This is a genomic window from Ruegeria sp. CE9 (genome assembly GCF_056537425.1).
The window spans coordinates 1-56,221 of record NZ_JBQFRO010000014.1; the positions used below are offsets into that span (position 1 = coordinate 1).

A 56,221-nucleotide genomic window follows, 5' to 3' on the forward strand; every position below is an offset into this window, starting at 1 on the left:
CCAACACCGCCTCAGCAGCGCCGGTGAAGGGCGTTCTAAGTATAACCAATCATATCCGCAAGCAGAAAATTCAAGAAAACAAAGAAAAAATTGGAGAACTTCATTAAATTGTTATTTAACAAATATTTACGCCAATAACCACTGGCGAAATCCCCGCATTCGTATCGCATCCTCAACAATGATCTGATGCTCAAGGCACCTATACACATGTTTACCTACAGACTCGGTTGCGGTTCAGGCGGAATCGACCCGCCGCGTACGATACAGAAGGGCTGAAACCGGCAGGCGTACCACCAAAAGCCCAAGGATGATCGCAAGGTAGACCAAGGGCTCGATCTGAAAACCCTTCGCCAACATCACATAATGCAAAGCCCCAAGAATTGCTGCCAGATAAACCAAGCGATGTAATTTGCGCCATCGAGAGCCAAGGCGGCGAACCGACCAGTTGTTGGACGTGATCGCAAGAGGCAGCATCAGAACAAACGCAGCCATGCCAACTGTGATGTAGGGCCGCTTGACGATGTCCGCCCAAATCTGACTGGGGATCTGAACATCCAGAACGAGCCAAACCAATAAATGGGCAGCCACATACAAGAATGTCAGAACACCTATGGCACGGCGGAATTTCATCAGATTTATTCCAGCGAACCGGCGCAAAGGTGAAATCGCGAGACCGAGAATCAAGAGCTGTAATGCGAGCTCACCAAATTCATGCTCCAGCGCCTCAATAGGTTCGACCCCAAGCCCACCAGTGATGCCCTGATAGAACAACCACGGCGCAGGCAAGGCCCCCAGAAGGTAGACGGCCCAGACGGGAACCCGTCGCAAGAGATCGTTGAGGCGCTGATTCATCTCAGTAGTTCTTTGCCAGGTCCATACCTTCGTAAAGGCTGGCAACCTCGTCCTCATAGCCGTTGAACATCAGCGTCGGAATTCGCTTTGCAAACAAACCTCCGCCGATTTGGCGTTCCGAGGCCTGGGACCAGCGCGGGTGATCCACATTGGGGTTCACATTGCTGTAGAAACCATATTCCCGCGGACCTGCCATGTTCCAGCTGGTTGGGGGCTGCGTGTCCGTCAGAGTGATACGCACAATCGACTTGATCGATTTGAATCCATATTTCCACGGAACAACCAGCCTCAATGGGGCACCATTCTGATTAGGGATCGTTCTTCCATAGATACCAGTCGCCATAATTGTCAAAGGATGCATAGCCTCATCCAGCCGCAAGCCTTCGCGGTAGGGCCATTCGAGCACCGGATATGCGACACCCGGCATCTCATCCGGGCGATATGCGGTCTCGAAAGCGACGTATTTCGCGCCTTCCTGAACCCCGGCCATATTGAGCAAATCCGCCAGTTCGAACCCGTTCCATGGGATGACCATCGACCATGCCTCGACACAACGGAAACGATAGATTCGCTCCTCAACGGTCATTTCGGACATGATATCTTTGAAGTCATACTCTCCGGGACGATCCACCAGCCCATCGATGGTAACGCTCCAGGGCTCGGTCACCAGCGTGCGAGCATATTTGGCGGGATCGTCCTTACGAGTCCCGAACTCGTAATAGTTGTTGTACGAGGTGATCTCTTCCCATGTGTTCGGCTCTAACGTCTCGGCCGTCGCAGGCCGCGCAAGGCCTGCCAGCCCAACACCCGCCAAACCGGCCATGACCTGCCGCCGGTTCAGGAACGCCGCCCTTGGGGTGACGTCTGCATGCGTCAGTTTGTTGGTCCAGCGATGCGCCATTTGGTTCTCCGTCGTTCATTGTCCTCGAAAGTGAGGTAAGGCCTGATAACACAGAGCCAAGGAAACAGGCGTAACGATTGAGCGAACGGATTGTAACGTAAACCGGTCATGCTTTGGCGCGGAGATAGCTGTCACACGATATTCAAGCCGACAACACGGTTTATTTCGCAGCCCAGATTGACCGCCTGATAGGTCGGAAAAGGCAGCCGCGCCGAAGTTTCGATATCGCGCCGCACCCAGTCCTGCGCCTCTAATTGCTTGAGCGAGGATGACAAAGCACGATCAGTAATCACCCGCAGATCCGACCTTAGCCCTGAAAAGCGCCGGGGTTGGCGAGTCAACGCCAGAATAGGAATCGTCCAACTGCGGCGCAGTAGCTTCAATTCAGTATCATCCGGCACCAAGGCCACGATTTCTGCCGCTACCGCCGCCGCCTGAATCCCGACTTTGGTGAAACGGAATTCAGGGCGCAAAGGGTGGCCGTGGCCCGGGTTCCGTTCAAGTAAGCCAAGGCTGACCAGATGTTCAAGACTTGCCGCAAATGCTGTCCGGCTTGCGCCGATAGCGGCGAGCAATGGGGCCTGCCTGCCCGGAACCCCTTGGTGTAGCTGCGCGAGAATGTTCAGCGACCAGGCCCGAGAGGTGAGCTTGACAAGTAGCTTTATGTCCATAAAATATAGTTACTTTATTTTAGGACAAAAGGAAAGTTCCATGTCTCTCGTTTCCTTAGAAAACACCATCACACTCGCAATCTCGGTCAAAGACCGCCATGCAAGCGCGAAGTGGTATAATGAGAAGCTCGGGTTCGAATTGCTCCATCATTTTGATGAAGCTGGGTGGAGCGAGATGTTGACAAAAACCGACGGCGTGACCCTTGGCCTTGGTGAGCAGGCCGAGCCTGCACCGGGCAATACCGTCCCTGTATTTGGTGTTTCAGATATCGTCATCGCACGCGGCGCCTTGGAAGGGGCTGGCGTCCGATTTGACGGAGACACCGAGACACTTGAAGGGATGGTCAGCACAGCGACGTTTTATGATCTTGATGGCAACGCCATGATGTTGGCTCAAGACTTGTCAGGGCAGGCTTGATCTACGGCATTTCAGCGTCGTGCTGTCATACAAAGAAACCCGCCAGTTTTGGCGGGTCTCTTCATTTTTAGCGCTTTAGTGAACCACTGCATCGTCCGGACGCGGACGCTCAGAGGTTCCCAATCGGTCACCGATGATTAAACCCTCAGTTCCGGCTGTCACTGGAACGGTTTCGCCATCCTTGATCTCACCAGCCAACAAGGCCTCGGCAAGCGGGTTCTGCAACGCGCGCTGGATCACGCGTTTCAGCGGACGGGCACCGAAGACCGGGTCATAGCCTTCGTTGGCCAACCATTCCTTGGCACCATCGTCCAAGGCCAGCTCGATCTTGCGGGTGGCCAGTCGTTTTTGCAGACGTGCCATTTGGATATCTACAATGCCATCCATATCGGCCCGCTTGAGGCGGTCAAAGATGATGGTCTCATCCAGACGGTTGAGGAATTCAGGCCGGAAATGCGCCCGGACCGCGTCCATCACATCCCGCCGCGCTTGCGCGCTGTCGGCACCTTCGGGCAACTGGCTCAGCGCCTGAGACCCAAGGTTCGACGTCAGGATGATCAGCGTCTGCTTGAAGTCTACGGTGCGTCCCTGACCATCGGTCAGCACACCATCGTCTAGCAACTGCAACAGCACGTTGAACACATCCGGGTGTGCCTTTTCAACCTCATCGAACAACACGACCTGATAGGGCCTGCGCCGCACGGCTTCGGTCAGCACACCGCCTTCGTCGTAACCGACATAGCCCGGAGGAGCGCCGATCAGACGAGCAACCGCGTGTTTCTCCATGAACTCGGACATGTCGATGCGCACCATCGCGTTGTCGTCGTCGAACAGGAAATTCGCAACGGCTTTGGTCAGTTCAGTTTTACCCACACCAGTCGGCCCGAGGAACAGGAACGAGCCCAGCGGGCGGCCTTCGTCATTCAGGCCCGCACGCGCCCGGCGCACGGCGTTGGCGACAGCAGTCACCGCCGAATCCTGACCAATCACGCGGGAATGCAGCTCATCTTCCATGCGCAGCAGCTTCTCGCGCTCACCTTCCAGCATTTTTGAGGTCGGGATACCCGTCCAGCGTTCAACAACGCTGGCGATCTGTTCCGGGCGCACCGTTTCCTCGGCCATCATGGCGTTGCTTTCGGCGTTTTCAGCCTCGGTCAGCTTTTTCTCAAGCTCGGGGATGACGCCATAGGACAGCTCCCCGGCTTTCGCCAGATTGCCTTCACGCTTGGCGATCTCCAGATCAGCGCGAGCTTTGTCGAGCTGTTCTTTAAGATCACGCGCACCCGCGAGTTTGTCGCGTTCGGCCTGCCACTGGGCGGTCATCTCGGCGGATTGTTCTTGCAGGTCCGCCAGATCCTTTTGCAAAGTCTCCAGTCGGTCCTTCGAGGCCGCGTCGTCCTCAAGCTTCAGCGCCTCTTCCTCGATCTGCATCTGCAGGATCTGGCGATCAAGCTGATCGAGTTCCTCTGGCTTGGAATCCACCTCCATCCGCAAACGCGACGCCGCTTCATCGACAAGGTCGATGGCTTTGTCAGGCAGGAAGCGGTCGGTGATGTAGCGATGCGACAGCGTCGCCGCCGACACGAGCGCCGAGTCCGAGATGCGCACACCGTGGTGCAGCTCGTACTTTTCCTTGATACCGCGAAGGATGCTGATCGTGTCCTCAACCGTCGGCTCAGTGACCATCACCGGCTGGAACCGTCGCGCAAGGGCCGCGTCTTTCTCGACGTATTTGCGGTATTCATCCAGCGTTGTCGCGCCGATACAATGCAACTCACCCCGGGCAAGCGCAGGCTTGATCAGGTTGGCGGCATCCATCGCGCCGTCGGACTTACCGGCGCCAACCAGAGTGTGCATTTCATCGATGAACAGGATGATCTCGCCGGCGGCCTCGGTCACCTCGGTCAATACGGCCTTAAGGCGTTCTTCGAACTCACCGCGGTATTTCGCACCGGCGATCAGCGCGCCCATGTCGAGGGCCAACAGCTTTTTATCCTTCAGCGATTCCGGTACGTCGCCGTTGATGATGCGTAGGGCCATGCCCTCGGCAATCGCGGTTTTACCCACACCAGGCTCCCCGATCAGAACCGGGTTGTTCTTGGTACGGCGCGAGAGAACCTGCATCGAACGGCGAATTTCCTCATCCCGCCCGATGATTGGGTCGATCTTACCTTCGGCGGCGGCCTCGGTCAGATCGCGCGCGTATTTCTTGAGCGCATCATAGCCCTCTTCCGCCGATGCGGTGTCAGCGGTGCGACCCTTGCGGATATCGTTGATCGCTTCGTTCAGCTTCTGCGCAGATACGGCACCAGCTTCCAATGCTTCTTTGGCTTTGGATTTCACCATACACAGCGCCATCAACACACGCTCGACCGGCACAAAACTGTCGCCCGCCTTGGTGGCGATCTTTGCGGCCTCGTCCAGCACCTTGGCCGTCTGGCCATCCATATAAATCTGGCTCGCGTCACCGCTGACCTTTGGGATCTTGCCCATCGCGGCGTCCAGAGCCTCAACCACGCGGCTTGGCGCACCGCCCGCGCGTGTGATCAGGTTGCTCGCCAGCCCCTGATCGTCGTCCATCAATGCTTTCAGAATATGTGTGGGTTCCAGCCTCTGGTGCCCCTCACGCAGCGCAATGGTCTGCGCCGCTTGCACAAAGCCTCGTGCCCGCTCGGTGAACTTGTTCAAGTCCATAGCATTCTCCTTTTCTTAAGCGCCCGGTTTGGATGCGCCCGCTTGGCGGCACGTATCGGTCTGGGCCTCACATTCAATCTGGGAAATATCTTTGCCCATTCAAGGGCTGCACGGAGAATTCCGCCGTTAGCCACGCGGGATCGAATAGACCGAATATCCACCCGTTTCCGCCATCTTTTGGGCATTATACATCTCAAGCAGCGATTGCTCGGCGCTACTACCTGTGGGGCAAGAGACTAGATCGGCGGTATGGTCCAAAAACTCAACGGTAAAGGCGCTTTCACCGGTGAGCTGACACCAATCATCCTCGGACCGGTAGCCTCGGACAAGTGGCAGGTTGTCATTGGTCGGGGCAGGGGCAGCGCCGGTTTCGGGCGGGGTGCTTGGTGGGGTTTCCTCGCAGGCGGCCAGCATCAGTGCTGCGCCAATCACAAACATCTTTTTCATAACTCTATCCCTCGGTTTGAATGACCGCACCATAGCACAACCGGGGAAATTCTGCGTGACATGCCTCACCCAGATGGACAGAGCGTGCCGAACCCGTTACGACGCAGACGTTTGCCAAAAAGGAGCGCCCCCAATGTCCGATGACCGTTTGATTGTAGCCCTCGATGTCCCGAACGCCCTGCAGGGGCTGGCCATGGCCGAGCGGCTGGGCGATGCTGTCTCGTTTTACAAGATCGGGCTGGGCATGCTGACGGGTGGTGGGCTCGCGCTGGCCAATGAGCTGAAGCAGGATCACGGCAAGCGCATATTCTTGGACATGAAGCTGTTCGACATTGGCAACACAGTGGAAAACGCCGTGCGCGGGCTGGCGCAATTCGATCTGGATTTTCTGACCGTTCATGGCGACCCGCATGTGGTGCGTGCGGCCAAAGAAGGGTCGGCGGGCAAAGACCTGAAAATTCTGGCGGTGACGATCCTGACCTCGCTGAACCGGGACGATCTGGATGCCAGCCTGCTGAAATCGGGCGACGTGCAAGAGCTGGTGGTAGAACGGGCCGCCAAGGCCTTCGAGGCCGGAGCGGATGGGGTCATCGCCAGCCCGCAAGAGGCTGCCTTGATCCGCGCTCTGCCCCAGTCCGAGGGCCGGTTGATCGTCACTCCAGGCGTGCGCCCTGCAGGTGCTGCTTTGGGCGATCAGAAACGGGTCGCCACCCCGGCCAGCGCAATTGGGGATGGCGCGGATCATATCGTTGTGGGCCGTCCAATCTATAAGGCGGATGATCCCAAAGCAGCGGCTCAGGCCGTTTTGAATGAGTTAAATTCTTTGACACGTCACTAGCCAGCCTCCGGGAATCAGGTGGAAATTGTAGCAAGAACAACGCGCAAGCAGTTGACGTTAGGTCAATTTCCCGACTGACCGCGCCAAAATGCCCCTGTGCCCCAAAACACACATTCAAAATGTGAGTATTGTCACACCCGGCTTACACCTATCGAAACAGGCTGAATTGCGCGATTCTGTTGGTGAGACACTCCCCAACGGATCGCGTCTTCCTGAGATCCGTTACTTCCCCCCGCAAGCGCGGGGGGTTTTCTTCTTAAACAGCGCTGAACGAATTTGCCTCGGACAGATAGTCTTGCAGGCGGGTTACGAAGTTCGGGATCGCCAGCGGATGAGACAGGTAATCTAGCGGAGATATCAGCTTCCACCCCTGCCCCTCATCACCAAAATGGATCAATTTGGTGTCACCTGATGGACGCCGAGTAACAAAGAACCAGTTTTGACCATATTGCCGCGACCAGATGAGATCGCTGGCGGACAGCCGCAATCCTACTTCTTCCAAGGTCTCGCGCAGGGCGCATTCGATGGGTGTTTCGCCAGGCTCCCGCCCGCCGCCCGGGAAATCGAGATAGCCCGGGAACGGGATATCCGGTTTCAGATCCCTTTCGATCACCAGAAGATCATCGCCCAGAAACACGGCGGTTTTGGCTCCGGTGAAATCCATAGCTGCCCTTTTTATTCCACCACATTCGGGGTAAATTCTAAACGATAGAATGACTGAGCCAAGCCGCATCTGGCCGGAAAGACACAACAATGCCCGCCATCTGTCGCGATTGCCTGAGCCAATTAAAACATGGCCCGCGCTGCCCGTCCTGCGGTAGCCCGCGCGTGAAGGCACATCCCGAACTGTTTGATTTGACCATCGCGCATATGGATTGCGATGCGTTTTACGCTTCAGTCGAGAAACGCGACAATCCTGAATTGGCGGATAAGCCGGTGATCATCGGTGGTGGCAAGCGCGGGGTGGTGTCGACCGCCTGTTATGTGGCGCGCATCCGGGGCGTACGCTCGGCCATGCCTATGTTCAAGGCTTTGGCCCTGTGCCCTGATGCGGTAGTGATCCGGCCGCGCATGTCGCTTTATGCCAGCGTTTCGCGCGAGATTCGCGCAATGATGGATGAGCTCACTCCAGATGTGGAGCCTCTGTCACTGGACGAAGCGTTCATGGACCTGTCCGGCACCGAGCGGCTGCACGGCGCGCCGCCAGCGGTGATGCTGGCACGGCTGGTGAAAAGGATGAAGGACGAACTGGGCCTGACCGGATCAATCGGTCTGAGCCACAACAAGTTTCTGGCGAAAGTGGCATCAGATCTGGACAAACCGCGCGGATTTTCGGTGATCGGCAAGGCCGAGACGGCAGAGTTTCTGCATGACAAACCCGTGCGGCTGATCTGGGGCATCGGACCTGCTGCGCAGGATTCGCTGGACCGCGCCGGGATTCGTACCTTCGCTGATCTTCTACGCTGGGATCAAGAAGCGCTGACAGCACGGTTCGGATCAATGGGCTATCGCCTGTGGCATCTCGCGCGCGGGCAGGACAAACGCCGGGTTTCGGCCCATACGCCGATGAAGTCGATCAGCAACGAGACCACCTTTTTCGAAGACACCGCCAGTATCGATGTTCTGGACGGCCACATATGGCGCCTGTCCGAGAAGGTGGCGGACCGGGCCAAGGCCAGAGGGTTGGCGGGTCGAGTGGTGACGCTAAAGCTGAAGCGCGCCAACCACAAGATTATCACGCGGCGGGTGTCTCTGCATGACGCGACCCAGATCGCCGACCGGATTTACCGCACTGCGCGCGGCTTATTTGATCAGGTCGGAGATCAGGGGCCTTATCGCCTGCTGGGATGCGGATTGTCCGATTTGTGCTCGGAAGAACAAGCCGATATCTCTGGTGATCTATTGGACCCCGGTGCCGCGCGCCGATCGCAGGCAGAGCGCGCGACAGACGAAATCCGGCGTCGTTTCGGAAGCGATGCAATCGTGAAGGGGCGCGCGTTGCGCTAGGTTATTCGGCCGCCAGGGACATTGGATCAGACCCGATCCCGACAATCTGCGCCGTGACTTGCCGCAACACATCACGCAATGCCTGGAAATTACCATTCGGCTGAATAGTCTCCTCATCCATATAGAGAGACCTATCAATTTCAATCTGGACAGCATGTTGGTGGCGGCTAGGTCGACCATATGTCTGGGTCACATAAGCGCCGGCAAAGGGCGTATTGCGCACCACGTTTAGACCGGCTTCGGCAAAGGCGGCCTCAATCTGATCGACAATCACACCCGAGGCTGCGGCTCCAAACCGATCACCCAGCACGATTTCGGGCTGCCCGCTGCGCGCACCACCGGCCATCGCCACCGCCTCATGCGGCATCGAATGGCAATCAATAAGGATCGCCTGCCCAAAATTCTGATGCGATTCGGCCAACAGAGATTTCAGGCGCGCATGATACGGACGCCAATAGGTATCGATCCGCAAACGCGCCTCATCCATCGTCAATTTGCCGCTGTATATCGCCCGGCCATTTGCCACCACGCGGGGGATCACTCCCAAACCGGACGTGACGCGTGGATTATGCCCATGGCGCCGCGCGCCTTGTATCAGCGCCGGGTCCAGCTCATCCGAGTTGCGATTAAGGTCCAGATAGGCACGTGACATGGAGGCCGCCAGCAATGGGGCACCAAATTCGGCCGCTGAAGAAAAAAGCTGATCAACATAAGCGTCCTCGGACGAACGAATCACATTGCGGCTCAGCACAGTTCGTTTCAACAACGACTCTGGGTAGGTTCTGCCGCTATGTGGTGACGCAAACACCACACAGGATGTACGCTCTGCTGGCATATCCAGAACATAGGCTGAATGTGGCGCGATATCGGACATGGGTTCTCCGTTGTTCGCACTCAACATAGACCGTAAAATAGTTCTGCCAAACCCCTTGATCCCCCCAACGACTCCTTTTATAGACCCCGCTACCGGCGCGGGGTTCCGCGCCCCATTTCGTTATGGGGCAGGTCACGCAACGGTTTCATGGGCGGTTAGCTCAGCGGTAGAGCACTTCGTTGACATCGAAGGGGTCACAAGTTCGATCCTTGTACCGCCCACCATGAATTCATTGCTTCGGTTCACCGGGGCACCCGATTAACCCAGGCGCTGGCCACGTCTTTGATGAAGGCGCCGCAGATTGGAGACAGACCATGAAGGTCAAGAACTCGCTCCGCTCGCTCAAGAACCGGCACCGTGATTGCCGGGTTGTGCGTCGCAAAGGCCGCGTCTACGTGATCAACAAGACGCAGCGCAAGTTCAAAGCTCGCCAGGGCTGAGAACTGCACATAACCGTTTAAAGAAACCGCGCCTCTGAGCGCGGTTTTTTTATGCCATGATGAGCGCGGTCGACCTCAGGGCACGACATTAATGCGATCCTGGCTCCCACTGCGGCAGAGCTATAAGAAAACGAGATATCCAATTCCGGATAAATTCTTTGCAGTTATGGAAAAACAGGCCAAACTTTCCTGATCAGGGAGAGGGCCATGTCGAAGCTACGTGCATTCAATTTTCAGAAATGGATCGACGAACACCGTCACCTATTGAAACCACCTGTTGGAAATCAGCAAATCTGGGAAGATGCCGATCTCATGGTCACCGTGGTCGGCGGGCCGAACAAACGGACCGACTATCATGACGACCCGGTCGAAGAGTTCTTTTACCAGCTCGAAGGCGACATGGTGTTGAAACTGTTCGATGGAGAGGACTTCTATGACGTTCCAATCCGCGAAGGTGAGATTTTCCTGCTGCCGCCACATGTGCGCCATTCCCCGCAGCGCCTGCAAGAGGGCTCGATCGGGCTGGTCATCGAGCCCAAGCGGCAAACGGGCGAGTTGGACGCGATCGAGTGGTACTGTTTCGAATGCGGATCGCTGGTTCACCGGGCTGAGATGCAATTGCAATCAATCGTCAAAGACTTGCCGCCCGTCTACGAAAAATTCTATGCATCAGTAGAAGACCGAACATGCCCGAACTGCCAGACCGTGCATCCGGGAAAAGAGCCACCAGAGGGCTGGGTCACACTCTGACGCAATAACAACAGGGGAAGACATGAAACATCTTGCTAAGATCGCCGCATCTGCTGCAGTACTGGCTGCGACATCTCTTGCCGCTCAGGCTGAAGAATTTCGTCTGGGCTTGATCACGCCACCACCGCATATCTGGACAAAAGCCGCCGAGTCATTCGGCGCTGAGCTAAACGAGGCCAGTGGCGGAGCGCATTCCGTATCGGTCTTCCCGGCGCGTCAGCTGGGCAATGAGGCCGAGATGCTGCAACAATTGCAGACCGGTGCGCTGGACATGGCATTCATGACCGTCGCCGAAGTATCAAATCGTGCGCCCGAACTGGGGGCTTTTTACGCACCCTATCTGGCAGACGATATCGGCCACGCCGGGCGTATCCTGCGTTCGGACACAGCCAAGGCAATGCTAGAGCCCCTGCCCGGACAGGTCGGCGTTGTTGGCGTTGGTTACGGAATGGCTGGGCTGCGCCAGATCGTTAGCCGGGGCGATGTGTCATCCGCCGAGGACTTGTCGGGTCTGAAACTGCGCATCACGCCTTTCACGCCGATCCTCGATTTCTATAACGCGGTCGGGGCTGCGCCTACGCCTATGCCGTTGCCTGCGGTCTATGACGCGCTGGCCAATGGGCAGGTCGACGCCATCGATATGGATGCCGAACTGATCTGGGTGCTGAAATACTACGACCACGCCGACACGATCGTGCAATCGGATCACATGATGTTTCCGATGGTTGGGCTGGTGTCGGCTAAGGTCTGGGCAGGATTGTCCGAAGAAGATCGCGCGATGATTGGCGATCTGATGGCCAAACATGTCGACAGCACCATCGATGCCTATGTCGCCAACGAAGCGAAGTGGCTGGAACAGATTGAGGGCACCGGCAAAGCCTACAAAAAAGTGGATGCCTCGTTCTTCGGCGATGCGATCGAAGAATGGAACGGCATCTGGTCGGAAAAGACCTCATCCCTTGACGCATTGCGCGCGACTGCGGCAGAAACCAAATAGAATTGAACGTATCAGGGAAAGGGCGCGGGTCGATCCTGCGCCCTTTTGTTTAGGGGATCGGGGATGTTGTACCGGCTGTCAGCCGCATGGGCGCGGGTCGAGTTGTGGTGCGCGGCAGCGCTTGTGGTCTGCGTCACCCTGTTGATCTTGCTGAACGTGGTCACACGCAGCGCTGGAAATGCGTTGTTCTGGGTCGATGAACTGGCGATCTATGCCATGGTCTGGATGACGTTTCTGGGCGCGTCGGCGGCATTGCATCATCGAAACTCGGTCTCGATTACAATCCTCTCCGATCAGGTGCCCGAACCGATCAAGCCGATCATCCGAAAAGCCGTTGATATCGTCGTGTTTGCGTTCGCTATCGCGATGCTGTGGTTCTGTTGGCGCTGGTTCCTACCGTTCGACATCGCGCAGGCCGCGTTTGACACGATGGCGTTCCAAGGGAGCACCTTCAACTTCATCTATGCCGAGCCAACCCTGACACTCGGGCTGCCGAAATTCCTGTTCTGGCTCGTCATGTGGCTGTTTGCATTGGGCGCCACGCTGCACTCCACGATGCACCTCTTGGCGCGTCCATCCGAGGGTGCACCCGCATGAGCCCGATTGTCTTTCTGGCCACGCTGCTATTGTCAGTTCCCGTTGCGGTCGTTCTGGCGATCACCGCGATCTGGTATATCTGGGAAAGCGGCAACACGGTTCTGTATGACAGTTTCGCGCAAAAGATGTTCGGTGGACTAGAGAACTACGGGCTATTGGCGATCCCTCTTTTCATGCTGACCGGAGAGCTGATGAACGAAGGAGGTATGACTCGTCGTCTGGTTTCATTGGCGCGTGTTTTTGTGGGCGGGTTCCGCGGAGGTTTGGCCTATATCAATCTGCTCGCCAATATGTTTATGGCGGCCATCATTGGCTCGGCCACCGCTCAGATCGCGGTGATGTCCCGCGCCATGGTCCCCGCGATGCAGGAAGAGGGCTATGACAAGGGCTTCGCGGCCGCGACGACGGCAGCCGGAGGCCTCCTGGCACCAGTCATCCCTCCATCGATGATGTTCGTCATCTTCGGTGTTCTGGCACAAATTCCCATCGGTGACATGTTCATTGCCGGGATCATTCCGGGGCTTCTATTGGCAGGAGCCTTTGCATTTGTGATAGCCCTGATCGGCTGGTCGCAGCAGTTTCCCAAAGGTGTCTGGATGTCGCGCGCTGATGCAATTCAGGCCCTGATCGCGGCCCTGCCCGCGTTGCTGATTCCGGTGTCGATCATCGGCGGCATCCTGTTCGGGATCGCCACACCCACCGAATCCGCCGCCATCGCATCGCTGATCGCCTTTCTGGTTGGCTGGCTGATCTATGGTGACCTGAAGCCCCAAAATCTGGGTGAGATGTTCAAGCGTACCGCTTCGAACGCGTCGATGATCCTGTTCATGATCGCTGCGGCCAGCGTGTTCGGCTGGGTGATCATCTACGAGGAGATCCCACAACAACTTGCAGGCCTCATCACATCGATTACCTCTGACCCATTCATGTTCCTGCTGATCGTGAATATCGCTTTGCTGCTGGTTGGTATGGTGATCGACGGCATCGCTGCCATCATTCTGATCACACCCATTTTATTGCCAATTGCTACAGGGTCCTATGATATCAGCCCCTATCAGTTTGGCGTAGTGGTCTGCCTGAACCTTGTTCTTGGACTGCTGACACCACCCGTTGGCATCGGCCTCTACATCGCATCCTCCATGAGCGGCACAAGCCCCGGAGCGATCCTGAAATCCCTCTGGCCCTTTCTGATCGCGGTTGCCACGGTTCTGATCCTGCTGAGTTACGCTCCAAGCTTATCGACATTCTTGATCCAGTAGTGCCGCGCCGGAGCAAAACGCCCTGACCTTAACGCCTTTCGCTAGGCGTTGGATTGATGTGTGATAAGGATTGACCCGAACCGGTTGCTTCAACGGCTACCGACTACCGCATGTTTCACTTTTGGCAATATTTCGCACCCAAACCGGTCGGCGACAATTTGACCAAGTAATTTTGTCGGAATTGCTTGCATCTCTCGTGAAATTGTCTAATTGACTATTTCAGTCGGGAAATCACCCGCAATGAATTCTAAAGCTGGGACACATCATGCTGAAATCCTCCACATGTATTGCCGCCGCGCTGACGGCTCTGATCGCCACATCGGCCGCCGCCGACGGAGAACTGAACCTGTATTCGTCGCGCCACTACGACACGGACGAGCGCCTGTATTCTGACTTCGAAGAGGCCACCGGCATCACCATCAACCGCATCGAAGGCAAAGCGGATGAGCTGATCGCGCGGATGGAGGCCGAAGGCGCAAACTCACCCGCTGACATTCTTCTGACAGTCGACACATCACGTCTTGCCCGTGCTAAGAACGCTGGCATCCTGCAACCGGTCGAAAGCGCTGTACTGGAAGAGCGCATCCCGGCGAACCTGCAAGACGAAGACAACCAGTGGTACGGCTTTTCGCAGCGCGCGCGGATCATCTTTTTCGACAAGGCCGAGGTTTCCAACCCGCCCGCAACCTATCTTGATCTGGCCAAGCCCGAATATGAGGGTCTGATCTGCATCCGCTCGTCCAGCAACACATATAACCAGACACTTTTGGCTTCGATTATCACCAATCACGGCGCTGAAGAAGCCAAGAATTGGGCCCAGGGTATTGTCGCCAACATGGCGCGCGAACCGCAAGGCGGCGACACTGACCAGCTACGCGGCATCGTCTCGGGTGAGTGCGAGATCGCAGTGTCGAACTCATACTACTTTGCCCGCGCTATGCGCAAAGACGTCAAAGGCCTGAGCTCTGATATCGAAATGATCGGCCTGCAATTCCCGGCACAAGACGCAGAGGGTGCGCATATGAACCTGTCGGGTGCAGGTGTCGCAGCCAATGCGCCGAACAAAGAGAATGCCATCAAGTTCCTCGAGTATCTCGCAAGCGATCAGGCGCAGGTCTATTTCTCGAACGGGAACGATGAGTTTCCTGCGGTTGAAGGTGTTGCGCTGGCTGACAACGTTGCGGCCCTGGGTGAATTTAAAGCGGATGAAGTGAACCTGTCCGAGGTCGCTAAGAACATCCCTGAAGCGCAGAAAATCTTTAACGAGGTTGGCTGGAAGTAGGACTTCCAATCTATCGAGCAGTTGAGGGGCGTGGATTTTCTGCGCCTCTTTTTTGTTGCTGACGAAACAATTTTAACCAATGATCCCTTATATGAGACTGATTCCCATATGTGATCAATGCTAGATACACTTTCAAACCGCCTCGCCAAACGCCTGAACGACCTGCGCCAACGTCGCGGCTGGTCGCTGGAACGACTTGCAGATCAAAGCAAGATCAGTCGGGCCACCCTGTCACGATTGGAAAACGGCGACGTCAGCCCAACCGCTGAAACCCTTGGCCGTCTGTGCGCGGCCTACGGCTTGCCCATGTCGCGCCTGTTGATGATGGTCGAAGACAGCTTCGACCCGAAAGTTCCTTTTGAGAAACAGCCGGAATGGCATGATCCCGAAAGCGGCTTTACGCGCCGGTCGGTATCCCCGCCTGCAACCGGCCTCAGCGGAGAAGTGATGGAAGGGCATCTGCCCCCCGAAACCATCATCACCTATGACACCCCGCCCAAGCCCGGGCAAGAACATCACCTGATCATGTTGGATGGCATTCTGACGCTCACGGTAGATGGCGTTGATCACGTGCTGAGCGGTGGTGATTGCCTGCGCTATCATCTTTCTGGACCCACGCGATTCGAGACCGGGCCCAAACGCGGCGCCCGCTATCTTCTGGTGTTGATATGATAACACGGCTGTCTGCGGCATATTTCGACGAGGCTCTGCAGGATCTGACCGACATTCTGCACAGCTGCGTTCATACCGGGGCCAGCATCGGTTTTATCCTTCCGTTTTCACAAAACGAAGCCCGCGCTTATTGGCAGCACCGCGTGCGACCTGATCTCAAGGCGGGTGGCCTAGAGCTTTTCGTCGCCTATGGCGAAGGGCGTATACTTGGCACGGTCCAACTGATCCCTGCGTTAATGCCAAATCAACCCCATCGCGCGGATGTGGCAAAGCTGTTGGTCCATCCGCAGGCGCGACGTCGTGGTTTAGGCCGAGCGCTAATGGAGGCGCTTGAAAACCGGGCGCGGGAATTGAAGCGAACAACACTTGTGCTGGATACCCGCAGCAGCGACCCCTCGCGCCTGCTCTATCAGTCCATGGGTTTTCAAATTGCCGGAGAAATCCCAAACTATTGCCGCAACCCGTTCGAGAAGCGATTGGAACCCACCACCTACATGTTCAAGGAAGTGGTTTGACCGACCAACTCTCATGCGTTCGTGGCCAAGCGGTATATGATCCCATGCGCGGTCTTGATAAAGGTTGGCGCCGAAGGATCAGGATCAATCTCTTCAAGCAGGCACGCAACAGGCATGTCAATTCTAAGCCCCCCAACAATCATTTAACTCCAACGTGCTTTGTCGCGCAAAGGTCACGTGAAAATGCATATGTGTGCTGATGTTTATCGCCTGCAGAACGTCAGATTTCTGTAATATTACTCAGGGTCAGTTTAGTTACCCTCGCAGTTGTCAGGCCAAGCCCAAGGCCTTTGCCGACTGGCTTGGTTGACAACGAGGCTTCGAATACCTGTTGATGCAACTCGATCAAAATACCGGAACCGATATCCGCATGGTGTGGTCTCGGACGAATAATTCTGCCGGGGTTGTCGCGTTTCACCCGATGCCCACCGGTTGCACCCCTTACGCACGCGGACCCTGCGACCTCAGGTATCGATATCCAGCGCCAGCGCATGAATGCGCGGCACGATATCGCCCAGCGCTTTGTGTACCATGCGATGGCGGGCAACGCGGGACTGGCCTTCAAACGATGCGGCACGGATGCGCACGTTGAAATGGCTTTCACCACCTTCCTGATACCCGGCATGTCCTCGGTGACTTTCGCTATCGTCCACCACCTCCAGCTCAAGCGGATCAAAGGCGGCCTGCAATCGGTCACGGATTTCGTCAGTCACGCTCATTTTTGTGCTCAACGGCAAATAAATTGCCGTCCCCCTCTTCTACTTTCGGCTGCTTAGATTAAACTGCTGCCTCCGAGTCGAAAAGATGCGTTCGTGAGGTTGAGCAGATGGTAAAGTCAGATCCCTTTGGATTCGATATGTCCGTATCCAGCGCAAAGAAAAAGAAGCCGCGCGGGCGTCGGGGCATGTCCGGTGCCTCCGAAACCTCGGTGCGAATCTGCGACCATGAGGGTTGCGAAGAGGCTGGAAAATTCCGCGCACCCAAAGCGCCGGACGTGCTGGATGACTTTTTCTGGTTCTGTCAGCAGCATGTGCGCGAATATAACCAGAAATGGAACTTCTTCGACGGCACCACCGAGGCTGAGCTGAACGCGCAACGCTCGAAGGATAAGGTTTGGGAGCGTGAGACCAAACCGATGGGCGATCCTGAAGCCCGCGCCTGGGCACGTCTGGGCATTGAAGACCCGCATCAGGTGCTGGGAGAAAACGCCACCAAGAACCCGGGCCGCGCCAATTCCGGCGGCCGCCGCCTGCCCCCCACTGAGCGCCGCGCGATCGAGATTCTCGAAGCGCAGGACAGCTGGTCGAAAGCCGAGATTCGCAAGGCCTATAAAAAGCTGATCAAGGTGCTGCACCCGGATATGAACGGCGGCGACCGGTCACAGGAAGAGCAATTGCAAGAGGTCGTCTGGGCCTGGGATCAGATCAAGGACAGCCGCAGCTTTAAGTAAAGCCAAACGGCTGCCGCCTAACCTTGGTTACGAATAGTGCTTGTTACGGGACATCTTGCCGATGCCCGGATTCATGCTGTTCGTGGGATCGACCGACTTATAAAACGCTGCCAGATCGGGTTTCGCCGCATAGAGATGGCCGACATTATGTTCGGCCGGGTATTCGGCACCGCGTTTATCCAGCAACTCTAACATCGCGCTCTTCAACGTCTTAGGGTCCGCCCCTTTTTTTACGACGTAGTCCTGATGCAGCACATGGCACATGAAATGGCCATAGTAGAGCTTGCTGACCAACTGGTCCGCGATCTCGGCAGGCAATTCCTCGAACCAGTCACTGTCATTTCGGCGCAGCGCGATATCCAGCGCGATGATATCTTCGACTTCTGAGGCATGAACATTCATATAACGGATGGCCGCACCCGCGGCGGCAAAGCGATGTAACCCGGCGATCTTGGCCTCACGCGGGTCGCATTCGAAAAAATCCAGTTTGTCATCTGCTGTCAATTCATTGAGCAAATCGCGCGCTTCGTCGATGCCGCCATCGCGCATCTTTAGGATCAGGTGGTGCGGATACCGTTCACGATAGGCACGCATTCGGCGCGGCAGGATATCGGGCCAGAAACGCATTGCAAACTGCATGAACCGATCCGTGAAATTGCGAAGACCCGGTATGTTTTCCAACCGCGCATCTACTGTGCCTTTTAGCGCAAAGAAGGTGGGCAATCGGTCGGTGCCCAGCTTGTCGATCATCACCATTGTATCTTTGCCGTAGCGATCCGAGATATCAAAAATCTCTTCATGCATGTATTCGGCACTGACCGGCAACGTCTTGAAACCCGACAGGATGCGGCGGCGCAGCTCGGTCAAGGCACCGGTGTTTTCGGCACCAACATAGAAAGTGCGTTCGCTATCATTCTTGGGGTAGGTGTCCAGCCGGACGGCGAAGACAGCCAGTTTGCCCGCACATCCTGCGGCTTCGTACAGACGGGACTTATCAGCGTTGAAACGGGCCGGAGTATCGGCGTCAACATTGCGCACCCGGCGCGCGTAATCTGTATCAGAGGCTTTGCGGTTGTCCGTCTCGATATCCGTTTCCGAGAAATCGCCGTTCTGCAGGCGGGTCAGAATTTCCTCAGGCGTATCCCCCAACTGCAAGCCCAGATGGTTGACCAACTCAAGCTGACCATCCAGCGTGATGCGGGCATACAGGGACAGCTCAGTATAAGAGGGGCCACGTTCGACTAGTGAGCCGCCCGAATTGTTGCACACGCCACCGACGACCGATGCGCCGATGCACGAGGATCCGATCACGGAATGGGGTTGCCGTCCGATGGGCGCCAGCAGTTTCTCCAGCGCAAACAGAGTGCTGCCGGGAAAACTGATCACTTGTTTGCCTTCATTGATTAGGTGAAGGTCATCCATCCGTCGTGTGTTGATCAGCACCACATCGCGGTCATAGTGACCTTTGGGCGTAGACCCCTCGGTCAAGCCGGTATTGGCGGCCTGCATGATGACGATTTTATCGGCGGCAACGCAGGCTTGCAGCACCTGCCATTGTTCCAGCAGCGTGGCGGGTTGAACCACCGCCAGCGCATCGCCTTCGCCCGATCGGAACCCCCGGCGAAACCGCCGGGTGCTGCTTGCCGAGGTCAGCACGTGCCGCCGCCCGCAAATCGCCTGTAGGCGCTTGATCAGATCGGCATCGGTCATCCTGCAACCCTCCGTTAATACGCGACCGAGGGCAACCACGTGGCCAGTTGTGGCCAGAGGAAGACAAAGAACAGACCGGTCAGTTGCAGGATCACAAATGGAATGATGCCTTTGTAGATATCGGTCAACTTGATCTCAGGCGGGCAGACCCCTTTCAGGTAGAATAGCGCAAAACCAACAGGCGGTGTCAGGAATGACGTCTGCAAAGTCACCGCGACAAGGATCACGAACCACACCAGCGCGGGCTCATCGATGACACCAAAGCCGTCGATATCCAGACCCAACCCATTCACAATGGGGCGCATCAGGGGCAGGACGATCAGTGTGATCTCGATCCAGTCCAGCACAAAGCCCAGCAGGAAAACGATGAATAGGATCATAAAGACGGTGCCATTGGGGCCAAGCCCAGTACCGTGGATCATATCCTCGATCAGCGCATCACCACCCAGTTCGCGCAAGACATACGAGAACACGGTCGCACCCAGAAAGATCGCAAAGATATAGGCGGTGGTGTTGAATGTGGCTTTCAGCACATTCACCAGTTTCGCCAGCGTCAGCTTGCGATAGCCAAGCGCCAGCAGCGTGGCCCCCAGCGCGCCCACGCCCGAGGCTTCGGTCGGAGTAGTCAGGCCTGCGAAGATCGAGCCCAGAACGGCGAGGATCAGCGCCAGCGTCGGTAGAACGGCGATCAGCACATCCTTGACGGCAGCCCAGTCGGGGCGCTTTGCACCTTCGGGCACCGGGGCCACGTCGCGTTTGATCAGGGCGATGACAAAGATGTAGGTCAAGTACAGCGCGCCAATGATCACACCGGGAAAGACGGCCGCCATGAACAGATCCCCAACCGACAGCGCCATTTGATCGGCCATGATTACCAGCATAATCGATGGTGGGATCAAGATGCCCAGAGTACCCGAAGCGCTGACCACACCAGCGGCCAAAGAGGGGCTGTATTTCTGCTCCATCATCGAGGGCAGAGACAGCACGCCCAGCAGCACCACCGAGGCTCCGATAATGCCAGTTGAGGCGGCCAGGATGATACCGATCATTGTCACCGTGATCGCCAGACCGCCGCGTACCGTGCCGAACAGGCGCTGCATTGAGGACATCAGCCGCTCGGCCACACCGGATTCGTCCAGCATCAGGCCCATGAAGATGAACATTGGCAAGGCCACCAGAACCGCGTTGGACATGGTGGCATAGACCCGGTTCACCACCGCGCCCAGCGTCAAATAATCCAGACCGGTCAGAGTTTCCTCAAGCCCGGTCCAGTTCATCATGCCGTTGTCGAACAAATAGGCCAGTCCACAATAGGCCACCCCGACCCCGGCCAGCGTCCACGCCACCGGGAAACCGGTGAAGAGCAGCGCGATAAAGGTCAGGAACATGGCGATGACCAGCTTTTCCTCAGTCGTTTCAACGAGGAAAGTCAGCGCGGTCGCCACCACGGCAAAGCCCAGCAAAGCCCAGATAATCAGGCGCAGACCCTTGCCCTGACGCTCTTCATCCAAATTCATGAACAGGGCATGGATGTCATGGATCAGCCGAGCACCCGCCGCCAGAGCCAGCAGAATGAAACTGGCCGGGATCACGCCTTTCAGGGCCCAACGTGCGGGCAGACCTGTGGGGCTGTCCGAGGATTCGTTGACCCTCCAGCTTTCGTAGAAATAGTCATACCCCTGATCGATCATCAGATAGATGAATGGCACAAGCAGGGTGAAGATTCCGATGATCTCAATGATCCGCCGCGCGCGCTGGCTGAGCTGCATATGCAGCAGGTCGACCCGCACATGGCTGTCGGTGACCAAGGCATACGAGATGCCAACCATGGTCACCAGCCCGTAGAAATGCCACTGAATTTCATCCAGTTTGGGGTAGTTCTGGTTCAGCAGATAGCGCATCGCCACTTGCGAAACGATGGCCGCGACCAGTAGCAGATTGGCCCACATGACCACATGGCCCACCGCCTTGACGCCATTGTCGATGGTAACGGCTAGTTGCTGGCGATCGGGCTCGCCATGCTCAAGGATGCTTTCATAGACTTCAATCGGGTCGTCCTGATGACGCTGTTTATCGGCCATTGTCTCCTCCTCAAGAGTTTGGCGGTGGGGACGTGAATGCGCCCGGAATGATTGTGAAAATGGAGAAAATCAGTGCTGTCCGAGGACGGCGGAAGGAAGCCGCCCCCGGACAATCGCAAGTGACTAATTTACTTGCGAGGGAGGAATGCGTTCTCTTTCCAGACCGCATAACCGTCGCGGAACTCGGTCATGTCGGCCAGAACCTTGGCGAAGAATTCGTCATTGGCGGCCTGTTCAGCGGCCACTTCTTCCCAAGTCGCCCGGAAGGTCGACAGCATTTCATCATTCCACTGCTTGATCTGGACGCCGTTGTTTTCAACGTTATCCAGCAGGGCTGCGTGTTGGATTGCCTCACCTTCGGCGAAGCTGTCGGCCATCGAGGCCTTGCATGCGTTTTCGATGATCGCCTTGTGCTGATCGCTGGCTTCGTTCCAGACGTCCTTGTTGATCATCAGCTCGAAGACGGTCGCTTGCTGGTGCCAGCCGGGGAAGTAGTTGTACTTGACCAGCTTGTGGAAGCCGAGACGCGCGTCGATCGCAGGCATCGAGAATTCGGTCGCGTCAATCGCGCCTTTTTCCAGCGCCGGGAAGATCTCGCCGCCAGGCAGCAGCGACGTGGCCACACCCAGCTTCTGCATCACTTCACCGCCCAGACCAAAGAAGCGCATCTTTAGGCCGTTCAGGTCTTCAGGGCTGTTGATCTCATTCGCGAACCAGCCCGAAGTTTCGGGGGCGATGATCGCGCAGGGGATGACATGGACGTTGAAACCCGCCTGATCATACATCTCCTGATACAGGCTCATGCCATTGCCGTAATACAGCCACGCCATGTATTCGCCCGCCTCAGGACCAAACGGAACGGCCGAGAACAGCGGCGCGGCGGGAATTTTGCCCGCCCAGTAACCGGCGGTGGTGTAGCCCGAGTTGATCTTGCCAGAAGACACCGCATCCAGAATTTCAAAGGGCGGGACCAGCTTGCCGGGCTCATACACCTTCATCTTCAGCGTGCCGCCGGACATCAGGTCCAGCTGCTCGGCCACGCGCGGGATCGGCGAGCCGAGGCCCGGCAGAGCGGTCGAAAACGCGATCGGTGTTTTCAGAAGCATCTTGTCTGCGGCATGGGCAACCGGAGCTGCCAGCAGTGAGGCCGCAACGGCGAGCGATGTTAGGGTGGTCTTCATGATTTCTCCTCCAAGGTAAAGATCAGCCAACGATCTGGCTGCAGCTTTTGCCGTGTGAACGGCCTGGGTGGTAAATATTATTGACCACACTATTCAGTCAACAACTTTATTTACCACTTTATGTGAAGCGATTTGGCTGAGCACTAGACAGAGGGCGGGCATTTTCAAAGGATAAATTCAGCGGAATTTTCTGTAATCTATTCTTAACAAATAGTTACGTGAAAATATGGCATCCGTATTTTTGGGTAGAACTCCTTGCAATACTGAGGCAAAGTGGTAAACTTTATAAACAACTCATTCACACACCACATCAACCCTCGGACAAGTATTATGAGCGAAAACAGTCTTTTTGACCCTGTAGGTCACGAATCAATTGCTGACGCCGTTGTTGCTCAGATCGAGACCATGATTGTGGACGGCATCTTGAAAGAGGGTCGAAAAATCCCCTCTGAAAGAGAACTCGCAGAAGCACTAGGCGTATCGCGACCGAAATTGCGCGAAGCGCTTCAAACCCTCGAAAATCGCGGACTGGTGACGGTGCGCCATGGTGAAGGCACGTTTATCGCAGCGCTTACTGGTCGGGCGATGTCCCCTGCCCTGCTGTCGCTATATGCGCGCCATGGCACTGCATTCTACGACTATCTTGAATATCGGCGCGAACAAGAGGCCTTTGCCAGTCGCCTGGCAGCGCAGCGGGCAACGCAATCAGACAAGGAGCGTATCGCGGAAATCATCGAGGATATGCAGAAAGCATGGGAAAATGACGATCAGGATGCCAGTGAAGAGGCTGATATCCGGCTCCATGCCGCCGTTGCCGATGCGAGCCAGAACACGACGCTGATCCATATGATGGCATCGATTTATGACCTCACCCGCCAGGGTGTGTTCTATAACCGCCGATTTCTGCGCATGATGGATGGCACCGGAGAGGTGCTTCTCGAGCAACACAAAGAAATCGCGCAGGCCATCATCGACGGTGACCCAGACCGCGCCGAAGCAGCCGCCCGACGCCATATGGATTTTGTCGAGTCGTCTTTCCGTATCGGTCAGGAACAGCAGGCCCGCGAAATCCGAGCGGCAAAACGGCGGCAGTTTTCGACCTGAGGCATCGAGGGGAAAGTCACGGCAACCAATGAACCTCGGAAAGTCGCCACAAGCTCAGGATGCTGAGTCTTGACTTTGCTCACTCAACTGGCTCGCGTCTAAGACATTTTTTCAAGTCTGCTTCCAAAGCTTCAAGATCTACCCCGTTTGCGGTCGATTCGACCGAAGCGCCTCCGGCACGCCCCTTTAGACCGAGATCTTCCAGCAAAGTATCCCAATCTGGAACATCGCGTTTCAATGATGCGCGCAATAGCACCTCGATCTTCCGAATGTACCACAGCGTTAAGGAGGTCACTCGAACACTAGGCGGGGTATCTTTGGTCACATGAGCAGCGATAGCGGTACTTGCACATGCCATTGACTCCGACGCGATATAGAACGCCTGCGCCGCGCTGTTCGGATTCACGTATTTTGCACCCTCATTGATCAAGGCCCCACCAGCAAGAACCAATGCCAGGTCTTTCCCTGAAATCGAAGCCGCACTTCCCAGCGCTGCACCACCGGCAACCGTGATCAGTGCCGCCGCGGTCAGATCCCGATTACGGGCTGCTTCATCGCCCAGCCGCTTGTAGGCATCAGAAAGCTGAAGGGCATAATACGCGGTGCGAATGGGATCGCGATCCAGCAAAACGCTGCTGGATTGAAATGTTTCAGGAGGTGATTTGAAGGCACCCCCAACAGTTATCGCGTGCTTAACTTCATCGCCGGATGTATTCGCCAATATGGCCTGTTCAGCATTGAAGGCTCTGTTTTCGTAAGCACAGCCGGAGATCAGAGCCAGCGGCACCAAGGCCAGCATCAGGCGGTTGAAAGCAGATTTCATCAAATTTCCCCAAGAATACGCGCTATTGAATATAGCCAAACCATACAATCATGGGGTGTTTTGGGCAAATTTGGCCAATATGTCCCGATCAGAGCGTTACCTAAACAAAAGGCATCACCGTTTTTCACAGAGAGCGCGCGTCCTATAAATCCCGGATCCAGAATTGTAGCGGTTTCAAAGTCTCGCCATCATTGCCCCGGTCTTTCCACGAGAATTGCGCCACGACGCCAGGCAGAGGCTCATATCCGCGCGCGCGCCAAAAACCGTCCAATGGGCGATAATGATCGGGCCGCATGGGATGGTCATCAGGGCGTACTACGCTGCAAAACGTGCACTTGGTAAAACCCAATGCACGAGCTTGGGCTTCTCGTTGATCAAAGAACGCATGACCCACACCTTGTCCGCGATATTGCGGCAGCAGAACAGATTCCGCGCAATAGAATATATCGCTTAGCCTCAGGCCAGAGCCTTCAAAAGCAGCGGCGAAATCCTCTGCGTGATCCTCAAGGGGGGCTCCGGTCGAAGCACCAACCAATGTGTCTGCGTCAAACGCCCCAACGACAATTGCCCTGTCACTATCTATGTAAGACTGCAGGTATTTGCGCTCATACTCCAAATCACCATCATAGAGATAGGGCCAGGCGTGAAATACATTGATCCGCAGGCGCGCCACATCGTCCAACGCATCAACCAACGCCGATCCGGTGAGCGCGCGAACCTGCGCCACCTCAGCCATTCGAAACCTGTTTGGTCCAGTCAGCAAGATTATAGAATGTGGTTACGCGGGTGATCTTGCCATCCTTGAGGTCAAAGAACGAACCCGCTGGCAGGCGATAGGTTTGACCACGCGCTTCCGGAAGGCCCTCGTCAGTCTCCAGATAGGTGCCGTTGACGATGAATTCGGCGGCAGCTCGGGCGCCACCTTCGGCCTCGAAAACCACGATATCGGTCAGGTTTTCACGGTAGCAGCGGTTCATATGCGCGCAGAAGGCCGCAAATTTCTCTTTGCCCACGCGGATTTGCCCTTCGTTCACGTGGTGGGCCACATCATCGGACAGACAGGCCAGCATGCCCTCCACATCACCCGTATTGAAGGCATCGAAATAGGTTTTGACGGTCGGGTTCATGATCACTCCGTTGGTTCGCCCCAGCGGTCCTTCAGATGCGCGATGATCTGATCGCGGGTTTGTCGATAGTGACGTAGCTTTTCTTCGCGCGTCTCGCCTAATCCAGTAGGGTCCATTATTGGCCAATAATCGACATCCAGGTGAAAAATCCGGGTCAGTTCCAACGCCCGACGTTGGCTTGCTGGCGAAAGTGCGACGATCAAGTCAAATGAGCTGAGGTCATCCCCCCATTCCTCCATTTCGTCGAAGGACCGACTGCGGTGGCGGGACAACTCGACATCAATCTCGTGACAGACCGCGATGCAAAAGCCGTCAATCTCAAGATCGCTATGTACTCCGGCGGATTGGACATATGTGCCGGTGCCATAGAATTTCTTCATGATGCCTTCGGCCATCGGGGACCGAACCGAATTATGGTCGCAACAGAACAGGATCGACTGCGGCAGAGGCGTCACCCGTTAGCCTCCGAAATGCAGCACGCAGATCAGCGTGAAGAGGCGGCGGGCGGTATCTGTATCAACCTCGGCTTTGCCTTCCAGTCGTTCCTGCAACACGCGGCTGCCTTCATTGTGAATACCGCGCCGGGCCATGTCGATGGTTTCGATCTGGCTGGGCGGTAGATTCTTCACCGCGTTGAAATAGCTCTCGCAAATCTGGAAATAGTCTTTGACTACTTGACGGAACGGCCCCAGCGACAAGTGAAACTCGGCCGCTTTTTCGCTGGCCTCAGTTTCGATGTCAAAGACCAGCCGTTTGTCGCGGATCGAAAGTTGTAGATGATAAGGACCATCCGGGATTGCTCGGTCGTCGCGCACTGGCAAGGCGAACGAGTTCTCCTCAAGCAGATCATAGATGGCAACCTTACGCTCTTGCTCAATCTCCGGTGTCGGCGGAGGCAGGTTTCGGTCATCCAGTTCGATATGCGAGATACGGGTCATCTTAACGGTCACAATCCTTGCGTCTGCACAGACCTATAACAATGGATTTCAATGGGCAACGCACAGAAACGCCATGAGGCACAGGTCTTTGCGTCGCATCAGCCGTTCAGCCGTTTCAGACGGGCGGTCACCGAGAGGCCGTGCGCCTCAAGGCTTTCGGATTGGGCCAGCGTTTCAGCAGCCGGACCGATGGCGCGCAAGGCCTCGGTTGTCATCTGACTGAGCGTTGTGCGTTTGAGGAAGTCCATCACGCTGAGGCCCGATGAAAACCGCGCCGAACGCGCCGTCGGCAATACGTGATTGGGTCCACCAACATAGTCGCCAATGGCCTCGGGCGTGTATTGCCCAAGGAAGATCGCACCTGCGTGGATGGTTTTCTGGCTGAGCGCTTCGGGGTCAGCGACGCAGAGTTCAAGGTGTTCGGGAGCGATCCGATTGGACAGCGCTGCGGCTTCGTCCAGATCCCGTACAGTGATGACGGCGCCAAAATCGCGCCAGCTTGCGCCTGCGATCGCGCGGCGCTCCAGCGTCTCAAGACGTTTGTCGACAGCCTGCGCCACGGCCTTACCGAAACCAGCATCATCAGTGATCAGGATGGATTGCGCACTTTCGTCATGTTCTGCTTGGCTGAGTAGATCCAGAGCGATCCAATCGGGATCATTGTTCTTGTCGGCGATCACCAGAATCTCTGACGGTCCCGCGATCATGTCGATGCCAACCTTGCCAAAGACCCGGCGTTTAGCGGCAGCCACAAAGGCATTACCGGGGCCGGTGATCTTGTCTACCGGCGCGATGGTCTCGGTCCCAAATGCAAGTGCGGCAACCGCCTGTGCACCACCGATGCGATAGACCTCATCCACACCAGACAGCTGTGCCGCCAGCAGGACCAGCGGGTTCACTTGCCCATCCGGCGTAGGCACCACTATCGCCAGCCGCTCGACACCCGCCACTTTAGCTGGGATCGCGTTCATCAGCACCGAAGAAGGGTAAGACGCCAACCCGCCCGGCACATAGAGCCCCGCCGCCGAGACCGCAGACCAACGCCAGCCAAGCGTCGCGCCGGCCTCATCCGTCCATTGGTGGTCCTCGGGCATCTGCCTCTCGTGATAAGCCCGAATGCGCGCGGCGGCCAGTTCCAACGCGGCGCGATCCTCGGGCGAGACCTGCGTGATAGCCTCAGCAATTTCTTCTGCCGAAAAGGCCATTGTCTCGGGCGTCAGCTGCAACCGGTCGAATTTCGCCGTCAACTCGATCACAGCCACATCGCCCCGGGCACGCACATCGTCGATGATCTGCGCGACAACCGCATCCACATCGGGGCTGTCCTCACGCTTGGCGGCCAGCAGCGTTTGAAATGCAGGTTCGAATTCGGCGGAGGTCGTGTCGAGGAAAACAGGCATATTGGGAACTCCGAGAGCGTTTAACCGGGTCTTATCGCCGGGACCGGGCGGCCTCAACCCTTAGCCAGAGGAGTGCAACGATTTGCGCATCAGAAATTGCAGGATGCCATGCCATTTGGTTGGGTCCCCGTGTTCTCTCCAACCCTGTTTGCGATAGAACGCAAAGGCCGTTTTGGTGGCGCACAAATGTGCCTCAATGCAGTGTTGCGCGCGCAGTTCATCCTCCAACCGCTGCAGCAGGGCCGCGCCAAGCCCGCGCGCCGCGTGGTCGGGATCCACATATAGCAGCGAAATCTCCGCTTCGGTGCGCAGGCCGCCCACAGCGACAACCTCATCACATATTGTAGTCACCCAAAGCTCGGCCCCGGATTCGATCCAGATGCGGATCGAGGCAGGATCCTTGTTGGCGGTCCACAGCCTCAGTTTTTCGGGGTCATCCAGATGGTCCGCCCCGCATAAATCGCGAATCGAGCGGACCAACACGCGGCTCATGCCAAACACATCGAACACAGTCGCGTGGCGTATCGTGATACCTTGCGGCGGGTTCGGGAACGCCTGTGCAATGCCGCGCTTGTTCTTCACTCTGGGTGATGCGGCGCGTGGCCAGATGGTGCTTTGTAAGGGCGAGTGACATCCTTGAGCGTGACTTCAATAGCCTCAACCGACAGGCGGATCGCACCATCTCCGGCCAGCGTTAGCAAGATTTGGCCCGCGCCATCCTCGCCCGGCTCGAATTCGACAGACAACAAGGACAGGATCATATCCTTATCGCTGCGATCGATGCCCTGACTGGCCACTGACAGGACTGAACCGAACATCAACACGGCCTGCACCCGCTCAAAAGCACGGCCGCGCCGAGCGGCGGCATCCTTGTCTTCCCAACGAAAGCGGTTGAGCAACAGCGCAAAGCGGCGCTGCCCGGGCTGCCAGGTCATCTCGGTAACCGGGAATATCGCATCCTGTGTCAAGGTCGCTATGACCTGAAGGTCATCGGCATCCTCGGCTCCAAGGTTCAGTGGTGCCTCGCGGCCGTCTTTGAAACTCGCGTCTGTCATTGGCCCTTAATCCGTTCAATCTTTGCGCCCACGCCTTCCAGCTTGCGCACCACATGCTCATATCCGCGGTCCAGATGATAGACCCGGCTGACCGTTGTCTCACCCTCCGCCGCCATACCGGCCAGGATCAAAGAGACAGAGGCCCGAAGATCTGTTGCCATCACCGGAGCGCCTTTCAATCGTTCAACACCAGTGACGGTGGCGGTGCCGCCATGCACCTCGATATTTGCACCCATACGAACCAGTTCGGGCGCGTGCATAAAGCGATTCTCGAAAATACGCTCTTCAAGCACCGAGGTGCCTTCGGCTGTGCACATCAACGCCATCATTTGCGCCTGCAGATCGGTCGGAAAACCCGGAAAAGGTTCAGTGACCACATCCACCGAAGTTATACGCCCGTTCTTGCGAATGACTTTCAAGCCCTTCTCGGTCTCGGAAACACTGATCCCCGCCGCGTCCAGTTTGGCCGCAAAGCTTTCAACCAGCGCCATGCGCCCACCCAGCAGCTCGACCTCTCCTCCGCATATGGCCGGAGCCAGCATATAGGTGCCCAGCTCAATCCGGTCAGTCACGACCTGATGGGTTGCGCCATGTAGTCGGTCAACACCCTGAATTTCGATCGTCGAGGTCCCCTCGCCCGAAATCTGAGCTCCCATCTTGCGCAGGCACTCGACCAGATCAACGATCTCGGGCTCGCGCGCGGCGTTCTTCAGCACCGTGGTGCCCTTGGCCAGCGTAGCCGCCATGACGATGTTCTCGGTCGCGCCCACGGAGGCAAAGCGCATCTCATGCACCGCACCCTTCAGCCCACCGGGGGCCTTGGCATGCAGATACCCGTCTTTCAGTTCAATCTCGGCTCCCAGCGCCTCCAACCCTTCGACGTGCAGGTCCATCGGGCGTGCACCGATGGCACATCCACCGGGCAGCGACACAACCGCCTGCCCGAACCGTGCTAGCAAAGGCCCAAGCACCAGATTCGACGCGCGCATCTTCCGCACAATGTCATAATCTGCCACATGGCTGGTCAGGCTGTGGCTGGACATCGCAATCACCTGCCCATCCTGCAGCGCGGACACCTCTGCCCCCAGCGATTGCAGCAGAGCAGTCATTGTCTTGATGTCACTCAGCCGCGGCGCATTGGTCAGCGTCAGCGGTTCTTCGCTGAGCAAAGTCGCAGGCATCAGCGTCAAACACGCGTTTTTCGCCCCCGCAATCGGAATCTGCCCATTCAGCGGGCCGTTTCCCGTCACCAGAATCGAATCCATCTGCTCTTATCCCTCGTCCTTGCCGGCTTTGTCCCCGGAGGCCGCCCGCGCCTTAGCCTGCGCCTTACGCCGCGCCATGTTCGCTTTCAGCGCCGCCTTCAAACGGTCTTCGCGCGTTTCCCCGGATTTACCGTGTTTTTTGGGTGAATTTTTACCTGTCATTGTCTTTCTCTACAGCAGTGGAAAAAAACCGTCCAGACACCCTTGCGCCGCGTTTAGTTTGAGTCTAATCACCCGCCCACAGCGCTGCTGTAGCTCAGAGGTAGAGCACTCCCTTGGTAAGGGAGAGGTCGAGAGTTCAATTCTCTCCAGCAGCACCATTCAATCAACTTAGTTTTGTAGTTGCCCTTGTCCCTAAGGGTTATGCTGTCGCTGTGTCCTGATTTCCAGAATTGAGTTCTGGAGGCGTTCCGAACCTTCGCCGCAAGGCCCTACGTCAGCAGAGCCTGAATTTTGTCGAGTGTCGCAACATTAACAGCGACGCCATCTGTTTTGGCCGCCAAACGCTTTGCCCGGCGACCATCACCGGGCAAATGCGCACCGTCCTGAGAACGGATCGCTTCGACAAGGTCGACAATACTGGACGAAAACGTGTCATCAGAGGTGGCAGAAGCGTCAATTGCGATAAAGAACTGGCCCGTTTTTGGAGGGCCGCCAGCGGTGCCGGAAAAGGGGGAAGCATGTATTCCAAGCGTCGCGCCAGCCAGCGCTGCTGCCAAAACTTCGGTCAGCAGAGCGACACCGACGCCCTTGTAGCCACCTGACGGAGCCATTGATCCTTTGAGCCCGACATTTGGGTCCGTTGTGGGATTTCCGTCCACGTCCAGCGCCCAGCCAACCGGGATCGGCTTGCCTTCGCGGGCGTGTTTCATGACCTCGCTCTTAGCGATTGTGCTGGCGCTCTGGTCAATCAACAAAGCCGGTTGCCCGTCTGTGCCCGGCACGGCGATTGAGAACGGATTGGTGCCTACGACAGGCTTGGACCCTCCTGAAGGCGCGATTGAGGCTGGGGCGTTGGTGAACCCCAGCCCAACCAGACCCGCCTGCGCCAGACGATAGGTGTGATAGCCAAGGACACCGCAATTATAGCTGTTTCGAATTGCAAGCGCGGCGATCCCTTGTTCGCGGGCCGCAGGGATCAAAGCCTCGAATCCGACATCAATCGCCGCATGCGCAAAGCCCGTTGCGGCGTCTACAGTCACGACCCCTGGACGCGGCTGCGCCAGCTCCGGCTTTGCCTGCCCGTCCACCTTGCCGCATTGGACATGTTCGCAATAGATCGGGATATAAGCGAGACCATGGCTGGCAACTCCATCTGCCTCGGTCGCGGCGGTTGCGATTGCCAACGGGCGTGCGTTCTCCTCGCTCGTACCCGCCGCAACCAGCGCCCGGAATGACAGATCCTCGATTTCAGCAAGCGAGAGGGTGCGGGTTTCAACCATATCAATCTCTTTTTCAGTCGTTGTCGGAAAGCCCGGCACCCGCGCCGAGCAAGCGGGATTCTTCGGTTGCCGGGGCGTAGGTGCGATGAGCAAAGCTGTTAATGATTTCCCAACCCTTGGGGTCGGGTGTTGCGCGGGTGTGTAACGCACATGGCGCGGTCAAAGTGCCTCTCAAGGCGACCTCAATCGGGTCCGCGACAGGCGGGCAGACATCTTTAATAACCAGTCGCACACCATCGGTTGCAGCAGAAAAATCCCCCGATTGGACAGTCGCAATCTGACTTTGGACGCGTGCTACCTGCGCTGCAAATGGCAACAATATCATGGGCGACACGAGATGCCTGATCCGGATCGGACCGGAGTGCAGCAGGTGCGCGCAATCCGAAAGCGAAGCCCCGGTCAATAATGGGCACAAATCGCTATCCCCGGCCCAGTCACCCCTTAATTGAGTTGGAACATGCGCCTCGCTGCCATTGGCAAACCCGCGCTTCAGCAGGCTCGACAGTTCCAGTACGCCGTCAAGGCCTTGTGCACACAGCCAGCGCGTCGCCTTTGCGGCTTCTTCAGCGATACCCCATTGGTAGCCTGCACCACGTGCCGCCCGCTTGGCGATGGCTTCAATCTCGTTGAGAGACAAACTCATGTGGTAAGCTCCGGGTATACCCAAAGATCAGCGCAATCGGTACTCAGCTCTTCGGGATAAGGCGCACCGGAATACATGCAGATGCGCACCCAACGGTCCGAGCGGGGATCGAAATGCGTGGCACCAAAAAACGAGAGTTTCGCCCGCAACATGTCGATCGGTAATACACCCGCACTGATCGTATTGTCGCGGATTTCGCCGTAAGGCGCGGTACGGCTCATCTGCGCGCGGCGGATCGTGTGGCGGTGTTCCGGATGGCGCAACAGAAACTCAGCAATAGAGTCGTCATCCGCCCAATCTGATAGCGCCTTATGGGCCAATGCCGCGTCTCGGGCCGGGGCAAGTGGCTGTTCGTATTCGGCAATCGGTTCGTCAAACCGCTCACCCAGGCGGGGTTCAAGCTTTTCTTCGGATACATACCAGGCGCGCGCGCAGTGCTCCGGCGCGTCCCAGTGCAGATCTAATGCCCAGCCAAAGCTATCACGGATCAGATCACGTACTTCGCCAACCGGCATTGCTCCATCAATCACATACGCCCTACTATTGCTGTCAGCCAGGCAGCTGGTCAGCCCGTCAACCAGATCGCCATACGGTTCCAGGATCAGCGAGACCAGCAACTCTTGCCCCTCTTCGCTCAGCGCGTCTTGTGACCAGAAGATCAACCGATTCCATGGATGATTTCGCGTCAAATCAGCCTGATCCAGATAGTCGGATATTGCACCCAGATCAGCGTTCAGCGCTGTCAGTTTCTCGATCTGAATGGGATGCTCAGAGCGCCACCACGAGGTTGACAGTTTGCTGCGCTCGAACACATCGAGAAAGCAGGCAACCTCAGCTTCTGAGGCCGTTTCAACAGACCGGACGCGCGCGATGGCCTCTTCCCGGACCATGATCCAATTGTTGAACAGAACCGGATGATTGACGATGAACGGCGCCATGCCCAACCCGGTTGAATTGCCGATGCCCAGCCACCGCGCGATATCTGGGTCCAGTTTTGCCGTCTGATCCCCACCCTTGGCGCGCGCCATGTGTTGCACCAGATCGCGCACGAATGTTCGCGTCAGATAGACTGATAGCATTTCGGCCTGAAACGGCGCGCTGACTTCATCGCGGTCCGCGATTTTCTCACGGTCCGCTGCGCCGAATTTGCCCGAACCATATACTGCAGTGGTCCGCATCAGATAGCCAACCTTGTAAATCTGTTCGAGGTCGGGTTGCTGACCGGCGGCCAAACGATCCACCACATGCGCCCAAAGGCGAACTGAGCGGTTAGCGCGTGACAGCGACAGCTCGCGCTCACTGACGCGCCCAGCCTCTTGCAGGGGCACATTTTGCGCAAGACGTTCAATATCTTCTGGGCCGGGGACACCATCGAACAGAGCAAAGGTCGCATCCCACGCCTCGGCAATCACCCGATCCGAACGTTTTTCGGGCGGCAGGTCATGAGCGAAAGCAACCAGCGAATAGGCACGTTCCGGGCCTTGAGCCGTGTAAACAGCATGGCCGATGCCTTTTTCGTTAATTTCAAAAACCGGTCGCGTGAAACTCCAGTTCTCAGCAGCCATCCGGCGGGTCAGTTGCCGCATGAAGCTGAGGCGGCATTGATGTAACGACCCCAATCGCGACAAGCGCATCACCATGGCCGGATCGCGGCGCGCGATATGAGGGCCTAGATCAGTCATGCGCCTTGCGGCCCGAAGTTCTCAGCAAAGAACCGGTACCAGTTCCCGCCCATGATCCCTGCGATCTCTTCTGCATTCAAACCCGTTGCGCGCAGCCCGTCCTCAATATTTCCAAAATCACGGTTGTCCTGAAACCAGCCCGGCATCGGCGGGAAACCGGGGGCTGCTGCCGAGCCCTCGCCATAGTCGATCTCTTTGCTCCAGCGCCCCACTCGCATCCATTCGACGACGCTGTCGGGTTGGTCCTGGCACAGGTCGGTACCGATCCCCAGATGCGAGGCGCCGTATTTATCAGCTGTGCGGGCGATCATCTCACAGAAACTCTCCAACGTGCAGTCGGACTTGTCTTTCAGATGATGAGGATAGACCGAAAAGCCGAGCATCCCACCATTTTGTGTAACCGCCTGGATCACCGCATCGCGCTTGTTGCGCAGCGCGGGGCACCATTTGTGCGGATTGGCGTGAGTGATGGCGATGGGACGCTCGGACAGTTCAGCGGCCTCAATAGTCGATCGATCTGCCGAATGGCTCATATCGACGACAAGACCGACGCGGTTCATTTCCTTGATCACCTGCTTGCCCATGCGGGTGATGCCGGTGTCTTCGGCCTCGTAACATCCGGTCGCCAGCAGCGACTGGTTGTTATAGGTCAGCTGCATAAACCGCACGCCCAGATCATGCAGGATCTCGACCAGGCCTATATCATCTTCGATGGGGCTGGGGTTCTGGAACCCAAAGAACACAGCAGTGCGCCCTGTCTCACGCGCTGTGTCAATGTCGCTGGCCCACCGCCCCTTCATGATCAGGTCCGGGTATTGTTCGAACCAGCGGTTCCATTTCTCAAAGTTCAGAACCGTTTCACGGAAGTTTTCATGATAGGCGATGGTGACGTGGATCGCGTCCACGCCGCCTTCGCGCAGTTGGCGGAATATCTTCTCGGACCAGTTGGCATATTGCAGGCCGTCGATCCGCATCAGACTGGACCCGCGCTGATATAAGCGGTTTTGACGGTCGTATAGAATTCTGCCGCTGCCTTGCCCTGTTCGCGCGGGCCATAAGAGCTGTCACCGCGTCCGCCAAAAGGAACGTGATAATCCGTGCCCGCAGTGGGCAGGTTGACGGTGACAACACCAGTCCGCGCGTTGCGGCGGAAGTGAGTGGCGCGGGCCAGCGATTTGGTCACGATGCCCGACGTTAGGCCGAAATTCGTGTCATTCACAACGCTCAGCACCTCGTCATAGCTGACAACCTTGATAACGCTGGTTAACGGCGCGAACATCTCCTCGCGGTTGATGCGCATGTCATTGGTTGTGTTCAGGAATACGCCCGGTGACATATAAAACCCGTCATGCGGCATCTCAAGCCGCAGACCCCCACATGCCAACTCGGCACCTTCGGATTTGCCCAGATCGACATAGGCGAGATTTTCCGTCAGTTGCTGCTGACTGACAACCGGCCCCATCTGAACGCCCTCTTCAAGCGCATGACCGACTTTCATCGCCTGCGCGCCTGCGACCAGCTTTTCGACAAAAGCATCGTGGATACCCGCATGCACCACCAGCCGAGATGAGGCAGTGCATTTCTGTCCGGTACCACCGAAGGCGCCACCCAGTGCCAAACTTACCGCCAAATCCAGATCAGCGTCGTCCATCACGGCCAATGCGTTCTTGGAGCCCATCTCCATCTGCACCTTGGTCAGATTCTGAATGGCGGCAGCGGCAATGCCCTTGCCCACTGGCACGGAACCGGTGAAGGAAATTGCGTTAACTTTCGGGCTTTCGACCAATCGCTGACCGATACTGCTCCCTGACCCCATGACAAGGCTGAACAGACCTTTGGGAATGTCCTGCCGGTCAATAATCTCGGTCAGGGCCACAGCCGAGGCTGGCGTAATGTTCGCAGGTTTCCATACCACCGCGTTCCCGTAACACAGCGCGGGCGCGATCTTCCACGATGCGGTCGCCGTAGGGAAGTTCCATGGGCTGATGATCGCGACCACACCCACCGGTTCACGCCGCACATCCACCTCGATGTCGGGACGCACGGAATCGGCGTTCTCGCCGATCTGGCGCAAGCATTCGGCAGCATAGTAAGTAAAGAACTGACCGGCACGGTAGACCTCACCCTTGCCTTCGGCCAGCGGTTTACCCTCTTCCCGGCTGAGCAATGTGCCCAGTTCTTCGGCGCGTGCCATCAGTTCAGTGCCGATCGCGTTCAGAACCGCTTGCTTGCGTTCCAGCCCATAGGCGGCCCATTCCGCCTGAGCCACACGCGCTTGATCCAGAGTCGCCTCAAGCTGATCGCCACTGGCCTGTGCGAACATTCCAACAAGATCGGTCAGATCCGAGGGGTTTCGATTTTCGATCTCGCTTTCACCCGCCAGCCATTCGCCAGCGATTAGGTTCAGTTTGGTCACGTTGCGCCCCAGAGTCAGAATTTGCCTGTCTCAGGATGGATTCTTGGACACGCATCAGTCAAACTCAAACAACTTAAATAAACTTCAAGGAATCTGAAGCTTGGCCATCAAGATCGAGATGCTGCGTTGTTTCTGTATCGTGGCGCAGACCGGCAATCTGGTTGAGGCCGCTGATCGGCTTGGTCGCACGCAATCCGCTGTGTCAATGACCCTGAAGCAATTGGAAGATCAACTTGACCAGAAACTGTTCGAGGGCGAGCGCAAGAACCGGCTTTCGCCATTGGGCGAACACGTGTTTGAAATCGCGTTGCGGCAAGTGCGGCAGTTTGATCAAGCCGTCCAGAACATCGAAGCAGCAGCGCAGGCCGAACAAGGGCTGGTTCGAATCGCGTCGGTCCCGTCGGTTGGTGCGTTGATCTTCCCACCGCTGCTCAAACATATGACGCGTAGGTTTCCAGGAGTGAAGATCGAGTTGCGCGACTCTGACACGCAGCAGGTTTTGGATGCGATCGCACAAGATCAGGCGGATATCGGCATCGGTTCAGGATACCATGCGTTGAACGGGGTTCGGACTATCCCGCTGTTTCAGGATTCATTCGGGCTGGTCGCAGCGTCGGATCATCCTTTGATCATACGTTCAGACCCGTTGGAAATTGCCGATATTGGCAGCGCCCCTTTTGTGCGAAATACGCTCTGTGATCTGATCCAGACGCCGGCTTTCAAGGCTGTCACCGAAACGGCTGAGATCACAATTCACAATACGCATTCGCTCATTACACTGGTTCGGACCGGAGATTGGATTACCGTTTTGCCGCAAACCGTCGCCGAATTCCTTCCTGAAGCGGTCGCCTATCGCTCGATCGTGGACCTGCCGGATCAGCGACAGGTTTACCTTTATATCCGCGAACGGCCCCGGTTTCGGGACCTGACCGAGCAGTGCAGTACATTCATATTGTCGCGCAGTTTCGCTTAGTGGTGATGCCAGCGCCGTTCAGCCCCCGCGAAGGCGTTGCATCAGGTACACCTCAGCACCTTCTGGGATGGGTTCGGTAAGGCCGCTGGCAATGACCCGGCCGTCGATGGCAATGGAAACGCCCGCATCGATTGGAGCCTGCAGTTGAGGATGCGCCCGAACCAGTTCACGAAGCAGCTCACCGGTGGTTTTGGCTTCTACCACCACCACCTCGCAACCCCCGGTCAAAGACCGGAGGCCGGACCAGAGGCGGACCTCAACCATTGTCCTTCAGCGCGGCCAGAATGCGTGGCGGGGACATCGGCAGCTGCTTCATCCGCACGCCCGCCGCGTTGGACACGGCGTTGGCGATGGCGGCCAAGGGCGGCACGATACCGGTTTCGCCCACGCCCCGCACACCGAATGGGTGGCCGGGGTTTGGAACCTCGACAATCACAGTGTCGATCATCGGCAAATCACTGGCCACCGGGATGCGATAATCGAGGAAGATCGAGTTCTGCAACCGGCCATCTTCGCCATAGATATACTCCTCGTTCAGCGCCCAGCCGATGCCCTGTGCGGCGCCGCCCTGATACTGGCCTTCCACATAAGTCGGGTGGATCGCTTTTCCGGCGTCCTGAATGACGGTGTAACGGATGATACTGGTCTTGCCGGTTTCCGGGTCGACCTCAGAATCGACGATATGGGTGCCGAAGGACACACCTGCACCTTCCGGGGTCGCCTCGAAATGGCCGGAAATCGGCCCCCCGGTCGCGCCCATATTCGCTGTGATATCCGCCAAAGGCAGCGGATCGAAATCACCTGCGTTGGGTCCCGAGGGCACCGCGCAGCCATTTTCCCATTTCACCGCATCTACCGGGATGCCCCACTTGGCTGCTGCGCGTTCGCACAGACGTTCGACCGCATGTTTGGCTGCCTTGATCGTGGCCAGGCCCGAGGCATAGGTCACGCGGCTTCCATGGCTTACATCATTGTAACCCAGCGTTGCGGTATCGGCGACGGTGACGCGTATGTTTTCGTAGGGAATGCCAAGCACTTCGGCCGCCATCAGCGCCATCGACGCACGCGAGCCGCCGATATCCGGCGTTCCAACCATGACCTGCGCCGAGCCGTCTTCGGACAAGGCCAGCGACACGGATGTCTCGCCCCCATGGTTGAACCAGAACCCGCAAGAGATCCCGCGCCCTTGTCCGGGTTTCAGCGGGGCGGAATAGTGCGGGTGCTCTTTGGCCGCTTCAAGCGTTTCAATCAGTCCGATCCGCTCATATGTTGGACCATAGTTGGCCTTGGTCCCTTCATACGCCGCATTCTTTAGGCGTACGTCGATAGGGTCCAGACCCAGCTTATTGCACAGCTCATCCAGCACAGATTCAACCGCAAAAGCACCCATTGGTGCGCCAGGTGCACGGTAGGCGGCCTGTTTTGGGCGGTTGGCCATCACATCATAGCCGACCTGACGCACATTGGTCAGGTTATATGGCGCAAAGGCACACATGGCGGTCATGTCGCCCGGAGCACCGGGGAAGGCACCACCCTGCAGGCGGAAGATGCCCTGAGCCGCCGTGATGGTGCCGTCCTTCTTCATGCCGATTTTGATATCCATCGAGGCGGAAGAGGTCGGACCGGTCGAGCGAAACACCTCAGACCGGCTCATGACCAATTTGACGGGTCGGTTGGCCTTGCGGCTTAACGCCAGCGCGACCGGTTCGATGAACACTGTGGTCTTGCCGCCAAACCCGCCGCCGATTTCAGAGGCCGTCACGCGCAATTGGGCGGTTTCGATCCCCAGAAGCGCGGCGCAGTATTTCTGTGCGTACCAATGGCCTTGTGTCGTGCACCACAGTTCGCCTTTGCCGTCTGCGCCAAGCGATCCCAGACAGGCATGAGGTTCGATATAACCCTGATGCGTGGCTTCGGTCACAAAGCTATCTTCGAGGACCAGATCAGCCTCGGCAAAGCCCGCTTCAACATCGCCATGACCACTTTCATGATAGCGCACGACGTTGGGATGCATCCCTTCCGGCACGGAGTAATCCGCTGCACCTTCACGGATCACAGGTGCGTCCGGCGCCATGGCTTTGTCTACATCGGTGACGTGGGGCAGAACCTCGTATTCAACCTCGATCAGTTTCAGCGCATCGCGCGCTGCCAGGGCAGACGTAGCGGCAACCGCGGCCACCGCATGACCGTCATAGAGCGCCTTTTCCCCCGCCATGACGTTTTCCAGCACATTCCAGAATTCACCTTCAAGGCCGGGCTTGAAGACTGGCTTGTCCGAGAAATCTGCGCGGGTCACAACTGCTTTGACGTCGTTGTGGGCCTCGGCCTTTGACGTATCGATCTTGACGATCCGCGCATGAGCATGGGGTGAACGCAGGACAGCGCCATGAAGCATGCCGGGGGCTGAAATATCCGCGCCGAATTTGGCGCGACCCGTCACCTTATCCAGACCGTCAGGGCGATCCGGACGGGTACCAACAAAATTGAATTCAGATTTGCGATCGTCCAGTGCCATTACGAAGCCTCCCGCATCTCGGCCGCCGTATCCATGACGGCGCGAATGATTTTGTCATAGCCGGTGCAACGGCAGAGGTTTCCTGCCAACCAGTACCGGGTTTCTTCTTCGGTCGGGTTTGGGTTCTTCTCCAATAGCGATTTGGCCGCAACCAGAATGCCCGGGGTGCAGATGCCGCATTGCAGGGCCGCATATTCGACCATCTTTTTCTGCAGCGGATGCAGGACGTCTCCGTCCGCGATCCCTTCGACCGTTTCGATCTGTTTGCCTTCGGCCTCGACCCCCAGCATCAGGCAGGAGCACACCAGTCGGCCATCGACAGTGACCGAGCAGGCCCCGCAATCGCCCGTGCCGCAACCCTCTTTCGCGCCCGTCAGGTTCAGTTTGTCGCGCAAACAATCCAGCAGGGTTTCGCGCGGATCACAGAGGTATTCGACCGCGTCGCCATTTACGGTGGTGGATACGTGGAGCTTGCTCATAAATCTTCTCCCTTCGCGCGGGCATATGCGATTTTCGCGGTACGCTTGGCCAGAACACCGGCCACTTCGGTGCGGAACGCAATGGTTCCGCGCTTATCGTCAATCGGGCTGCAAGCGGCAGAGGCAGCGGCGGCAAGCCTATCCAATGCTGCGTCATCCAGCGTGCTACCAATCAGCGCTTTGGCGCAATCCCCAACCAACAGCACGGTTGGTGCCACAGCCCCCAGCGATACGCGGGCCTCAATTATGGTGTCCCCTTCCAGCCTTAGATTGACGCCAACGCCAACCACCGCGATGTCCATCTCGGTACGCGGGATAAAGCGCAGATAAGCATCACCCGCATTGTCTCCGCGCGCAGGGATGTTGATGGCCGAGATCAGCTCGCCCTTGGCCAGAGACGTTTTGCCGGGGCCGGTCGGGATTTCTTCGACGGCAACCTCGCGATCGCCATCCGGGCCGGTCACGATCACGGTGACACCCGCGGCAACCATCGCCGGAACCGAATCCGCAGCCGGAGAGCCATTGCACAGGTTCCCGGTCAGCGTTGCACGCCCCTGCACCTGTGTCGATCCGATCAGATCCATCGCCTCAACCACGCCGGGCCAGTCGCGGCCAAGCTCGGGATGCTCGCTCATCTCGGCACCGGTCGCGGCGACGCCCAGCGTCCAGCTGCCATCGGCGTTGCGGGTGATGTCACTGACTCCGCCGATATTCTTGATGTCGATCAGCGTATCAGGCGTCACAAGATCCGAGCGCAGCTGCACCAGCACATCGGTGCCGCCTGCCAGAAACCGTGTAATGCCCGTCGCATTCGCGGCCAGAGCCGACGCCTCGGCAAAGCTGGCGGGGCTGTGATAATCCATGAAAATACCTCGCACCTGTTGATCAGGATAGACTGGGGTTCGCCCGGGACGTTAGTGCAGCAAATCGGCGGCGTCCATGGCTGGAACGACCAATTCTTGCGATTCAAAATGTCGTTTTCTTGCGATTGCTCACAGATCGATCTCGATCACCCCGTCAGGCTCAGCCGCGCGGCTCTGGCAAAGGATGATCGCCCCCTCACGCTGCTTGTTGGACAGCACAAAATCTCGATGCTCAATCTTACCTGAAATCACGCCACACTTGCAGACTCCGCATATCCCGTCCGAGCATTTTACGTCCACATGATATCCCGCCTCGTTCAACACTTGCGCCGCGTCCTTGTCGGTCGGGACATTCAGGTCCCGCCCTGACTTTGCCAGACGCAACGTGAATGGATGGTTTTCATATTCGGGCTGTTCGGGGACCGAGAAATATTCCAGATGCCGCGCCTCTTCGGGAAATCCCTGTGCCTCGGCAGCTTGCATCACGCCATCCATGAACCGGTCCGGGCCGCAAGTGTAGACGTGCCAGCCATCCTGATAGCCGTGCAAAATAGCCTCCAAATCAGCACGCGTGCCTTCGTCTGAGAAGTGATAATGCACGTGATCGGCCCAGGGCATCGCCGCCAGATCGTCCAGATATCCAGCGCCTGCACGTGTGCTGGCGGAAAAATGCAATTCAAACGGCCCACCCATCGCATGCAATCGATGGGCGAAGGCAATCATTGGCGTGATACCGATACCACCGCCCATCAAAAAAGTCTTGGTTGCGGTCTCGTCCAATTCAAAATGGTTTATTGGTTTCGAGATGAAGACCTTGCGCCCTTCGTTGAAGATGCGATGCAACAAGGCCGAGCCGCCGCGCCCTTCGTCCTCACGCAGCACGCCGATCTGATATGTGGTGCGATCCGAAGGGTTACCCGACATCGAATATTGCCGCAGGAATTCGGGCGAAACCAGCACATCCAGATGCGCACCGGCGGTCCATTCGGGCAGCGGTGCGCCGTCCAGGGTTGAGAATTCGTACTTGGTGACGTCCGCAGTCATCTTATCGACCTTGGTCAGCTCAACCCGCATGACCGGCGCATCCCCGGCGATCTGATATCGGTGGATAACCGACAAATCGCCAGCGGCTTTGCGCGCTTTGTAGTCATCGGCCGTGACCATCGCTTCGTATGCGGCAATCCCGGCCTCGCGATCCATATTGAATGGGTAAGGCCAAGGATGCGGCGCCAAGGGTGCGGGGTAAACAGCCAGCGTTTGGTCCTCGTATTTCAGATCGAGGTCTTTTTGCAGGTCCCGCCGGTTCAAGGGGTGTTTCGACGGGCGATAGGCGCCGTCAGCCTCCAGCTCGATATCCCACCACCATTTCTTGGTGCCATTCAGACCGCCATTACCCACAGCATCGTCAAGCTTGGCCAAGGCAGGCGCGGCTTGCGGGATGGTCATCGCAGCCCAACGGAATGGGCGTTCTTTGAATAGGCCTTCCAGGTTCCACGGGCAGGTCTTCATGCACCGTCCGCACATCGCGCCTCCGGGCGTGGTGATGCGGTAGGTGGCGCATTTCTGGCTATCGGATTTCCAGATTTCGTAGCCGTTGAACATCAGCTTCGGCCCGGCGGTGATGGCACCCGAAGGACATTCCCGAGCGCATTTGTTGCAGCTTTCGCAAAAGGTCTGCAGACCGAAATCTATGGGCTTGTCATGCGCTATCGGGATGTCGGTGGTTACCACTCCGGATTTCAGGCGCGGGCCGAGATAGGGGTTCAGGATCACCTCTCCGATCCGGCTGACCTCACCCAACCCTGACAGCAATAGCAACGGAGGTTGGAGCACCTCGCCATCCATCACCGTATGCGCCTTGGCCTTGTAACCGAGATTGCGGATTTGCTGCGCGATCACTCCGCCCAGCAGCGAGAACCTTAGATAAGCGCGCATCGATTGGGCCACGCTGATCCAGTCGTCACCGCTGGCACCTTCCATCGTTTCATAGCCCTGATCGATGATCATACTGATGGCCTGATCATGCGGTGGATTGATCTCTTCACCGGTGGCATCGTGGGAATACCAGCTCCACTCGGGGCACCGGCTGAGGCCGACCGCATCGACCCCAAGGAAATAGGTCGCGGCTTTGATATTCGCAGCATTACGGTCTGCATCCGTTGGACATTCAACCGCAGCGCTGTCGCCATCCTGCAGCAGAACAAACGCACCAAGCGCGCGGCGCTGGGCAAAGCTGGGGGCGGATTTGCGCACATAATGCCCGCCCTTGGTCGCATCCTGCAGCGATTTGCCCATATCGCCGAATTGGGCGCGGGCGAACATGTCCGCGCGTTTGGGTACACGGGCGACGTTTTCCTCATCGATATAGGTGGTGGGGTTGTCGACGCGCTTGAGGGTCTCAAACGGATGCGCCCCGTCCACATAGCGCCGCTTGGCATAGGCATCGCGGTTTAGCGCGTTCTTGGCAAAGCCCGCCCCCACCCACCATGCGGGGCCTTGGGTGCGAAACCACGGCTGTTCGGCCATGGGGCGCAAAGGGCGGTCATGCGCAATCTCCATCTCGGTGGTCACAGCAGCCAGCCCAAAGCGTTTGCTCAGCCAAGGAACAACCACAGCCCCATCTTCGACCGAGGCCAACCCGGCCGCAACCGCCAGTTTGCCCAGATCAACCTCGGACGACATCGCCGTATGCGCCCGCGCGTCAAAGCCCAAAAGGCGGATATAGTTGGCAATGACTACTGCATTTTCGGTCGCCAGCAGACATGCGCGATGGTCCTGCGCGTCCACGATCCAATCGGCCCCAGGTTCTGACGGGTCCGGGTCGCGATTGAATTCATATAGAAACACGATCGCATGACGATGGCTGCTCATCGGGCGCGGCGCGGCCTCCATGCTTTCCTTCAGGTCCGCCATGATCACGTCGATGCCCGAGGCCAGCGTTTTGGTCTGGCGGGTTTTCAGCGCATAGGCCAGTCGGTCGATATCCGGATTGTGTCGAGGCTCTGCCAGTATCGCCTCTGCAGGCAATGGCCCGCAGCCCATCATTGAGGCGTCGTTGAAATAACCAAACGCTTTCAGGTGATTGGCGCGATCCACCGGATCAGTTGGGATTTCTGAGGCAACCGGGTTCACGAACCCATCCCGAATGGCATCCATCATCGCCTGAAATTCACCCATCGCGTTGACTATGCTTTCGGGCTGATCCTGTCGATGAAAACTGAGAGATTGCATAGGGGTGACCTGCGCCAATTCGGGTATCCGGTCCCGCCGCGCCAACCGTTCCAGCGGGAATGGTCCCATATGAACGGGTCTGTTCTTGTCCGAGAAAAAGCGGATCCCCATCGCGCGCCTCCTGCTTGCTGCCTTCCCCCCTACCCCGGCATGGACACCAAATCCATTCATGAATAATCATATATGGTATGAGCAATATTGATTTCACTGATTTGGACGGCAAGGTCCTGCGGGTGTTCCTGACGATACTCGAGGAAAGCTCGGTCTCGAAAGCCGCTGACCGGCTTGGCGTCACGCAATCTGCGATCAGTCACACACTGGGCAAGCTGAGGCAGATGCTGGGCGATCCGCTATTTGTCCGATCGGGCCAGGGGCTGACCCCAACCGAACGTGCGCTGTCGCTGAAAGAGCCGGTGCAACAGGTGTTGGACAACATGCGCGCCCTGACCGAAGGCCGTCCGTTCGATCCGTTATCGGAACAGATGGACATTCAGATCGCCACCAACGATATGCCACGCGAGCTGATCTTTCCCGCGCTGCTAAGAAAAACACGCTCCGAAGGCGTGCGGTTGCGATTGGAATTCATCCCCTCAGGCGTTCCTGACCCAGACCTGCTGCGCAGTGACCGATGCCAGTTGATGCTGACCCCGCTTCCGCCGGATGGGCCGGATATTTTCCAGAAACGTCTCGTCACCAGCCCATTGATGATGTTTTACGATGCCGCACGTTGTGAACCGCCCAAGGATTGGCAGGCCTATTGTAACAGCGACCATGTCGAGGTGCGATTTGCCGATGGGCGTAACGCCCGCGCCGTCATGCGTGGCGTGGATCAAAGCCAGATCAGACCACCCGTCGTGACCCTGCCGCATTTCAACGCGATCCCACCTTTCGTAAAAGGCAGCGACCTGATCTCGACCGACACCGCACTGATGAAACGCGGGCCGCTGGCTGCGCTGGACTGCGCGCCGCTGCCGTTCGAGTGTGAGCCCGTGTCGATCTACATGGTCTGGCATCAACGTTCGGCCAATGATCCGGCGCATCGCTGGCTGCGGGATCAGATCGAAATGATTGCCGCCACGCTTCAGACCTGAGATAGAAGCCAGTCACGCATCTGTTGCACCAACTCTGGTTGGCGCGGCTTCTGCGGGATCACAATGAAAAAACTAAGGTCGTCGACCAGCACCTCAGAAAGCGGCTGTACCAACCGACCCGAGGCAAGCTCAGCAGATACAAGTGGGGCGTTGGCCAACGCAAATCCCTGCCCCGCGATTGCGGCATCTATCGCCAGACTCGTCTGACTGAAATTCATCATCCGGGGGCGTCCTTCAACGCCGGCGCGCTCCAGAAACAGCGGCCACAATCCATGGGAATCGCTGAGAAGGACGTGCTGCATCAGATCATTGGGGCCGGAGACTTGCGAAGCACGGTCCGGGCTGCCCACAACCACAAACTCGGTTGAGAAGAGCGGGGTGGCTTGCAGCCCCCGCGCTATGGGCGAACGGCTCTGACGCACCGCGATGTCAATTCCGTCCGACTGAAAATCGGCCAACCGTTCGCGCGCGTCGACCTGCACCGCCACATCTGGATGCCGGGACACAAAATCGTTCAACCGCGGGACCAGCCATTTTGACGCAAAGCTTGGTGTGACTGAAATCGTGATCTGCAGCTGTTCCGACAGATCATCGACTGCTTCGTCGATCAGTCGAAAGGCCCGGCTCAAGGGGGTGTGAAATCGTCTTCCCGCCTCGGTCAAACGCAGCCCGCGTGGAATGCGATCGAACAATGTGACCCCCAATCGGGCCTCCAATCCGCGCACCTGTTGAGCAACGGCACCTTGTGTCACGCCAATTTCTTCCGCAGCAAGACGAAAGTTCAGGTGACGGGCCGAGGCCTCAAAGGCGCGCAACGCGTTCAGAGGTGGGCGGGCAGACATGTTTTGACTGTAGATTTTCTACTGCCACAGCGCAACAGAACTGATTGGTCAAATGGATCCCGTAGCACCATCTTCAATTCAGATAACGCAAAGGAGCGTGAAGATGGAAAAAGTAGCTTTGATCACGGCAGGCGGCAGCGGAATGGGCGCGGATTCCGCGCGCAGATTGGCAGCGGATGGGTTCAAGGTTGGTATCCTGTCCTCGTCGGGCAAAGGCGAAGCGCTGGCGCATGAGTTGGGTGGCGTGGGTATTACAGGATCGAACCAATCAAATGAAGACCTGCAAAAGCTGGTCGACGCCGCGATGACCCACTGGGGGCGGATCGATGTGCTGGTCAACTCGGCAGGCCACGGCCCCCGCGCGCCGGTGCTGGAACTGACGGATGAGGACTGGCACACCGGATTGGATGTCTATTTCATGAACGCCGTGCGCCCCACGCGACTGGTTGCGCCGATCATGCAGGCCCAAGGCGGTGGGGCGATCATCAACATCTCGACCTTTGCTGCGTTTGAGCCCGATCCTGTGTTCCCCACCTCTGGCGTATTCCGCGCGGGGCTGGCGGCCTTTACCAAACTGTTTTCGGACCATTACGCCGCTGACAACATCCGTATGAACAATGTCTTGCCCGGATTCATCGACAGCCTGCCCGAGAAAGAGGAGTTCCGCAGCCGTATCCCACTGGGCCGTTACGGACGCAGCTATGATGAGATCGCCTCGGTCGTGGCTCTGTTGGCGTCAGAAGGGGGCGGATATATCACCGGTCAGAACATCCGCGTCGACGGCGGTATCACCCGGTCGGTTTGACGTCAGAACCGAGCCTTTACGAAATGTGTCAGCGCCGCGCCGCTCTCAAAAAAGGCACGGCGCAGACCCGTCCAGCTTTCGCTATATTCCTGCACCGGCGGCACCGGCAGTAGGGAATGATCATCATTCAGCAGGCATTCAGCCATTAAGCGCCCAAAAACAGTACCCGGCCCGATCCCGCGCCCGGAAAACCCGTGCGCGGCCAGCGCATTCGGCCCGATCTGAGTGATTTTGGGAATATGGTCCGAGGTCATGGCGATCCGTCCGTGCCACCCGTCGTCCAGCGGCTGATCCGCCAATTGCGGATAAAGCTCTGCCAGCTTCCGTTTGATCCAGGCTTTGTGGGCAAATCCCCCCGCGCCGCTGAGTTCCCCCATACCGCCAATCACCATGCGCCCCGCCTGATCCTGCCGAAACGAGGTCATGATCAGCCCGGTATCCCAGCACCCCTCGCCCTCGGGCAATATGCTGGCACGCAGATTATGTGATAGCGGCGCTGTGGCGTATTGGAAGTAATAGACCGGAACGTAATCGGGCGCGGTCTCTGCAATGCCCTGATGATATGCATTTGTCGCCTGAATGACGGACGTGGCGTGCACAGTTCCGGTGTCCGAGCGCAAAACCCATCCCCCAGCCTCGTGCTGCAGAGATACTATTGGGCTCTGTGTATAAATCCGTGCGCCTGCATCTTGCGCAGCGCGGGCAAGGCCAACCGCATAGGCAAGCGGCTGGATCGTGCCCGCACGAGGATCGAACAACGCACCATGGACGGCGTGGCTGCCCGTCCGCTGACGTGACTCATTCGCATCAAGCAATTCCACAGGCGCGCCCGAGGCGCTTAGCTGTGCATGACGTGTCTGCAAATCGCCAAAGCCCGCCGCAGAGTGGGCGCAATGCAATGTGCCTTTCCTGACAGGTTCACACTCAATCTGATGCGCGTCGATCAGTTCGAAAACCTCCGTCGGCGCATTCGCCAACAGATCGATCAGGCGATCCCCCGCCACTTGGCCCAAATGTGACCGGATTTGTTCTGGTGGCAACCAAAGCCCGGCATTGACCAGCCCGACGTTTCGGCCTGATCCACCATGCCCGATCTGTTGTGCTTCGAGCAGGCAAACCGACGCCCCGGCTTGCGCGGCGGTCAAAGCGGCTGAGCAGCCTGTGTAGCCGCCACCGATAATGGCGAGATCAACGCTCACGTCATCAGAAAGTTGTTGCGTGTCGACCCGTTCGCAACAGGTTTGCTGCCACAGCGAGTGATCATAGTCGCGCATGAACAAGCCCCAAGAGTGTTTCGCTGATCATTAGACAGAGCTTAGTCAGTAACAAGGGCGCGCTGCTCTTCCCGCCCCATGGCGATGAGGAACGGATCGTCGTTTTGCCGCGTCTGGAACGATGCCTTGTCTGTCATGCCCCACCAGTGCCCCAAAGTAAGGGATTGCGCCACCGCACCGCCCAGTGTCGCACCGGGCCCGGTCACAATGAACAGATCAGGTGCGAATTCGCGTGCAGCGGTCTGGATGGCATGGGTGAAGTCATAGGTCTCGGTCACCTGATGCCCTAGCGTATAGTCCCATAGGGCCTGCGTATCCGTGGCCCCCGGCCACCAGATTTTGCCACGACCGTCGATCATAGGACGCTCAGGCTGACCGAATAGATCGGGGCCAAGCTGTGCCCGCCCTTTCTCGGCCACGGGGGCCTGAAGCGCGGTGTGGAACGCGGCGTGGTTGGCAAATCGCAACGGGAACCGGTCTTGAAGGGTGGGCTGAGTCGCCTCGAAGGCCGTCAACCCGGCCTCATTCCCTGCCAGAACCAGCATTCCACCCAGATCAATCGACAGCGCGAGCGCGTGGTCCTTCAACGCGTTTATCCGCGCCACTTCATTCAGCAACGCGATTTTGCGAGCGGGATCTGCCGTCCATTCTTCATTCACGAACGGATAAACCAACTGACCGCCGATCAGGTGATCCTGCATCAAAGTGCCCATCGTGTTGACAACACGAAATCCGTTCTTGGGCGTCAATGCCCCTGCGGCAGCCAATGCAATGTACCAGCCCATCGAGTTGCCGGTGACCGCAACAACCTCGATATCATCATCAAGCGCCTGCGCATCAGCGAGCGCCGCCGCATAGATCAAGGGCGAAGCCACGTCACCGCGCGAGTATTTACCGACCGTAAAGCGCTCTGCCCCATCTAGTTGGGTGACAGCTTCTTGCCCGGTTTCAGCGCGGATCGCATCAAAGCGACTGAACATCTGCATACGGTCTACATGATGACGGTGCAAATAGCCCAGTTCAGGCTTGTTATAGGTGCCCCGGCCAGGGCAGATCACAACGGCTGTGCGGGTCATGACTGAACTCCGGTCAGGGTCAGCGCTGCAGCCACAATCCCATCTTTCGAGGGAAGGGGTGCCGCATAGGCAGGGCCGGTTGCAATGAATGAATCCTCGGCCACAACCCGAGCCGTTGGGGTCGTGGGACTTTCTTCGATGAAGAAAGTCATCAACGCCTCAGACTGGCTGCCGGTTCTGCGGCACTCGTCGACGACCAAAACATGCGCGCATGTTTTCGTGGCCTCACGCAGGGCCTCCATCGGCAGCGGTGCGAGCCAGCGCATGTCGATAATACGTGTTTTCAAGCCTGCCGCCTCAAGTTCAGGCAATGCTTGCTTCGACAGGTAATGCCCATTGCCATAGGTCACAATTGCCAGATCAGTACCGGCGCCGTGCACACCGACCTCGCCCAGCGCGATCCTCTGATCCAGAGCCGGATAAGTGGTCATCCACCCACCATCCTGCGCCGCGTGCAGATCTCGCATCGGGTAAAGCGCGATCGGTTCCAGAAATACGACAACCCGCTGCTCTTCTCGTGCCAGTCGCACACATTCGCGCAGCATCTGCGCAGCGTCCGCCCCGGTTGAAGGGCAGGCGATAATCACACCTGGAATGTCCCGCAAAACGGCCAGAGAGTTGTCGTTGTGAAAGTGCCCGCCAAAGCCTTTCTGATATCCAAGCCCCGCGATGCGCAGCACCATCGGGTTGGTGAATTGCCCGTTGGAAAAGAAGGGCAGAGTCGCTGCTTCTCCTCGAATCTGGTCCTCGGCGTTGTGCAGATAGGCGAGAAACTGGATTTCGGGGATCGGGACAAACCCGTTATGACCCATGCCAATCGCAAGACCCAAAATGGATTGCTCATCCAACAATGTATCGATCACCCGATCCGGACCAAAACGTTGTTGCAGCTTCTGTGTCACACCATAGACGCCGCCCTTGCGGCCTACATCCTCGCCCATGCAAACGATTTCGCCATGCTCAAGCATAAGATCGGTCAGTGCCCAGCTGATCAGACGGCTCATGGGCTGGGGTTCGGCCATCGCGCGCATATCTCCACCAAAGGCCTTGGCCCGCGCCTCGGCGCTTGGGCCATTTGTCGGCTTACAGGTCCGCTCTGGTGGGATCAAGCTGGCCATAACATCTGATGCTGTGGCGAGATGAGGGCGGCTGGACGCCTCCGCCGCCACACGATCCGTGCGCGCGCAGGTATCCTCATAAATTTTGAGAGCTTGATCCGGCAGCAACGCACCCGCTTGGTTCAACAGACGAACGCTGTGCAGCAGCGGATCGTTGGCCTCATCCGCCTCAACTTCGGATTTGGGCAGATAGGTCGTTGGCACATCCGCCCCGGCATGGCCATATAGGCGCACGGTTTTTAGATGCAGGAAGGCCGGTTTCCGGCGCGTACGGACATAATCGGCCGCCTCTTTCGCCACTGCGTAGGTCTCATAGATGTCCAACCCGTTGGCCTGAAAATACTTGATCCCTGGACGATGCTCCATCGAGGCCTGTATCCAGCCTTTGGGCGTTTTCACCGAGATGCCAATCCCGTTGTCTTCACATACGAAGAGCAGCGGCAGCGGCGTCGATTGCACGCTGGTCCAGCCTGCCGTGTTGATCGCGCCTTGCGCTGTTGAATGATTGGCCGAAGCATCCCCGAACGAACAGATTGCGATCCCATCCTCTGGCAACGCGCGATGCTCGGGCGCGTTTCGGCGTGCGGCACCAAGCGCATAGGCTGCACCCACCGCTTTGGGCAAATGGCTAGCAATGGTCGACGTCTGAGGCGGGATCATCAGCGCCTTTGATCCAAGCACCTTATGCCGTCCGCCCGAGGTTGGGTCCTCGCTCGAGCACGCAAAGCTAAGCAGCATATCCCATGCGATCTGCTGACCCGGCACCTGCTCCGCCCTTGCGATCTGAAATGCTGCGTCCCGGTAGTGCAAGAATGCAATGTCGGTAGGGCGCAGGGCGTGGGCGACAGCCGCCATTCCTTCGTGCCCGGACGAGCCGATCGTATAGAAGCCCTGACCCGCTTTCTGCATCGCCCGGCTGGTCCGGTCCAGGGCCCGGCTGAGAACCTGTGATCGAAACAACGAAACAGCATCGGCATTGCTCAAGCCTGGTCGCGGCGATGCGCCTTCAGGCAGGTCCGCGTTTGCGACACGGGTCAGGAAATTCTCATGTACGATCTGTGCGCGGTCCATGGCTCTCGCTTTGTCTGGTCATTGTCATCGGCCTGAGGTGACAGCAGTACGTATCCGACCCACCTTTGTTTTGTCCCGCGCGCAGACGAGAATTTCAAGATCACGGATGTACTTCATCTGATCGGCCGCAAAAGGAATGTATTCGCGCAGTCATCGCTCTGGCGGTGCGAAAATACCAGTGCTATTACGTTTAGAAGGTATGAGGAATTGTCATATGATTGCGCCGCGTCGGTTCCTTCCGTCAATCTCGTCACTGCTTGCGCTTGAAGCTGTTGATCGGCTGGGAAGCGCTTCGGCAGCCGCGGCCGAGCTGTCCTTGACACAAAGCGCGATCAGTCGGCAACTCAAGACGATGGAGGATCAGCTTGGGGTTCAGTTGATTGAACGCACCCAGATGCGTTTGCACCTGACACCTGCCGCCCAGGACTATGTGCAAACCGCAAGGTCTGCGGTGCAGGAATTGGCACAGGCAGCACTGAAGCTCAAAGCCAATCCGGCGGGCGGGGCACTGAACCTGTCAATCCTTCCCGCTTTCGGGATGCACTGGCTGGCCCCTCGCCTGCAGGATTTTGCCCGGCGCCACCCTGAGGTCACGGTCAATCTGGGTACTCGACTGAAACCGTTTGATTTTGCCTCCGACCCGTTTGATGCCGCCATTCATTTCGGCCAGCAGGACTGGGCGGGTGTTCACTATCTGCCGATCATGCAGGAAGAGGTCTTGCCAGTCTGCGCTCCGGACTTTGCTGCCGCTAACATTGACAGTTTGGATGATCTCCGCGCCGCACCGCTGCTGCATCTAGAATCCCGGCCAGATGCGTGGGAGCGGTGGTTTGCGCTGCAAGGGCAGACAGTTGCGGGCCTGCAAGGCATGTTGTTCGATCAGTTTTCGACCATGATACAAGCGACTATCCATGGGCTCGGCGTGGCTCTGCTGCCATCATATCTAGTGCAGGACGATTTGCGCGCCGGGCGACTTGTTCAAGCGTGGGAGGGTCCGGGGACAAGCCTTGGCAGTTATTATCTGGTCTGGCCCAATGACCGCTCGGCACCCGAGCCTCTAAGGTCGTTCCGAGACTGGATCCAAGACCAGCTAGAGACTGACGCATAGGGTTGCCTTAGAACTTACCGTTGTCGTTTTTCCACTCGCTACGTGGTGCAATGGTCTCAACCGTATCCCAATGCTCAACGATCTTGCCATCCGCGACACGGAAAAGATCATAAAATGAGGTGTGCTTGCCCTGAAGCTCTCCTTCGCACACGGTCAGCACAAAATCTCCCTCTGCCAATACGCGATGAAGATGCTGATAGTTCACGTCGCCTGTTTCCGCCAACGCCACCCGCAAAGCTGTCAGGTCATCCGAGAAGCGGGGGCTGTGTTCAACAAAGGCGGCAGCGTTCAGCCAAGCGTCCATCCGCCCCAATTTTCCGGCAATCAACACCGTTTCGACGAATGCCCGAACACTGGCTCGGCTCTCTTCGGTTTTTGCGACATCCCCCACCTCGGTCGGGCCGTCGACCATACTGTGCCCCGATCCATTTGGCCCCTGCCGCTTCTGAATATTGTCCCAGTGTTCCACCGCCTGCCCGTCTTCAAAGCGGAACACCTCAAAACCGATGTTCCGGCGCGAGAAATCATACTCTGTATGCGCAAAAACAAAGTCGCCATCCTCAAATGCACGCACGATGTTCACGCGCGGAGAGGTTTCCGACAGCCGATTAAACAACGCCGCAAGCCCTTCGCTGCCTTCGTGAGTTTGTGGATTGTGCTGAATATATCGCGCTTCGTTTACCACCGAAACGGGCCCAGGATCGCCGGTTTCGATGCTTTTGAGCAGCGCGCATATGCGATCCTTGTTGGAGGCAGCCATGCTGTTTTTCCTTCCGATCTAAACGGCCCGCCGACACAATGGCAGGCGGAACGCATTGCATCAACGCCATTGCTCAACTGCAAGCCCTGCCCGGCCCAACCGAAGGAGACGTTCCGCAAGGAATGTCGACGACGGGCGGGAGCGCTTTGAATCAGACGTCGATCGAGCGGGCGATGAGTTCTTTCATCACCTCATTGGTCCCGCCATAAATCATCTGAACCCGCGCATCCGCATAGAGCCGCGCGATTGGATACTCCATCATGAACCCGTAACCGCCAAACAATTGCAGGCACTCGTGCATGATTTCATTCTGCACTTCCGAACCCCAATATTTCACCATCGAGGCGGTCGCCGCATCCAACTCACCGGCTTCCAGCTTGCCGATACAATCATTGACGAAACTGCGCAGCACCTCGGCCTTGGTCTTGCACTCGGCCAATTTGAAACGGGTGTTCTGAAAATCCATCACACGCTGACCAAAGGCTTTGCGTTCCTGAGTGTACTTCACCGTCTCTGAAATCGCGAAATCGATCGCGCCCAGCGCCATGATCCCGATGGTCAGCCGTTCCCACGGCAACTGTTTCATCAACTGATAAAACCCCTGCCCCTCCTCCGGGCCCAGTAGGTTGGTCATTGGAACTTTGACATCTTCAAAGAACAACTCGGCTGTGTCGTTTCCCTTCATCCCAAGTTTCTTGAGGTTCCGGCCCCTCCGGAATCCATCAGTTCCGCCGGTTTCAACCGCGATCAGTGAAACGCCCTTTGCCCCCAAAGATTTGTCCGTTTTGGCCGCCACAATGACCAGATCAGCGGATTGCCCGTTGGTGATAAATATCTTGGACCCGTTGAGGCGATAGGAATTGCCGTCCTTCTCAGCCGTCGTTTTCACCGCCTGTACATCCGACCCGGTGCCCGGTTCGGTCATGGCCAGAGCACCGATCATCTCTCCCGAGGCCAGTTTCGGCAGCCATTTCTGCTTTTGATCTTCACTGCCATAAGCGGTGATGTAATGGGTTACGATGGATTGGATACCATATCCCCAGCCCGCGTCACCCCGCGCTGACTGTTCGTAGAGGGTGACCGAGTCGAATCCCATCCCGCCACCGACGCCACCATATTCCTCAGCAATCGAGCCGGCCATCAGACCCGTCTCTCCCGCCTGTCGCCAGAACTCGCGGTCGACGACCCCATTCTCGGCCCATTTCTCGGTATTGGGCACCAACGCGTCATCCATGAAGCGACCCGCCATTTCGGCAAACATCCGGTGTTCGTCAGTAACCCAAGCGGCTGTGCTGGTAAAAAGCGACATCGAAAAGCTCTCCAGATCAGGTGTTTGCCAAATGCTACCCGCGCGCGCGGGCAGTTCCAATCCGTGTGACGTGGCGTCCAAAACAAATGCTACGCAACGTTTTCGGCAAAATTCCGGCCTGAAAGGGTCCCCCATTGGTATGCACCCTGTCGGGACCCATGCGGCGATGGCGCGCATATGGATACCAGGCCTTGACCCTCCCGTCACTGGAACCCTTATATCAAGGGCGCAATCAATAGTTGGGATGCCTCGCATGGCCGAGTCGCAACATATACAAATCAAGATCACGGGTATGAGCTGCGCTTCTTGCGTGGGCCGGGTTGAAGGCGCGCTTCGCAAAGTACCGGGGGTCAGCGCGGCAGTGGTCAATTTCGCAACACATACGGCGGATGTCACGTATGAAGGTTCATTTTCTGAGATTCTAAGCGCACTTGACGCGGCTGGTTATCCAGCAGAAACCCATCAAATCCGTTTGGATGTTGAAGGCATGAGTTGCGCATCCTGCGTAGGCCGGATCGAACGTTTGCTTCAAGCAACCCCAGGTGTGTTGGATGTTGGGGTCAATCTTGCAACCAAAACTGCCGCGGTCACGTATGCCGAGGGATCAACCAAGCCAGCGACGCTCGCCCAATTTCTGGCCGAAGCGGGGTATCCATCCCAGCCGATCGACACCGATGAGGCAGACCGCAACACAAATGCGGATGAGCTTGCAGCTTTGTGGCGCGCGACATTGATCGCTGCCGCACTCGGTTTGCCGGTGTTTGTGTTGGAAATGGGCGGGCACATGATCCCTGCTTTTCACCACTGGATTCACGCAAATATCGGCCTGCAAACAAGCCATGTGATCCAATTTGCCTTAACCTCGGCACTGCTCATCGGTCCGGGGCGGGTCTTCTATGCCATGGGCATCCCGTCATTGCTGCGTGGCGCACCTGATATGAACGCGCTGGTGGCACTGGGAACGGGGGCTGCATATCTCTATTCGGTGCTCGCGACCTTTGCGCCACAGGTGTTGCCAGCGGGCACAGCCAACGTCTATTTCGAAGCCGCTGCGGTCATCGTTGTTCTGATCCTGCTAGGCCGACTGCTGGAGGCCCGCGCCAAAGGACGAACAGGGGCTGCAATTCGAAAACTGGTTGGGCTGCAACCCAAATCCGCGCGGGTCGAACGGGATG

General features: G+C 57.4%; 55 protein-coding genes and 2 tRNA genes (1 of these 57 cut by a window edge). 20 read left to right on the forward strand and 37 right to left on the reverse strand.

The annotated features are described in order from the left end of the window. Positions 1-234: 234 nt before the first annotated feature. The 3 genes from msrQ to ACR0B3_RS20610 form a co-directional block, all read right to left on the reverse strand. Positions 235-852, reverse strand: a complete 618-nt coding sequence (msrQ, locus tag ACR0B3_RS20600; protein WP_480810682.1) for a protein-methionine-sulfoxide reductase heme-binding subunit MsrQ — start codon at positions 850-852, stop codon at positions 235-237. A gap of 1 nt (position 853) precedes the next feature. Then, on the reverse strand, positions 854-1,753 hold the full coding sequence (gene msrP / locus ACR0B3_RS20605) for a protein-methionine-sulfoxide reductase catalytic subunit MsrP (protein ID WP_480810683.1): 900 nt from the start codon (positions 1,751-1,753) through the stop codon (positions 854-856). 131 nt (positions 1,754-1,884) lie between these two features. Then, positions 1,885-2,424, reverse strand: a complete 540-nt coding sequence (locus tag ACR0B3_RS20610) for a winged helix-turn-helix transcriptional regulator (protein ID WP_480810684.1) — start codon at positions 2,422-2,424, stop codon at positions 1,885-1,887. Positions 2,425-2,464: 40 nt separating this feature from the next. On the opposite strand from ACR0B3_RS20610, the gene ACR0B3_RS20615 reads away from it, so the two are divergent. Then, positions 2,465-2,842, forward strand: a complete 378-nt coding sequence (locus ACR0B3_RS20615) for a VOC family protein (RefSeq protein ID WP_480810685.1) — start codon at positions 2,465-2,467, stop codon at positions 2,840-2,842. Between the two features lie 75 nt (positions 2,843-2,917). Here ACR0B3_RS20615 and clpB read toward each other — a convergent pair whose 3' ends face one another. Together clpB and ACR0B3_RS20625 are read right to left on the reverse strand one after the other, a co-directional pair. Further along, the gene (gene clpB / locus ACR0B3_RS20620; protein ID WP_480810686.1) at positions 2,918-5,536 is read right to left on the reverse strand and encodes an ATP-dependent chaperone ClpB; all 2,619 of its coding nucleotides are present in this window, start codon (positions 5,534-5,536) and stop codon (positions 2,918-2,920) included. Positions 5,537-5,662: 126 nt separating this feature from the next. Further along, positions 5,663-5,983 (reverse strand): hypothetical protein, encoded by a 321-nt coding sequence (locus ACR0B3_RS20625; RefSeq protein ID WP_170687504.1) that lies wholly within the window; start codon positions 5,981-5,983, stop codon positions 5,663-5,665. Positions 5,984-6,116: 133 nt separating this feature from the next. Here ACR0B3_RS20625 and pyrF point away from each other — a divergent pair, with 133 nt between their 5' ends. Beyond that, positions 6,117-6,821, forward strand: coding sequence for an orotidine-5'-phosphate decarboxylase (gene pyrF, locus ACR0B3_RS20630; RefSeq protein ID WP_480810687.1), 705 nt, complete (start codon positions 6,117-6,119; stop codon positions 6,819-6,821). A gap of 256 nt (positions 6,822-7,077) precedes the next feature. Here the strand turns inward: pyrF and ACR0B3_RS20635 are convergent, their stop codons facing one another. After that, positions 7,078-7,485, reverse strand: coding sequence for an NUDIX domain-containing protein (locus tag ACR0B3_RS20635; RefSeq protein ID WP_480810688.1), 408 nt, complete (start codon positions 7,483-7,485; stop codon positions 7,078-7,080). 89 nt (positions 7,486-7,574) lie between these two features. Between ACR0B3_RS20635 and ACR0B3_RS20640 the strand changes: the two genes are divergently transcribed. Next, on the forward strand, positions 7,575-8,828 hold the full coding sequence (locus ACR0B3_RS20640; protein WP_480810689.1) for a DNA polymerase IV: 1,254 nt from the start codon (positions 7,575-7,577) through the stop codon (positions 8,826-8,828). A 1-nt stretch (position 8,829) separates the two neighbouring features. Here ACR0B3_RS20640 and ACR0B3_RS20645 read toward each other — a convergent pair whose 3' ends face one another. Next, positions 8,830-9,702, reverse strand: coding sequence for an N-formylglutamate amidohydrolase (locus ACR0B3_RS20645; RefSeq protein ID WP_480810690.1), 873 nt, complete (start codon positions 9,700-9,702; stop codon positions 8,830-8,832). Between the two features lie 149 nt (positions 9,703-9,851). Between ACR0B3_RS20645 and ACR0B3_RS20650 the strand changes: the two genes are divergently transcribed. The 9 genes from ACR0B3_RS20650 to ACR0B3_RS20690 all read left to right on the forward strand — a co-directional run bounded on the left by ACR0B3_RS20650 (position 9,852) and on the right by ACR0B3_RS20690 (position 16,214). Further along, positions 9,852-9,926: transfer RNA gene (locus ACR0B3_RS20650), tRNA-Val, on the forward strand. A 90-nt stretch (positions 9,927-10,016) separates the two neighbouring features. After that, positions 10,017-10,142, forward strand: coding sequence for a type B 50S ribosomal protein L36 (gene ykgO, locus ACR0B3_RS20655; protein WP_005648635.1), 126 nt, complete (start codon positions 10,017-10,019; stop codon positions 10,140-10,142). A gap of 207 nt (positions 10,143-10,349) precedes the next feature. After that, positions 10,350-10,892, forward strand: a complete 543-nt coding sequence (locus ACR0B3_RS20660) for a 3-hydroxyanthranilate 3,4-dioxygenase (RefSeq protein WP_480810691.1) — start codon at positions 10,350-10,352, stop codon at positions 10,890-10,892. A 22-nt stretch (positions 10,893-10,914) separates the two neighbouring features. Further along, positions 10,915-11,889 carry a TRAP transporter substrate-binding protein gene (locus ACR0B3_RS20665; RefSeq protein WP_480810692.1) on the forward strand — a complete coding sequence of 325 codons (975 nt, stop codon included), beginning with the start codon at positions 10,915-10,917 and terminating at the stop codon, positions 11,887-11,889. Positions 11,890-11,952: 63 nt separating this feature from the next. Beyond that, positions 11,953-12,486, forward strand: a complete 534-nt coding sequence (locus ACR0B3_RS20670) for a TRAP transporter small permease (protein ID WP_480810693.1) — start codon at positions 11,953-11,955, stop codon at positions 12,484-12,486. Next, on the forward strand, positions 12,483-13,745 hold the full coding sequence (locus ACR0B3_RS20675) for a TRAP transporter large permease (RefSeq protein ID WP_480810694.1): 1,263 nt from the start codon (positions 12,483-12,485) through the stop codon (positions 13,743-13,745). The genes ACR0B3_RS20670 and ACR0B3_RS20675 overlap by 4 nt, the downstream gene beginning before the upstream one ends. A 265-nt stretch (positions 13,746-14,010) precedes the next feature. After that, positions 14,011-15,027, forward strand: coding sequence for a Fe(3+) ABC transporter substrate-binding protein (locus ACR0B3_RS20680; RefSeq protein WP_480810695.1), 1,017 nt, complete (start codon positions 14,011-14,013; stop codon positions 15,025-15,027). Between the two features lie 117 nt (positions 15,028-15,144). Next, entirely contained in the window at positions 15,145-15,699 is a 555-nt protein-coding gene (locus ACR0B3_RS20685) for a helix-turn-helix domain-containing protein (protein WP_480810696.1), read from the forward strand. After that, positions 15,696-16,214: an N-acetyltransferase family protein gene (locus tag ACR0B3_RS20690; protein WP_480810697.1), complete on the forward strand. Its 519-nt coding sequence runs from the start codon at positions 15,696-15,698 to the stop codon at positions 16,212-16,214. The genes ACR0B3_RS20685 and ACR0B3_RS20690 overlap by 4 nt, the downstream gene beginning before the upstream one ends. Before the next feature lie 464 nt (positions 16,215-16,678). Here the strand turns inward: ACR0B3_RS20690 and ACR0B3_RS20695 are convergent, their stop codons facing one another. Next, positions 16,679-16,933 (reverse strand): BolA family protein, encoded by a 255-nt coding sequence (locus ACR0B3_RS20695; protein WP_480810698.1) that lies wholly within the window; start codon positions 16,931-16,933, stop codon positions 16,679-16,681. A gap of 107 nt (positions 16,934-17,040) precedes the next feature. Between ACR0B3_RS20695 and ACR0B3_RS20700 the strand changes: the two genes are divergently transcribed. Then, positions 17,041-17,664 (forward strand): DnaJ domain-containing protein, encoded by a 624-nt coding sequence (locus tag ACR0B3_RS20700; protein WP_010441101.1) that lies wholly within the window; start codon positions 17,041-17,043, stop codon positions 17,662-17,664. Positions 17,665-17,691: 27 nt separating this feature from the next. On the opposite strand, the gene dld is transcribed toward ACR0B3_RS20700, so the two are convergent. From dld to ACR0B3_RS20715, 3 genes are all read right to left on the reverse strand, one after another. After that, positions 17,692-19,374, reverse strand: coding sequence for a D-lactate dehydrogenase (gene dld / locus ACR0B3_RS20705; protein WP_480810699.1), 1,683 nt, complete (start codon positions 19,372-19,374; stop codon positions 17,692-17,694). Between the two features lie 14 nt (positions 19,375-19,388). Then, positions 19,389-21,455 carry a TRAP transporter large permease subunit gene (locus ACR0B3_RS20710; RefSeq protein WP_480810700.1) on the reverse strand — a complete coding sequence of 689 codons (2,067 nt, stop codon included), beginning with the start codon at positions 21,453-21,455 and terminating at the stop codon, positions 19,389-19,391. 128 nt (positions 21,456-21,583) lie between these two features. Next, complete coding sequence (locus ACR0B3_RS20715) at positions 21,584-22,636, reverse strand: TRAP transporter substrate-binding protein (RefSeq protein WP_480535483.1); 1,053 nt, start codon at positions 22,634-22,636, stop codon at positions 21,584-21,586. 330 nt (positions 22,637-22,966) lie between these two features. Here ACR0B3_RS20715 and ACR0B3_RS20720 point away from each other — a divergent pair, with 330 nt between their 5' ends. Next, positions 22,967-23,740: a FadR/GntR family transcriptional regulator gene (locus tag ACR0B3_RS20720; protein ID WP_480810701.1), complete on the forward strand. Its 774-nt coding sequence runs from the start codon at positions 22,967-22,969 to the stop codon at positions 23,738-23,740. A 79-nt stretch (positions 23,741-23,819) separates the two neighbouring features. On the opposite strand, the gene ACR0B3_RS20725 is transcribed toward ACR0B3_RS20720, so the two are convergent. The 10 genes from ACR0B3_RS20725 to ACR0B3_RS20770 form a co-directional block, all read right to left on the reverse strand. Beyond that, a complete protein-coding gene (locus ACR0B3_RS20725) occupies positions 23,820-24,611 on the reverse strand; it encodes a hypothetical protein (RefSeq protein ID WP_480810702.1) in 792 nt (263 codons plus the stop codon). 94 nt (positions 24,612-24,705) lie between these two features. Then, positions 24,706-25,299 carry a GNAT family N-acetyltransferase gene (locus ACR0B3_RS20730; protein WP_480810703.1) on the reverse strand — a complete coding sequence of 198 codons (594 nt, stop codon included), beginning with the start codon at positions 25,297-25,299 and terminating at the stop codon, positions 24,706-24,708. Further along, positions 25,292-25,690, reverse strand: a complete 399-nt coding sequence (locus ACR0B3_RS20735) for a ketosteroid isomerase-related protein (RefSeq protein ID WP_480810704.1) — start codon at positions 25,688-25,690, stop codon at positions 25,292-25,294. The genes ACR0B3_RS20730 and ACR0B3_RS20735 overlap by 8 nt, the downstream gene beginning before the upstream one ends. Before the next feature lie 2 nt (positions 25,691-25,692). After that, positions 25,693-26,145 (reverse strand): arsenate-mycothiol transferase ArsC, encoded by a 453-nt coding sequence (locus ACR0B3_RS20740; protein WP_480810705.1) that lies wholly within the window; start codon positions 26,143-26,145, stop codon positions 25,693-25,695. 3 nt (positions 26,146-26,148) lie between these two features. Beyond that, the gene (locus ACR0B3_RS20745; protein ID WP_480810706.1) at positions 26,149-26,628 is read right to left on the reverse strand and encodes a UPF0262 family protein; all 480 of its coding nucleotides are present in this window, start codon (positions 26,626-26,628) and stop codon (positions 26,149-26,151) included. A gap of 98 nt (positions 26,629-26,726) precedes the next feature. Then, positions 26,727-28,028: a histidinol dehydrogenase gene (gene hisD / locus ACR0B3_RS20750; protein ID WP_480810707.1), complete on the reverse strand. Its 1,302-nt coding sequence runs from the start codon at positions 28,026-28,028 to the stop codon at positions 26,727-26,729. Positions 28,029-28,088: 60 nt separating this feature from the next. Beyond that, entirely contained in the window at positions 28,089-28,610 is a 522-nt protein-coding gene (locus ACR0B3_RS20755; protein WP_480810708.1) for a GNAT family N-acetyltransferase, read from the reverse strand. Next, positions 28,607-29,083, reverse strand: coding sequence for a DUF2948 family protein (locus ACR0B3_RS20760; RefSeq protein WP_480810709.1), 477 nt, complete (start codon positions 29,081-29,083; stop codon positions 28,607-28,609). Before ACR0B3_RS20760 ends, ACR0B3_RS20755 begins: the two co-directional genes overlap by 4 nt. Continuing rightward, entirely contained in the window at positions 29,080-30,348 is a 1,269-nt protein-coding gene (gene murA / locus ACR0B3_RS20765) for a UDP-N-acetylglucosamine 1-carboxyvinyltransferase (RefSeq protein ID WP_480810710.1), read from the reverse strand. The genes ACR0B3_RS20760 and murA overlap by 4 nt, the downstream gene beginning before the upstream one ends. Positions 30,349-30,354: 6 nt before the next feature. Continuing rightward, positions 30,355-30,510, reverse strand: a complete 156-nt coding sequence (locus ACR0B3_RS20770; protein WP_170687478.1) for a hypothetical protein — start codon at positions 30,508-30,510, stop codon at positions 30,355-30,357. A gap of 83 nt (positions 30,511-30,593) precedes the next feature. Here ACR0B3_RS20770 and ACR0B3_RS20775 point away from each other — a divergent pair. Further along, positions 30,594-30,668 (forward strand) — tRNA-Thr (locus tag ACR0B3_RS20775). Positions 30,669-30,779: 111 nt separating this feature from the next. On the opposite strand, the gene ACR0B3_RS20780 is transcribed toward ACR0B3_RS20775, so the two are convergent. From ACR0B3_RS20780 to ACR0B3_RS20800, 5 genes are read right to left on the reverse strand one after another with little or no spacing between them, the layout of a single operon-like run. After that, a complete protein-coding gene (locus tag ACR0B3_RS20780) occupies positions 30,780-31,790 on the reverse strand; it encodes an Ldh family oxidoreductase (protein ID WP_480810711.1) in 1,011 nt (336 codons plus the stop codon). Positions 31,791-31,803: 13 nt separating this feature from the next. Continuing rightward, positions 31,804-32,433 (reverse strand): DUF3726 domain-containing protein, encoded by a 630-nt coding sequence (locus tag ACR0B3_RS20785; RefSeq protein WP_480810712.1) that lies wholly within the window; start codon positions 32,431-32,433, stop codon positions 31,804-31,806. Continuing rightward, the gene (locus tag ACR0B3_RS20790) at positions 32,430-34,115 is read right to left on the reverse strand and encodes a hypothetical protein (RefSeq protein WP_480810713.1); all 1,686 of its coding nucleotides are present in this window, start codon (positions 34,113-34,115) and stop codon (positions 32,430-32,432) included. The genes ACR0B3_RS20785 and ACR0B3_RS20790 overlap by 4 nt, the downstream gene beginning before the upstream one ends. Further along, positions 34,112-35,089 (reverse strand): membrane dipeptidase, encoded by a 978-nt coding sequence (locus ACR0B3_RS20795; protein ID WP_480810714.1) that lies wholly within the window; start codon positions 35,087-35,089, stop codon positions 34,112-34,114. The genes ACR0B3_RS20790 and ACR0B3_RS20795 overlap by 4 nt, the downstream gene beginning before the upstream one ends. Next, positions 35,089-36,531: an aldehyde dehydrogenase family protein gene (locus ACR0B3_RS20800; RefSeq protein ID WP_480810715.1), complete on the reverse strand. Its 1,443-nt coding sequence runs from the start codon at positions 36,529-36,531 to the stop codon at positions 35,089-35,091. Before ACR0B3_RS20800 ends, ACR0B3_RS20795 begins: the two co-directional genes overlap by 1 nt. Positions 36,532-36,631: 100 nt before the next feature. Between ACR0B3_RS20800 and ACR0B3_RS20805 the strand changes: the two genes are divergently transcribed. After that, on the forward strand, positions 36,632-37,504 hold the full coding sequence (locus ACR0B3_RS20805; protein ID WP_480810716.1) for a LysR family transcriptional regulator: 873 nt from the start codon (positions 36,632-36,634) through the stop codon (positions 37,502-37,504). An 18-nt stretch (positions 37,505-37,522) separates the two neighbouring features. Here ACR0B3_RS20805 and ACR0B3_RS20810 read toward each other — a convergent pair whose 3' ends face one another. From ACR0B3_RS20810 to ACR0B3_RS20830, 5 genes are all read right to left on the reverse strand, one after another. Continuing rightward, positions 37,523-37,768 carry a MoaD/ThiS family protein gene (locus tag ACR0B3_RS20810; protein ID WP_480810717.1) on the reverse strand — a complete coding sequence of 82 codons (246 nt, stop codon included), beginning with the start codon at positions 37,766-37,768 and terminating at the stop codon, positions 37,523-37,525. Beyond that, positions 37,761-40,019, reverse strand: coding sequence for a xanthine dehydrogenase family protein molybdopterin-binding subunit (locus ACR0B3_RS20815; protein WP_480810718.1), 2,259 nt, complete (start codon positions 40,017-40,019; stop codon positions 37,761-37,763). Before ACR0B3_RS20815 ends, ACR0B3_RS20810 begins: the two co-directional genes overlap by 8 nt. Continuing rightward, positions 40,019-40,498: a (2Fe-2S)-binding protein gene (locus tag ACR0B3_RS20820; RefSeq protein WP_170687471.1), complete on the reverse strand. Its 480-nt coding sequence runs from the start codon at positions 40,496-40,498 to the stop codon at positions 40,019-40,021. The genes ACR0B3_RS20815 and ACR0B3_RS20820 overlap by 1 nt, the downstream gene beginning before the upstream one ends. Further along, entirely contained in the window at positions 40,495-41,361 is an 867-nt protein-coding gene (locus tag ACR0B3_RS20825; RefSeq protein WP_480810719.1) for an FAD binding domain-containing protein, read from the reverse strand. The genes ACR0B3_RS20820 and ACR0B3_RS20825 overlap by 4 nt, the downstream gene beginning before the upstream one ends. 129 nt (positions 41,362-41,490) lie before the next feature. After that, complete coding sequence (locus ACR0B3_RS20830) at positions 41,491-44,703, reverse strand: reductive dehalogenase (RefSeq protein WP_480810720.1); 3,213 nt, start codon at positions 44,701-44,703, stop codon at positions 41,491-41,493. Between the two features lie 77 nt (positions 44,704-44,780). Between ACR0B3_RS20830 and ACR0B3_RS20835 the strand changes: the two genes are divergently transcribed. After that, the gene (locus ACR0B3_RS20835; protein ID WP_480810721.1) at positions 44,781-45,683 is read left to right on the forward strand and encodes a LysR family transcriptional regulator; all 903 of its coding nucleotides are present in this window, start codon (positions 44,781-44,783) and stop codon (positions 45,681-45,683) included. On the opposite strand, the gene ACR0B3_RS20840 is transcribed toward ACR0B3_RS20835, so the two are convergent. Further along, complete coding sequence (locus ACR0B3_RS20840) at positions 45,674-46,525, reverse strand: LysR substrate-binding domain-containing protein (RefSeq protein WP_480810722.1); 852 nt, start codon at positions 46,523-46,525, stop codon at positions 45,674-45,676. The genes ACR0B3_RS20835 and ACR0B3_RS20840 overlap by 10 nt on opposite strands. 103 nt (positions 46,526-46,628) lie before the next feature. Between ACR0B3_RS20840 and ACR0B3_RS20845 the strand changes: the two genes are divergently transcribed. Then, on the forward strand, positions 46,629-47,330 hold the full coding sequence (locus tag ACR0B3_RS20845; protein ID WP_480810723.1) for an SDR family oxidoreductase: 702 nt from the start codon (positions 46,629-46,631) through the stop codon (positions 47,328-47,330). Positions 47,331-47,332: 2 nt separating this feature from the next. Here the strand turns inward: ACR0B3_RS20845 and ACR0B3_RS20850 are convergent, their stop codons facing one another. Genes ACR0B3_RS20850 through ACR0B3_RS20860 form a run of 3 tightly spaced genes read right to left on the reverse strand, consistent with a single transcriptional unit; the run spans position 47,333 to position 51,869 of the window. After that, positions 47,333-48,604 carry an NAD(P)/FAD-dependent oxidoreductase gene (locus ACR0B3_RS20850; protein WP_480810724.1) on the reverse strand — a complete coding sequence of 424 codons (1,272 nt, stop codon included), beginning with the start codon at positions 48,602-48,604 and terminating at the stop codon, positions 47,333-47,335. A 41-nt stretch (positions 48,605-48,645) separates the two neighbouring features. Beyond that, on the reverse strand, positions 48,646-49,680 hold the full coding sequence (locus ACR0B3_RS20855) for an ACP S-malonyltransferase (protein WP_480810725.1): 1,035 nt from the start codon (positions 49,678-49,680) through the stop codon (positions 48,646-48,648). Beyond that, positions 49,677-51,869, reverse strand: coding sequence for a dehydrogenase E1 component subunit alpha/beta (locus ACR0B3_RS20860; protein WP_480810726.1), 2,193 nt, complete (start codon positions 51,867-51,869; stop codon positions 49,677-49,679). The genes ACR0B3_RS20855 and ACR0B3_RS20860 overlap by 4 nt, the downstream gene beginning before the upstream one ends. A 214-nt stretch (positions 51,870-52,083) precedes the next feature. Between ACR0B3_RS20860 and ACR0B3_RS20865 the strand changes: the two genes are divergently transcribed. Then, on the forward strand, positions 52,084-52,977 hold the full coding sequence (locus tag ACR0B3_RS20865) for a LysR substrate-binding domain-containing protein (protein WP_480810727.1): 894 nt from the start codon (positions 52,084-52,086) through the stop codon (positions 52,975-52,977). 7 nt (positions 52,978-52,984) lie between these two features. Here the strand turns inward: ACR0B3_RS20865 and ACR0B3_RS20870 are convergent, their stop codons facing one another. Further along, entirely contained in the window at positions 52,985-53,737 is a 753-nt protein-coding gene (locus tag ACR0B3_RS20870; protein WP_480810728.1) for a nuclear transport factor 2 family protein, read from the reverse strand. 151 nt (positions 53,738-53,888) lie between these two features. Next, entirely contained in the window at positions 53,889-55,046 is a 1,158-nt protein-coding gene (locus tag ACR0B3_RS20875) for an acyl-CoA dehydrogenase family protein (RefSeq protein WP_480810729.1), read from the reverse strand. 253 nt (positions 55,047-55,299) lie between these two features. Here ACR0B3_RS20875 and ACR0B3_RS20880 point away from each other — a divergent pair, with 253 nt between their 5' ends. Beyond that, positions 55,300-56,221: the 5' end (the start) of a heavy metal translocating P-type ATPase gene (locus ACR0B3_RS20880; protein WP_480810730.1), read on the forward strand. Its footprint extends 1,553 nt past the window's final position; only the first 922 of its 2,475 coding nucleotides appear in the window; it begins with the start codon at positions 55,300-55,302; the stop codon falls past the right edge of the window.

Excerpts from the sequence above, each read along its gene's own strand:
- msrQ (WP_480810682.1), bottom strand. The coding sequence starts at position 852 with ATGAATCAGCGCCTCAACGATCTCTTGCGACGGGTTCCCGTCTGGGCC.
- msrP (WP_480810683.1), bottom strand. The coding sequence starts at position 1,753 with ATGGCGCATCGCTGGACCAACAAACTGACGCATGCAGACGTCACCCCA.
- ACR0B3_RS20610 (WP_480810684.1), bottom strand. The coding sequence starts at position 2,424 with ATGGACATAAAGCTACTTGTCAAGCTCACCTCTCGGGCCTGGTCGCTG.
- ACR0B3_RS20615 (WP_480810685.1), top strand. The coding sequence starts at position 2,465 with ATGTCTCTCGTTTCCTTAGAAAACACCATCACACTCGCAATCTCGGTC.
- clpB (WP_480810686.1), bottom strand. The coding sequence starts at position 5,536 with ATGGACTTGAACAAGTTCACCGAGCGGGCACGAGGCTTTGTGCAAGCG.
- ACR0B3_RS20625 (WP_170687504.1), bottom strand. The coding sequence starts at position 5,983 with ATGAAAAAGATGTTTGTGATTGGCGCAGCACTGATGCTGGCCGCCTGC.
- pyrF (WP_480810687.1), top strand. The coding sequence starts at position 6,117 with ATGTCCGATGACCGTTTGATTGTAGCCCTCGATGTCCCGAACGCCCTG.
- ACR0B3_RS20635 (WP_480810688.1), bottom strand. The coding sequence starts at position 7,485 with ATGGATTTCACCGGAGCCAAAACCGCCGTGTTTCTGGGCGATGATCTT.
- ACR0B3_RS20640 (WP_480810689.1), top strand. The coding sequence starts at position 7,575 with ATGCCCGCCATCTGTCGCGATTGCCTGAGCCAATTAAAACATGGCCCG.
- ACR0B3_RS20645 (WP_480810690.1), bottom strand. The coding sequence starts at position 9,702 with ATGTCCGATATCGCGCCACATTCAGCCTATGTTCTGGATATGCCAGCA.
- ykgO (WP_005648635.1), top strand. The coding sequence starts at position 10,017 with ATGAAGGTCAAGAACTCGCTCCGCTCGCTCAAGAACCGGCACCGTGAT.
- ACR0B3_RS20660 (WP_480810691.1), top strand. The coding sequence starts at position 10,350 with ATGTCGAAGCTACGTGCATTCAATTTTCAGAAATGGATCGACGAACAC.
- ACR0B3_RS20665 (WP_480810692.1), top strand. The coding sequence starts at position 10,915 with ATGAAACATCTTGCTAAGATCGCCGCATCTGCTGCAGTACTGGCTGCG.
- ACR0B3_RS20670 (WP_480810693.1), top strand. The coding sequence starts at position 11,953 with ATGTTGTACCGGCTGTCAGCCGCATGGGCGCGGGTCGAGTTGTGGTGC.
- ACR0B3_RS20675 (WP_480810694.1), top strand. The coding sequence starts at position 12,483 with ATGAGCCCGATTGTCTTTCTGGCCACGCTGCTATTGTCAGTTCCCGTT.
- ACR0B3_RS20680 (WP_480810695.1), top strand. The coding sequence starts at position 14,011 with ATGCTGAAATCCTCCACATGTATTGCCGCCGCGCTGACGGCTCTGATC.
- ACR0B3_RS20685 (WP_480810696.1), top strand. The coding sequence starts at position 15,145 with ATGCTAGATACACTTTCAAACCGCCTCGCCAAACGCCTGAACGACCTG.
- ACR0B3_RS20690 (WP_480810697.1), top strand. The coding sequence starts at position 15,696 with ATGATAACACGGCTGTCTGCGGCATATTTCGACGAGGCTCTGCAGGAT.
- ACR0B3_RS20695 (WP_480810698.1), bottom strand. The coding sequence starts at position 16,933 with ATGAGCGTGACTGACGAAATCCGTGACCGATTGCAGGCCGCCTTTGAT.
- ACR0B3_RS20700 (WP_010441101.1), top strand. The coding sequence starts at position 17,041 with ATGGTAAAGTCAGATCCCTTTGGATTCGATATGTCCGTATCCAGCGCA.
- dld (WP_480810699.1), bottom strand. The coding sequence starts at position 19,374 with ATGACCGATGCCGATCTGATCAAGCGCCTACAGGCGATTTGCGGGCGG.
- ACR0B3_RS20710 (WP_480810700.1), bottom strand. The coding sequence starts at position 21,455 with ATGGCCGATAAACAGCGTCATCAGGACGACCCGATTGAAGTCTATGAA.
- ACR0B3_RS20715 (WP_480535483.1), bottom strand. The coding sequence starts at position 22,636 with ATGAAGACCACCCTAACATCGCTCGCCGTTGCGGCCTCACTGCTGGCA.
- ACR0B3_RS20720 (WP_480810701.1), top strand. The coding sequence starts at position 22,967 with ATGAGCGAAAACAGTCTTTTTGACCCTGTAGGTCACGAATCAATTGCT.
- ACR0B3_RS20730 (WP_480810703.1), bottom strand. The coding sequence starts at position 25,299 with ATGGCTGAGGTGGCGCAGGTTCGCGCGCTCACCGGATCGGCGTTGGTT.
- ACR0B3_RS20735 (WP_480810704.1), bottom strand. The coding sequence starts at position 25,690 with ATGAACCCGACCGTCAAAACCTATTTCGATGCCTTCAATACGGGTGAT.
- ACR0B3_RS20745 (WP_480810706.1), bottom strand. The coding sequence starts at position 26,628 with ATGACCCGTATCTCGCATATCGAACTGGATGACCGAAACCTGCCTCCG.
- hisD (WP_480810707.1), bottom strand. The coding sequence starts at position 28,028 with ATGCCTGTTTTCCTCGACACGACCTCCGCCGAATTCGAACCTGCATTT.
- ACR0B3_RS20760 (WP_480810709.1), bottom strand. The coding sequence starts at position 29,083 with ATGACAGACGCGAGTTTCAAAGACGGCCGCGAGGCACCACTGAACCTT.
- murA (WP_480810710.1), bottom strand. The coding sequence starts at position 30,348 with ATGGATTCGATTCTGGTGACGGGAAACGGCCCGCTGAATGGGCAGATT.
- ACR0B3_RS20770 (WP_170687478.1), bottom strand. The coding sequence starts at position 30,510 with ATGACAGGTAAAAATTCACCCAAAAAACACGGTAAATCCGGGGAAACG.
- ACR0B3_RS20780 (WP_480810711.1), bottom strand. The coding sequence starts at position 31,790 with ATGGTTGAAACCCGCACCCTCTCGCTTGCTGAAATCGAGGATCTGTCA.
- ACR0B3_RS20785 (WP_480810712.1), bottom strand. The coding sequence starts at position 32,433 with ATGAGTTTGTCTCTCAACGAGATTGAAGCCATCGCCAAGCGGGCGGCA.
- ACR0B3_RS20790 (WP_480810713.1), bottom strand. The coding sequence starts at position 34,115 with ATGACTGATCTAGGCCCTCATATCGCGCGCCGCGATCCGGCCATGGTG.
- ACR0B3_RS20795 (WP_480810714.1), bottom strand. The coding sequence starts at position 35,089 with ATGCGGATCGACGGCCTGCAATATGCCAACTGGTCCGAGAAGATATTC.
- ACR0B3_RS20810 (WP_480810717.1), bottom strand. The coding sequence starts at position 37,768 with ATGGTTGAGGTCCGCCTCTGGTCCGGCCTCCGGTCTTTGACCGGGGGT.
- ACR0B3_RS20815 (WP_480810718.1), bottom strand. The coding sequence starts at position 40,019 with ATGGCACTGGACGATCGCAAATCTGAATTCAATTTTGTTGGTACCCGT.
- ACR0B3_RS20820 (WP_170687471.1), bottom strand. The coding sequence starts at position 40,498 with ATGAGCAAGCTCCACGTATCCACCACCGTAAATGGCGACGCGGTCGAA.
- ACR0B3_RS20825 (WP_480810719.1), bottom strand. The coding sequence starts at position 41,361 with ATGGATTATCACAGCCCCGCCAGCTTTGCCGAGGCGTCGGCTCTGGCC.
- ACR0B3_RS20830 (WP_480810720.1), bottom strand. The coding sequence starts at position 44,703 with ATGGGGATCCGCTTTTTCTCGGACAAGAACAGACCCGTTCATATGGGA.
- ACR0B3_RS20835 (WP_480810721.1), top strand. The coding sequence starts at position 44,781 with ATGAGCAATATTGATTTCACTGATTTGGACGGCAAGGTCCTGCGGGTG.
- ACR0B3_RS20840 (WP_480810722.1), bottom strand. The coding sequence starts at position 46,525 with ATGTCTGCCCGCCCACCTCTGAACGCGTTGCGCGCCTTTGAGGCCTCG.
- ACR0B3_RS20845 (WP_480810723.1), top strand. The coding sequence starts at position 46,629 with ATGGAAAAAGTAGCTTTGATCACGGCAGGCGGCAGCGGAATGGGCGCG.
- ACR0B3_RS20850 (WP_480810724.1), bottom strand. The coding sequence starts at position 48,604 with ATGCGCGACTATGATCACTCGCTGTGGCAGCAAACCTGTTGCGAACGG.
- ACR0B3_RS20855 (WP_480810725.1), bottom strand. The coding sequence starts at position 49,680 with ATGACCCGCACAGCCGTTGTGATCTGCCCTGGCCGGGGCACCTATAAC.
- ACR0B3_RS20860 (WP_480810726.1), bottom strand. The coding sequence starts at position 51,869 with ATGGACCGCGCACAGATCGTACATGAGAATTTCCTGACCCGTGTCGCA.
- ACR0B3_RS20865 (WP_480810727.1), top strand. The coding sequence starts at position 52,084 with ATGATTGCGCCGCGTCGGTTCCTTCCGTCAATCTCGTCACTGCTTGCG.
- ACR0B3_RS20870 (WP_480810728.1), bottom strand. The coding sequence starts at position 53,737 with ATGGCTGCCTCCAACAAGGATCGCATATGCGCGCTGCTCAAAAGCATC.
- ACR0B3_RS20875 (WP_480810729.1), bottom strand. The coding sequence starts at position 55,046 with ATGTCGCTTTTTACCAGCACAGCCGCTTGGGTTACTGACGAACACCGG.